At 70.6% G+C, this 40,689-nt stretch carries 41 protein-coding genes and 2 pseudogenes; 22 read left to right on the forward strand and 21 right to left on the reverse strand.

Annotation, left to right across the window (positions count from 1 at the left end; translation table 11 throughout):
• The 9 genes from ACLEQD_RS03515 to ACLEQD_RS03555 all read left to right on the forward strand — a co-directional run.
• Positions 1–434: hypothetical protein (locus tag ACLEQD_RS03515; protein WP_410381800.1), on the forward strand; the 434-nt coding region annotated here is incomplete at its 5' end.
• On the forward strand, positions 431–1,039 hold the full coding sequence (locus ACLEQD_RS03520) for a hypothetical protein (RefSeq protein WP_410381802.1): 609 nt from the start codon (positions 431–433) through the stop codon (positions 1,037–1,039). The genes ACLEQD_RS03515 and ACLEQD_RS03520, both read left to right, overlap by 4 nt.
• Complete coding sequence (locus tag ACLEQD_RS03525) at positions 955–2,358, forward strand: hypothetical protein (protein ID WP_410381804.1); 1,404 nt, start codon at positions 955–957, stop codon at positions 2,356–2,358. The genes ACLEQD_RS03520 and ACLEQD_RS03525 overlap by 85 nt, the downstream gene beginning before the upstream one ends.
• A gap of 39 nt (positions 2,359–2,397) precedes the next feature.
• Positions 2,398–3,501, forward strand: coding sequence for a class I SAM-dependent methyltransferase (locus ACLEQD_RS03530; protein ID WP_410381806.1), 1,104 nt, complete (start codon positions 2,398–2,400; stop codon positions 3,499–3,501).
• Positions 3,502–3,569: 68 nt separating this feature from the next.
• Positions 3,570–4,781: a proprotein convertase P-domain-containing protein gene (locus ACLEQD_RS03535; protein WP_410381808.1), complete on the forward strand. Its 1,212-nt coding sequence runs from the start codon at positions 3,570–3,572 to the stop codon at positions 4,779–4,781.
• A gap of 55 nt (positions 4,782–4,836) precedes the next feature.
• Positions 4,837–6,531: a phospholipase D-like domain-containing protein gene (locus ACLEQD_RS03540; RefSeq protein WP_410381810.1), complete on the forward strand. Its 1,695-nt coding sequence runs from the start codon at positions 4,837–4,839 to the stop codon at positions 6,529–6,531.
• A 36-nt stretch (positions 6,532–6,567) separates the two neighbouring features.
• Complete coding sequence (locus tag ACLEQD_RS03545) at positions 6,568–7,143, forward strand: hypothetical protein (protein WP_410381812.1); 576 nt, start codon at positions 6,568–6,570, stop codon at positions 7,141–7,143.
• A gap of 99 nt (positions 7,144–7,242) precedes the next feature.
• Positions 7,243–7,869, forward strand: coding sequence for an SRPBCC family protein (locus ACLEQD_RS03550; protein ID WP_410381814.1), 627 nt, complete (start codon positions 7,243–7,245; stop codon positions 7,867–7,869).
• The gene (locus tag ACLEQD_RS03555) at positions 7,869–8,198 is read left to right on the forward strand and encodes an ArsR/SmtB family transcription factor (protein ID WP_410381816.1); all 330 of its coding nucleotides are present in this window, start codon (positions 7,869–7,871) and stop codon (positions 8,196–8,198) included. Before ACLEQD_RS03550 ends, ACLEQD_RS03555 begins: the two co-directional genes overlap by 1 nt.
• A gap of 31 nt (positions 8,199–8,229) precedes the next feature.
• On the opposite strand, the gene ACLEQD_RS03560 is transcribed toward ACLEQD_RS03555, so the two are convergent.
• Positions 8,230–9,084 (reverse strand): WD40/YVTN/BNR-like repeat-containing protein, encoded by an 855-nt coding sequence (locus ACLEQD_RS03560; protein WP_410381817.1) that lies wholly within the window; start codon positions 9,082–9,084, stop codon positions 8,230–8,232.
• A gap of 519 nt (positions 9,085–9,603) precedes the next feature.
• On the opposite strand from ACLEQD_RS03560, the gene ACLEQD_RS03565 reads away from it, so the two are divergent.
• The gene (locus ACLEQD_RS03565; RefSeq protein WP_410381819.1) at positions 9,604–10,119 is read left to right on the forward strand and encodes an OmpA family protein; all 516 of its coding nucleotides are present in this window, start codon (positions 9,604–9,606) and stop codon (positions 10,117–10,119) included.
• Positions 10,120–10,204: 85 nt separating this feature from the next.
• Here the strand turns inward: ACLEQD_RS03565 and ACLEQD_RS03570 are convergent, their stop codons facing one another.
• Complete coding sequence (locus tag ACLEQD_RS03570; protein WP_410381821.1) at positions 10,205–11,839, reverse strand: DUF4114 domain-containing protein; 1,635 nt, start codon at positions 11,837–11,839, stop codon at positions 10,205–10,207.
• 487 nt (positions 11,840–12,326) lie between these two features.
• On the opposite strand from ACLEQD_RS03570, the gene ACLEQD_RS03575 reads away from it, so the two are divergent.
• A complete protein-coding gene (locus ACLEQD_RS03575; RefSeq protein ID WP_410381823.1) occupies positions 12,327–13,343 on the forward strand; it encodes a peptidoglycan-binding domain-containing protein in 1,017 nt (338 codons plus the stop codon).
• 64 nt (positions 13,344–13,407) lie between these two features.
• On the opposite strand, the gene ACLEQD_RS03580 is transcribed toward ACLEQD_RS03575, so the two are convergent.
• Together ACLEQD_RS03580 and ACLEQD_RS03585 are read right to left on the reverse strand one after the other, a co-directional pair.
• Positions 13,408–14,745 (reverse strand): peptidoglycan-binding protein, encoded by a 1,338-nt coding sequence (locus ACLEQD_RS03580; RefSeq protein ID WP_410381825.1) that lies wholly within the window; start codon positions 14,743–14,745, stop codon positions 13,408–13,410.
• A 102-nt stretch (positions 14,746–14,847) separates the two neighbouring features.
• Positions 14,848–15,873 carry a methyltransferase gene (locus tag ACLEQD_RS03585; RefSeq protein WP_410381827.1) on the reverse strand — a complete coding sequence of 342 codons (1,026 nt, stop codon included), beginning with the start codon at positions 15,871–15,873 and terminating at the stop codon, positions 14,848–14,850.
• 100 nt (positions 15,874–15,973) lie between these two features.
• On the opposite strand from ACLEQD_RS03585, the gene ACLEQD_RS03590 reads away from it, so the two are divergent.
• Positions 15,974–17,302, forward strand: coding sequence for an ankyrin repeat domain-containing protein (locus tag ACLEQD_RS03590; RefSeq protein ID WP_410381829.1), 1,329 nt, complete (start codon positions 15,974–15,976; stop codon positions 17,300–17,302).
• Between the two features lie 324 nt (positions 17,303–17,626).
• Positions 17,627–17,788: a hypothetical protein gene (locus ACLEQD_RS03595; RefSeq protein WP_410381831.1), complete on the forward strand. Its 162-nt coding sequence runs from the start codon at positions 17,627–17,629 to the stop codon at positions 17,786–17,788.
• 4 nt (positions 17,789–17,792) lie between these two features.
• Here the strand turns inward: ACLEQD_RS03595 and ACLEQD_RS03600 are convergent, their stop codons facing one another.
• Positions 17,793–18,620, reverse strand: coding sequence for a crotonase/enoyl-CoA hydratase family protein (locus tag ACLEQD_RS03600; protein ID WP_410381833.1), 828 nt, complete (start codon positions 18,618–18,620; stop codon positions 17,793–17,795).
• 125 nt (positions 18,621–18,745) lie between these two features.
• Between ACLEQD_RS03600 and ACLEQD_RS03605 the strand changes: the two genes are divergently transcribed.
• Positions 18,746–19,318, forward strand: a complete 573-nt coding sequence (locus ACLEQD_RS03605) for a hypothetical protein (protein ID WP_410381835.1) — start codon at positions 18,746–18,748, stop codon at positions 19,316–19,318.
• A 71-nt stretch (positions 19,319–19,389) separates the two neighbouring features.
• Here the strand turns inward: ACLEQD_RS03605 and ACLEQD_RS03610 are convergent, their stop codons facing one another.
• The 3 genes from ACLEQD_RS03610 to ACLEQD_RS03620 form a co-directional block, all read right to left on the reverse strand.
• Positions 19,390–20,085 carry a DUF72 domain-containing protein gene (locus ACLEQD_RS03610; protein ID WP_410381837.1) on the reverse strand — a complete coding sequence of 232 codons (696 nt, stop codon included), beginning with the start codon at positions 20,083–20,085 and terminating at the stop codon, positions 19,390–19,392.
• A gap of 227 nt (positions 20,086–20,312) precedes the next feature.
• The gene (locus tag ACLEQD_RS03615) at positions 20,313–20,711 is read right to left on the reverse strand and encodes a hypothetical protein (RefSeq protein ID WP_410381839.1); all 399 of its coding nucleotides are present in this window, start codon (positions 20,709–20,711) and stop codon (positions 20,313–20,315) included.
• 1 nt (position 20,712) lies between these two features.
• The gene (locus ACLEQD_RS03620; protein ID WP_410381841.1) at positions 20,713–21,600 is read right to left on the reverse strand and encodes a hypothetical protein; all 888 of its coding nucleotides are present in this window, start codon (positions 21,598–21,600) and stop codon (positions 20,713–20,715) included.
• A gap of 416 nt (positions 21,601–22,016) precedes the next feature.
• Here ACLEQD_RS03620 and ACLEQD_RS03625 point away from each other — a divergent pair, with 416 nt between their 5' ends.
• Positions 22,017–22,781, forward strand: a complete 765-nt coding sequence (locus ACLEQD_RS03625; protein ID WP_410381843.1) for an endonuclease/exonuclease/phosphatase family protein — start codon at positions 22,017–22,019, stop codon at positions 22,779–22,781.
• A gap of 134 nt (positions 22,782–22,915) precedes the next feature.
• Positions 22,916–23,455, forward strand: coding sequence for a hypothetical protein (locus tag ACLEQD_RS03630; RefSeq protein ID WP_410381845.1), 540 nt, complete (start codon positions 22,916–22,918; stop codon positions 23,453–23,455).
• Positions 23,456–23,473: 18 nt separating this feature from the next.
• On the opposite strand, the gene ACLEQD_RS03635 is transcribed toward ACLEQD_RS03630, so the two are convergent.
• The 5 genes from ACLEQD_RS03635 to ACLEQD_RS03655 form a co-directional block, all read right to left on the reverse strand.
• On the reverse strand, positions 23,474–24,025 hold the full coding sequence (locus ACLEQD_RS03635) for a hypothetical protein (protein WP_410381847.1): 552 nt from the start codon (positions 24,023–24,025) through the stop codon (positions 23,474–23,476).
• Positions 24,026–24,054: 29 nt separating this feature from the next.
• Positions 24,055–24,396, reverse strand: a complete 342-nt coding sequence (locus ACLEQD_RS03640; protein ID WP_410381849.1) for a hypothetical protein — start codon at positions 24,394–24,396, stop codon at positions 24,055–24,057.
• A gap of 1 nt (position 24,397) precedes the next feature.
• Positions 24,398–27,145, reverse strand: coding sequence for a TonB family protein (locus ACLEQD_RS03645; protein WP_410381851.1), 2,748 nt, complete (start codon positions 27,143–27,145; stop codon positions 24,398–24,400).
• Between the two features lie 202 nt (positions 27,146–27,347).
• Entirely contained in the window at positions 27,348–27,719 is a 372-nt protein-coding gene (locus ACLEQD_RS03650; RefSeq protein ID WP_410381853.1) for a hypothetical protein, read from the reverse strand.
• Positions 27,720–27,799: 80 nt separating this feature from the next.
• A complete protein-coding gene (locus ACLEQD_RS03655; protein ID WP_410381855.1) occupies positions 27,800–28,546 on the reverse strand; it encodes a hypothetical protein in 747 nt (248 codons plus the stop codon).
• Positions 28,547–28,679: 133 nt separating this feature from the next.
• Between ACLEQD_RS03655 and ACLEQD_RS03660 the strand changes: the two genes are divergently transcribed.
• The 4 genes from ACLEQD_RS03660 to ACLEQD_RS03675 all read left to right on the forward strand — a co-directional run bounded on the left by ACLEQD_RS03660 (position 28,680) and on the right by ACLEQD_RS03675 (position 31,852).
• Positions 28,680–28,856, forward strand: a complete 177-nt coding sequence (locus ACLEQD_RS03660; protein ID WP_410381857.1) for a hypothetical protein — start codon at positions 28,680–28,682, stop codon at positions 28,854–28,856.
• Between the two features lie 130 nt (positions 28,857–28,986).
• Positions 28,987–29,862, forward strand: coding sequence for a hypothetical protein (locus tag ACLEQD_RS03665; protein ID WP_410381859.1), 876 nt, complete (start codon positions 28,987–28,989; stop codon positions 29,860–29,862).
• 41 nt (positions 29,863–29,903) lie between these two features.
• Positions 29,904–30,803 carry a hypothetical protein gene (locus tag ACLEQD_RS03670; RefSeq protein WP_410381861.1) on the forward strand — a complete coding sequence of 300 codons (900 nt, stop codon included), beginning with the start codon at positions 29,904–29,906 and terminating at the stop codon, positions 30,801–30,803.
• A gap of 128 nt (positions 30,804–30,931) precedes the next feature.
• Positions 30,932–31,852, forward strand: coding sequence for a hypothetical protein (locus tag ACLEQD_RS03675; RefSeq protein ID WP_410381863.1), 921 nt, complete (start codon positions 30,932–30,934; stop codon positions 31,850–31,852).
• A gap of 15 nt (positions 31,853–31,867) precedes the next feature.
• Here the strand turns inward: ACLEQD_RS03675 and ACLEQD_RS03680 are convergent, their stop codons facing one another.
• The 4 genes from ACLEQD_RS03680 to ACLEQD_RS03695 all read right to left on the reverse strand — a co-directional run bounded on the left by ACLEQD_RS03680 (position 31,868) and on the right by ACLEQD_RS03695 (position 36,065).
• On the reverse strand, positions 31,868–33,181 hold the full coding sequence (locus ACLEQD_RS03680; RefSeq protein WP_410381865.1) for a PQQ-dependent sugar dehydrogenase: 1,314 nt from the start codon (positions 33,179–33,181) through the stop codon (positions 31,868–31,870).
• Positions 33,182–33,241: 60 nt separating this feature from the next.
• Positions 33,242–34,384, reverse strand: coding sequence for an esterase/lipase family protein (locus ACLEQD_RS03685; RefSeq protein WP_410381867.1), 1,143 nt, complete (start codon positions 34,382–34,384; stop codon positions 33,242–33,244).
• Between the two features lie 86 nt (positions 34,385–34,470).
• Positions 34,471–34,908 carry a hypothetical protein gene (locus ACLEQD_RS03690; RefSeq protein ID WP_410381869.1) on the reverse strand — a complete coding sequence of 146 codons (438 nt, stop codon included), beginning with the start codon at positions 34,906–34,908 and terminating at the stop codon, positions 34,471–34,473.
• Positions 34,884–36,065, reverse strand: a complete 1,182-nt coding sequence (locus ACLEQD_RS03695) for a hypothetical protein (protein ID WP_410381871.1) — start codon at positions 36,063–36,065, stop codon at positions 34,884–34,886. The genes ACLEQD_RS03690 and ACLEQD_RS03695 overlap by 25 nt, the downstream gene beginning before the upstream one ends.
• 20 nt (positions 36,066–36,085) lie before the next feature.
• Here ACLEQD_RS03695 and ACLEQD_RS03700 point away from each other — a divergent pair, with 20 nt between their 5' ends.
• On the forward strand, positions 36,086–36,373 hold the full coding sequence (locus ACLEQD_RS03700) for a hypothetical protein (RefSeq protein WP_410381873.1): 288 nt from the start codon (positions 36,086–36,088) through the stop codon (positions 36,371–36,373).
• Here ACLEQD_RS03700 and ACLEQD_RS03705 read toward each other — a convergent pair.
• Positions 36,343–36,846 (reverse strand): annotated as a pseudogene (locus tag ACLEQD_RS03705) (alpha-2-macroglobulin family protein); the annotation flags it as partial. The gene ACLEQD_RS03700 and the pseudogene ACLEQD_RS03705 sit on opposite strands and share 31 nt — an antisense overlap.
• Positions 36,846–38,594: an MG2 domain-containing protein gene (locus tag ACLEQD_RS03710; RefSeq protein ID WP_410381875.1), complete on the reverse strand. Its 1,749-nt coding sequence runs from the start codon at positions 38,592–38,594 to the stop codon at positions 36,846–36,848. The pseudogene ACLEQD_RS03705 and the gene ACLEQD_RS03710, both read right to left, overlap by 1 nt.
• Positions 38,595–38,792: 198 nt before the next feature.
• Here ACLEQD_RS03710 and ACLEQD_RS03715 point away from each other — a divergent pair, with 198 nt between their 5' ends.
• Complete coding sequence (locus ACLEQD_RS03715; protein WP_410381877.1) at positions 38,793–39,176, forward strand: hypothetical protein; 384 nt, start codon at positions 38,793–38,795, stop codon at positions 39,174–39,176.
• 19 nt (positions 39,177–39,195) lie between these two features.
• On the opposite strand, the gene ACLEQD_RS03720 is transcribed toward ACLEQD_RS03715, so the two are convergent.
• Positions 39,196–40,224, reverse strand: coding sequence for a peptidylprolyl isomerase (locus tag ACLEQD_RS03720; RefSeq protein ID WP_410381879.1), 1,029 nt, complete (start codon positions 40,222–40,224; stop codon positions 39,196–39,198).
• Positions 40,225–40,406: 182 nt separating this feature from the next.
• A pseudogene (locus ACLEQD_RS03725) lies at positions 40,407–40,689 on the reverse strand (hypothetical protein); the annotation flags it as partial.

The following is a 40,689-nucleotide window of genomic DNA, read 5'->3' on the forward strand; positions in this document are numbered from 1 at the left end:
CGGGGGGCCCCGCGGAGCCGGAGGAGGCGCGGGCGGCGCTGGCCGCGCGCGTGCGGCTGGCCCTGGAGGAGGTGCTGGCGAGCGTGTCCGACGACGCCCTCTGCTACGTGCCGCTGGGCATCTCCAGCCACGTGGACCACCTGCTGGTGCGTGACGCCGTGCGGGCGCTGCGCGGCGAGCGGGGCGTCGTCTACTACGAGGACCTGCCGTACTCCGCGCACCACCCGGAGGATGAGATTGTCGACTACGCGTGGGCGCTCGGGCTGTCGCCCCGGTGCGTGGACATGACGGCGCTGTGGCCCGCGAAGCTGCGCGGGCTGTCCTTCTACGCAAGCCAGCTCGAGCCCCGGACGCTGCCCGCGGTGGAGGCGCACGCGCGCAGGCTGGGCGCGGGCCGGGGGCTGTGCGAGCGCGTCTGGACGGTGGCGCCATGAGCGCGCGGGAGCCCCGATGGCTCGGGACGCAGGAGGGGGACCTGCTGGTGCACCTCTCCTACGAAGCGACGCGCACGCTGGGCGGGATGGGCGTGGTGCTGGAGCACCTGCTGTCCTCCCCCGAGTACCGGCGGGACTTCCCGCGCACGCTGCTGGTGAGCCCCACGGTGCGGCCGTGCGGGCTGGGCAGCTACGCGCCGGAGGAGTCGCTGGCGCGCGACCTGGAGGCGCACGGCGAGGTGTTCTACAGCGGCCTGCGCCCGGACAACCCGGAGCGGTGGACGCGCGTCTTCCGGCCGGTGGAGGAGCAGCACGACGTGTCGTTCGTCTACGGGCGGCGCGACGCCCCGGGCGGCCCGGTGGAGGTGCTGCTCGTGGACCTCACCGACGTGCTCCGGGGCTACCGGGTGCGGATGGGCACGCTGCCCCGGTTCCTCGCGCGGCTGCACACGCTGCTGGGCGTGGACCTCCCGTTCGACTGCCGGGGCGCGCGTCCGGCGGCGTGGCGGGGCTGTCGCGCGTGTGGCGCCAGCGCTTCGGCACGCGGCTGGGCGCGGCGCCCTGGGTCAACCGCCTGTTCCGCGAGGCGGTGCGGCACGGCCTGATGGACGCGCCCGCGCTGGACCACGACGCGATGCTGGCCATCGTCCTCGCGGAGCCCGTCTTCGACGCGCTGGAGCGGCTGCGCCCGGCGAAGGAGGGGGCGGGGACGGTCATCCTGGCGCAGGAGCACCTGTCGCTGCCGCTCGCGTACAAGGCGCTGCTCGACGGGCGCGGCTGGTGCCGCACGGTGTACTACGCGGGCGAGGTGCGCACGCCCCGCGTGCTGGTGGAGTACGGCGAGGCAGGGCAGGGCGCGTCCGACGCGCGCTTCTACAACATCCAGCGCCTGGGGCTGGAAGCGGGGCGGACGCTGGACGAGGTCTACCCCGTGGGCACCTGGCCCAACTTCCAGATCCTGCGCAACGGCCACCTGTGCGACCGCGTGGGCGCGGTGAGCGCCTCCGTGGCGGACGAGCTGCGGTTCCTGGACGCGCGCTACGCGCTCCACCCGGTGACGGTGGTGCCGCACGGCCACCGGCCCATCGACACGGGCTGGGACGCGAAGGAGGCGGCGCGGGCGCGGGTGCTGGCCCATGCGCGCAAGCAGTGGGGAAAAGCTTTCCGCCTGCTGCTCACGCACATCGCGCGGGACGAGGTCTGCAAGGGGCTCTGGCGCGACGTGGACGTGTGCGAGCACCTGGCCACGCTGCTGCCGCCGGAGCGCAAGCCCGCGCTGCTGGTGATGGTGACGGAGTGGAACGAGGCGGAGCCGTCCGACAACCTGCGCGCCCTGAAGGCGCGGGTGGACGCGTTCAACGCGAAGGACACGGGCCTGCACATCGCGCTGGTGAACCAGCCCACGTGGCCCGCGGGCCTGGACTTCACGCGGGACGACCTGCACCGCGCCACGGACGTGTCCCTGGGGCAGTCGCTGTATGAGTCCTACGGGCTGGCGCAGCTGGAGGCCCTGGGCTGCGGCGCCATCTGCGTCATCTCCGGCGTGAGCGGCGCCAGGCGGGCCCTGCGCGAGGTGTGCCTGCGGCAGGGCCTGTCGGAGGCCGCGCACCCGAACCTCGTCGTCTCCGACGCGGCGGCGGACGCCCGGGAGGCGGGCCTGGCGCACACGGTGGAGGCCTGGAAGGCGCTGCCCGCGGGCGTGCTGCGGGAGCAGGAGCTGCGCACCGCGGAGCGCGTGGCGGAGGAGGTGGTGCGCCGCCTCCCCCGCGACGCGCACGAAGGCCGCCTGCTGCTGGCGACGGGCTGGGCGCTGTCGGAGCGGCTGGGCTGGGAGCCGCTCATCCGCGAGCAGCTGCTGCCGCTGCTCCGCTTCCCGAAGCCGGAGGCGGAGTCCGTGTCCGACTGGAGCGCGGCCCACGGCTGAAGGCCGTCACGCAATCACTTTCAAACAGGAGTGCGGCACATGGCAGAGAACAACCCGGCCCCGGCGCTCATCGTCGTGGCCCACCCGGAGGACGTCGTCCGCCTGTTCAGCACGGTGGCGCCGGGGGCGGACCTGGCGGTGGTGACGGAGGACGGAGGCGCGGGCCGGGAGCTGGAGACAGTGGGCCGGGCCCTGGGCGCGCGGAGCACGCACCTGCTGCTGTCGCCCTCGGAGGTGGGGCCGTGGTGCCGCGAGCAGCGCTCCCGGGGCGACGTCCGCGTCTTCACCCACAGCCCGCAGGAGGACGCCCCCCTGCACCGCGAGGTGGCGCTCCTCGTCAGCCGCGTCTTCGACCGCCTGTGGGTGCCCGCCACGGGCGCCAGGCCCACGGCCTGGACGGTGCTGGACGACGCGGCCTTCCAGCGCAAGCTGGGCCTGCTCAACACGCTCTACCGGGAGCGTCCGGACGGGGCCGTTTCGGGCGCCTGCACGGACCCCGTGCGTGACGGGCCCGGCATCGAGGCCTTCACGGAGGCGCGGGCCGCGGACGTGGTGCGCGCCCTGTCCCTCACGAAGCCGGAGATCTTCTCCGAGCTCGCGGACCCCTGGGGCTTCTCCCGCTCCGCCTACGAGGTGGAGCGCTTCGCCCTCACCGCGAAGGTGCTGGGGACGCTGCGCCACGCCGTCCCGCCCCGGCGCGTGGTGGACGTGGGCGCGTGCGAGGGGATGATGACCGAGCACCTGCTGGCGCTCTTCCCCGACGCGAACGTCCAGGCCGTGGAGTCCGAGCCCCGCTTCGTCACGCGCCTGCGCGAGCGGCTGGGCGGCCACGCGCGCGTGCGCATCGTGGAGGCCAGCGCGGAGGACGTGGCGCTGGAGGCGGACCTGGTGCTGCTGGCGGAGGTGCTCTACTACCTGTCCGACGACGCCAGCCGCGACCTCCTGGACCGGCTGCGCGCGTCCCACCTGCTCACGTCCTACGGCGGCGGCTTCGGTGACCAGCTGCACGCCGCGCTCGCCGGGCGAGGCTGGAAGTGCATCCAGTCCGCGACACTCCCGGGCCGCATCGAGCCCGTGGACGGCGCCGGAAGCCCGCTGCTCGTGCGCCGCGCAGGCACCGGAATCCGGCTCTGGGAGCGGTAGGCGCGCTGTATCAAGACAGGACCTGAACGGTCACCGACACGCGGCCCGTCATGGAGTACATGGAGGCCATGAACTCCAGACTCCGTCGTTTTCTGTCGTTTACCTCGGTTCCCCTCCTCCTGAGCTGCGGCGCTGCCGCGGTGTCGGACACGCCGGCCGCCGCGCTGGCCGTGCGGACGCAGGAGCTGGCCTCGGGCACGCCCGCGGGCAACGGGGTGGTGCTGTTCCTCAATGACTGGACCACCACGTTCTCCGTGCTGGACACGCAGGTGCCGCTCAACTCGCAGGCGGCGCAGAGCATCATCACCTGGCGCAACGGGCCGGACGGCCTCGCGCACACGGGGGACGACCGGCGCTTCGTCTCCATCGAGCAGGTGGATGACCTCCTGTACGTGGGGCCGGCGGCGCTGACGGCGCTGGAGACGTACGCCCGGGGCACGGGCCGGGTGGAGCTGCCGGTGGACGGCTGGGTGGGCACGTTCCACGGCGTGTCCTTCAACGTCGCGGAGGCGCGCCGGGCGCTGGCGGTGGTGAACACGCAGTCCGCGGCGGCGTTGCAGACGACGTACAACGTGCCCGCGGCGGCGGCGAACGCGATGGTGGCGGCGCGGCCGTTCTACGACATCCTGAAGCTGGGCCGGCTGCCGGGCGTGGATGCGACGGCGCTCCAGAACCTCAAGACGGCCACCCAGCAGGGCGCGGAGGGCGACCCGTGCACGGGCGCCGCGACGTGCGGGCCCGCGCTCGAGTGCGAGGGCATCCCTTACGACAACTCCAGCCCCTACGGCCGCTGTGTGACGGCGGTGAGCACCCCGGGGGACGGCGCGTCGTGCTCGCGCTTCGTGCCGTGTCAGGACGGGCTGGCGTGCCACGGCCTGGACTCGGGCGCGACGGAGGGCTGGTGCCGGCCGGCGTGGATGTCGGGCGAGTTCACGGCGTACGCGGACCTGACGCTGCAGGGGAACACGACGCCGCTGACGTCGACGCAGCCGGTGGTGGGGCTGGCGACGGTGCCGGAGGACATCACGGTGGAGCTGGACCTGGCGCACAACAACCCGTCCCGGCTGGTGCTGACGCTGGAGGATCCGGGTGGGGAGACGGCGCTCCTGTGGGACGGCCCCAACGAGGGCACGCCGCCCAAGCGCATCCCGGTGACGCGCGGCATCCCGCGGGACGGCTCCGTCAACGGCCTGTGGAAGCTGCACGTCGTCAACCCGTCGGGCGTGGGCAACGGCAAGCTGCGTGAGTGGAAGCTGAAGCTGACCAGCCGCTGGGACTGAGGGCCCACACCTGTCAGGTCGTAGGAAATCCAAGCCCCTCCTGTAGGTTCGGCCCATGAGCAAGCGGACGAGTGACCACAACGGCGCGCGGTTCCTGATGGATGGCGAGGACTTCTTCGCCGCCTTCGTCGCGTGCCTGGAGGAGGTGCGGCAGAGCGTCAGCGGCACGGACGAGCCGTCCTCGAAGCAGGAGGGCAAGTCCCCGCCGTCCGTGCCCGCGAACACCTACGTCCGGCTGGCCTACTGGGCCATGGAGCACCACCTCCCGCTGAAGCAGGACGACCAGGGCTTCACGCTGGAGGTGGCCTTGAAGGGGCTGGCGGACCTGGGCGTCCACGTGGAGATCATCCTGTGGGACCCGGACACCGTGTCGGCGAACGCGGGCGGCAACGAGAACTTCGCGAAGAAGGTCGCCCGCGGGAACGCGGCGGTGGCGGAGGCGCTGCACGGGTACAAGAACAAGATCCTCGTCTACCTGGAGAGCCACCCCGCCGTGGGGGGCGTGGGGTACGGGCTGCACCAGAAGATGTCCCTCTTCTCCATCGGCGGGCGGCTCAAGGCGCTGGTGGGCGGCTTCAACATGGAGCTGGAGTACTGGGACCGCGCCTATCACACGGGGCAGCACCCCCTCACGGGCCACGGCCACACCCTCCACGACACCGCGGTGCTGGTGGAAGGGCCGGTGACGTGTGACATCGAGCTGGAGTGGCTGCGCCGGTGGGACCGGCAGGTCTCGTTGAAGTCGTTGCAGTTCTGGTCGAAGGAGCAACCCGCGTACAAGGTCCGGGGCGCCGTCCGCGGGCTCGTCTCGGATCAACCCACGGACGGGGGGATGACGATCTCCGTGCTGACGACGGGCGTCTTCGCCACGAAGACCGAGTACAGCATCCGGGATGAAATCAAGACGCTCCTCCAGGGCGCCAATGCCTATGTCTACGCGGAGAACTACCAGTTCTTCGAGCCGGAGATCGTCACGGAGATCTGCCGGAAGCTGAAGACGCAGAAGCAGTTCCAGGTCTGCGTGGTGATTCCGGATCCCGTCTGCGACCCGACCCAGGCGAACACGCAGCTGTCACGCATCGCGTATGCGCGGATGCTGCTGTCGAGCTTCAAGGAGAAGGGCGGCGTCAAGGGCAAGCTCGACGAGGCCCTGCGCGCCGTGCGGCTCCAGGACGTCGCGGAGCCGGTGAACAACGAGCAGGGCGTGTATTACAAGGTCCTCGGCGCGAAGAAGCCCAAGGGCTGGATGGAGGGCGCGAAGCTCCAGATGCGTCCCCCGGAGGTCAAGGGCGAGAAGACCGTCAACAAGCCGGTGGAGGTGGCCCTGGAGCTGATTGACGGGGTGGAGCTGAAGGAGGACGCGAAGCCCCGCGTCCAGTTCTACTGCCCGGTGCGGTTCCCGTCCCACAGCGACGACTACGCGCAGAGCACGAAGATCTACGTGCACTCGAAGCTGATGCTCATCGACTCGCGCCACGTCATCGTGGGCAGCGCGAACTTCGGCCACCGCAGCATGCATTACGACGGCGAGCTGAGCCTGCACATCAACAGCGACGCCTTCGCCGTCGCGGTGAAGCAGCAGCTCTTTCCGCACTACAACGTGCACTCCATGAAGGAAGTGCCGGAGGCGCTGCGGGAGGATGCGCGGAGCGTGCGCGATCAGGTGCGGCTCATCCCGCGCAGCCCGGGAGAGCTCCGGGCGGAGAAGGGGAAGCTGCCGCCCTATCCGCTGGACTACAGCTGGTTCTGACGGCCCCGCCTTCCGCGTCCGTGTAGCATCGCGCCCATGCACTCCCATCCCGTGGCGGGCGTCGTCTGGTATGCCATTGGCCGCTTCTACGAAGCGCTCGACGGCACGGTGCAGGACGTGGGCTATTTCGCGCACCTGGGGGACCTGGAGGGGCCGCTCTTCAACGGTCCACCAGGAGAAGCCCACGCCTTCTTCACCTTCCGCGCGGAGCCCTTCACGCCCCAGCACCTGAGCAACGGAGACCTCACGGTGTCGTTGGATCCGGTGGGCCGCTTCACCCTGTACTTCAACCCGGAGCCGTGCGGAGACTTCAGCGCGCCGGAGAGCTTCTCGGTGGGCCAGCCCATCGCGACGCTCCAGCGCCTCTCCACGGTGGTGGGGACGGCGGTGGGCCCGCTCTCCAGCAACCTCTTCTCCGCGGTGCTGTGCTCCAGCGAGGACTTCCACTTCCGGGGCCGGACGTGGAACCTGGGGCGCGGTCTGCCCCGGGGCATCACCCAGCTGGGAACCGGCAGCACCGCCCCGCTGCAGCCGCCGCCCGCGGGCTACCGGAGCGTCACGGCCTTCGTCGGCTCGGCGATGGCGCTGGGGGGCGAGGCGCGCGCGCCATGAGCCGCCGTCCAAAGGGCCTCCAACCCGGCCCCGGGTATATAAGAATTGACTAATATGAGTGTGGCCTGTAATGACCCTGTGAACGCAGGAGGACCGCACATGCTTCACAAGCTCATTGGCGCCGAGTTCCGCGCATGCGTCGAGCGCGACCACGAAGGCAAGCCGTCCCACGTGGTCGTCGCCCAGCGCGTCTATCCCACCGACGTCGAGGACCTGTGGGACGCGGTCACCAACCCCGAGCGCATCCCACGCTGGTTCATGCCCATCGAGGGGCAGCTGCGGCAGGGCGGCCGCTATCAGCTCAAGGGGAACGCGGGAGGCACCATCACGCGGTGTGACCGGCCCACGGCGTTCGACCTCACCTGGGAGATGAACGGGGGCATGAGCTGGGTGACCGTCCGCCTGGCCCCGGAAGGGAAGGGCACGCGGCTGACGCTCGAGCACATCGTGCACGCCGCGGACGTTGAACAGTTCTGGAGCCAGTTCGGCCCGGGCGCCACGGGCGTGGGCTGGGACCTGGGCTTCCTGGGGCTGGGGCAGTACCTCGAGACGGGCGGGGACGTGGCCGCGGAGGCCGCCGCCAGCTGGGTCGCCTCCGATGAAGCGAAGGCCTTCATGCGCGCGAGCGCCCGGTCCTGGGCCGACGCCCACGTGGCGGGCGGAGAGGCCCCGGACGTGGCCCGAGGGATGGCCGAGTGCACGGCCGCGTTCTATACAGGAGGCTGATGCACGCCTTCGACGTCCTCGGTGATCCGGTACGCCGCCGCATCCTGGAGCTGCTGGCGGAGGGCGAGCACGCCTCGGGAGAGGTCGTGGCCGTGGTGCAGCGCGAGTTCGGCATCACCCAGTCGGCCGTCTCGCAGCACCTGAAGGTCCTGCGGGACAACGGCTTCGCGACGGTGCGAGTGGATGGCGCCCGGCGCCTCTACGCCGTGGACGCCGCGCCCCTGGCGGAGGTGGATGCCTGGCTGGGCCGCTTCCGGGCGTTCTGGACGCCGCGCCTGGATGCCCTGGCCACCGAGGTCGCGCGGGGCAAGAAGAAGCGGGGCGACTGAGAAGCCGGCCCCGCTCGTTTCCGTGGGGCGCTCAGGGCCCGTGGAGAAGGGTGCCTCCGGCTCCGACGATCCAGACGTCGTCCGGTCCCGTGCCCGAAACACCGAACAGCTCCTGGGTCGTCGGCGAGGCCACCTGCGTCCAGCCGTCGCCGTCCCAGTGCATGATCACCCCGCCCGAACCCACGGCCCAGACGTCGCTCGGGCTGCTCCCCCAGACGCCGTGGAGGAAGGGGAAGGGCGCCCGCTGCTCCATGACCCGGCCGGACGTGGACGTCCACCGCATGAGCACGCCCGAGGAGCCCACGGCGAAGACGTCGTTGGCGGAAGAAGCCCAGACCCCCTGGAGGCTCGTCGTCGTGGGAGTCGTCAGCTGCTCCCAGTCGGTGTCCTTCCACCGCATGATCATGCTGTCCTGGGCGGCGAAGGCCGTGCCGTCCGCGAGCATGAAGACATCCGACACCGTGGTGTACGGATGGGGAGCGCCCGTGGCGAACTTCGTCCACTCCGAGCCGTCCCAGACGAGCGCCTGGCGCTGCTCCCCCTCCTTGCCGACCGCCATGGCGCTCCGCGCGGACACGGCGGAGACACCCGTGAGCAGGGCCGCCGTCGGGGAGCTGCCGTACACGGACCAGGTGCCGTCCTTCAGGGACAGGAAGGTGCCGCCCGCGCCCACCGCCCAGCCTCCGCCCTCGGCGAGCGTCACCGAGTAGAGATCCTCGGACGTCGGCGAGCCGGCGGCGCTCCACTGGGTGCCATTCCACCGCAGCACGGTGCCGCGGAAGCCCACGGCGTACGCCTCCGTGGGCGACACGACGGCCACGTCCCGCAGGGTCGCCGTGGTGGTGCTCGGCACGAGCTGGAACCCGGTCGTCGGGCCCGCGTCCACGTCGGTGCCCGCGTCAGGGCCGTGCCCGCGTCCACGTCGGTGCCCGCGTCAGGGGCCATGCCCGCGTCCACGTCGTTGCCCGCGTCCGTGCCCGCGTCCGCGTCGGGTCCCTCCTGCGCGCAGGCGCCCTCCCTGCACACGTTGCCGTCGCCACACGCGACACACGCCTCGCCGAAAGAGCCACAGGCCGAATCCTGGGTGCCTCGGAGGCAGACGCCCCGCTCGTTGACGCAGCCCTCGCACCCAGTCGGCGAGTTGCATGCCGCCGCCAGGACCGCGCCCACGCTCACGCCCAGGACCAGGGCCAGAACACTTCCTCGAAATGCAGACATCCGCGACCTCGGAACACCTGCCCCCGGCCGGTCAGGTGACCTCCACCCTAACAGCTTCAGCGAGCGCTCCGTTGGTTCCGGGCCGGGGGGCCGCCAACGCCCCCTGTCTTCGCACTGGACGCGACAGTCCGCGCTCGGCAGCCTTCAGCCGGGCTCCCTTCCCCCTGGGGCCCAAGGAGTCCTACGGATGAAGCTCAAGGCGTTCTGCATCGCCGTGTCGCTGTTGGCCGTCCCCGGCGTGGCCGCCGCGCAAAGCCCCTTTGATTCCCTGAAGAAGGCCGCGGGCGACGCCAGCAAGTCCACCGTCGAGAAGCGCGTCAACACGAAGCTGACGGACGAGGGCCGCAAGAACCAGTGCAGCTTCAAGACGGGCACCGCCGAGCTGGCCCCTGGCTGCGACGCGAAGCTCAAGAAGCTCACCAACGCCCTCGTCGACGCGAAGAAGCAGCTCGTCGCCGCTGGCGTCAAGAGCTACAAGTTCGAGGTCTCCGGCCACACCGACTCGACGGGTGACGCCGCGAAGAACAAGAAGCTCAGCGAGCAGCGCGCGGAGACCATCGTCAAGGAGCTCGTCGCGCGCGGCATCCCCCGAGGGGAGATCACCGCCGTGGGCTACGGCTCCGAGCGCCCCCTGGTGAAGCCGGACAACACCGAGGCGAAGCGCGCGAAGAACCGCCGCTACGAGCTCCAGGTCCGCCTGTAATCCCTCTCACGGATGACGACGGGCGGCGTCGCTGGCGCCGCCCGCCTTGAAGCCCGAGACGCCCGGCCTGCCGGTCAGGCGGGAATCAGGGGGACACGGGGGCGAAGACGTAGCCCACGTCCACGTTGGAGATGGAGGGCAGACAGGCCGGGCTTGTCCCGGACATGTGAGCCATCCAGCAGGGCTTGCTGCCCGGCGTGCTGGAGACGTCGATGATGGCCTCCTGGGCTCCGGCGGCGAACGTCACCGGATGCCAGGTGGGAGTGACGTTGATGCTGCAATAGCCCAGGGTGCACACGTGGCAGTCCGTGGCCACCGCATAGGAGATGGCGGCGCTGGAGTCGCAACCGGCGCCCAGCACGTCGTCCTTGCGGAAGCGCATATGGCTGATGGCGCACGCCGGGTCGGGGGAGATGGGGGAGGGGAACAGCACGCGCGACCTCACCTCGCTGCTCGCTTCGCCCCGGAACTGGAAGACGGCGTCGTTGAAGTCCCGGTCACCGCCGCCGGTGAGCTCCTCGAAGGCCAGGAGCCAGGTCTGCGGCGTGGTGCTCGGAGCTCCCAGGCTGACGTGCGGCATGTTGCCGTTGCCCGAGACAGCCACCGTGGAGGCTTCCATGGGGAGCGAGGTGTTTCCATAGGGCGCCGTGCCGAGGCGGGCCAGGGCCTCCCCCTCCAGCCATCCGCACAGGTCCTGTCCCGTGGAGGCGACCGCGCAAGCCCCGTCGAGCGGGTGGGGGGCCCAGGGGTCGCAGTACTCGGAGGCCGCGCACCCGATGTTGCGGGTCGCGACAGGCATCTGGCCCACGGGGTCCTGGTCCAGGTTCCACTTCGACTTGGAGAAGAACACGGAGGTGGAGGTCTTCAGGTGCAGGGTGCACTGGCCGTTGGCCGCCTTGCGCAGGCACGGATACACCCGGCTCTCGTAGGGGAGGTGGATGGAATCGTTCGCGACGATCAGGAAGAAGACCAGCTCCCGTCCACCCTGGAGGGTTCCCAGGTCCACCGTCTGGTCTTCCTGGGCCAGGAAGAAGACCGGATGGCCCAGGCCCCGGTGGTTGTTGGCGGCGTGGGCGGGCTCCAACAGGTTGGGGATGCGCGCGAAGAGCCCGTTGTCCGAGTAGCCGGTGCGAGGGAGCGCGGGCGTGTTGCTCCCCACCACGTCGATTCTCACGTTGGGGTGGCTGCCAGGGCGGGCATCCTGCAGGAGCACGCCTGACGTGAAGGCGCTGGTGCAGGACTCGTTGAGCGCCAGCTCGGGCTGGCTGTACGTGAAGCCTCCCGAGGTGAAGGTGCGGCTACAGCGCCGGGTCGTCCCCACGTAGGGACGCGCCTGGGAGCCCGTGGGCGGGGCCAGGTTGTAGAGATCCTCGTGCAGGTCCGTGATGCCATTGCCGTTGAGATCCAGCAGGTTGCCATTCACGTCGAGGTAGCCCCGTGCCTTGAGATCATCCACGTAGAGGTACCCCAGCGAGGGGCTCGTGCCAGAGGCGTCATGCACGTACGTGGCGGTCACCCGCTGGGACACGGGAAGCACGATGTATTCCGCGGACGTGAGCGCCAGGGGTGGGGTGGCGCTCAGCGTCTGCTGTGGCGTGAGCGCCATCTGTTCGAGGAACTGGAAGGACTCGGCCGAGAAGGGTGGCTCGTAGTCGGCTTCCAGGTCGGTGTCGTAACAGCTGAGCGGCAGAGCGGCGCTGGCTGGACCTGGCAAGGCCATGGAGAGCAGGACGCTCCCAGCCACAAGGTACGGGATGTGAAGAAAATACGGACGCATGGATGGAAGCCTCGGCAGACGGTGGCTGCCTGGAAAGGTCGTGTGAGCTGTCAGCGCAAGACAATCAGCTTGGTGTGAAGGTCGCGGACTGGGATGTCCTGCCAGTCCGCTCGGAGTACCTCGAAGGTCATGCCTACTTCAAAGCGCTCGGCTCCGTGAAGGGACAGGCCGTCCTGGAACTGTCGGACGTGGCCGGCATGGCCCCGCTGGGTGTCTTTGATTGCGTGACGACCGTCTATCTCATGCATTGCGCACACTCGCCCGAACACGTGCTGCGCATGGGCCGGAACATCCATGCCCAGCCTGGAACCTCGTGGGACTGGCCCGCCAGCGCCCCGGACGCGAGATTTGACGCGGCGCGACAGGCCCGGCCGCACCGATACAAATCGAAGCAACTTTTTTCTCTCAGCGGGCGAGAATCGAGGAAATCATGCGAACCCATCCCTCCCACCGCCCCCCTCTCCACGTCGGCTCCACCGGCAACCGCGTTCAGAAGCTCGAGGAGCGCCTGAAGTCGCAGGGTTACCTCAAGGGTGCCGCTGACGACCGCTTCGACGCTGGCACCGCCAAGGCGGTGGTTGCCTACAAGCTCGACCACGGTTGGGAGGGGAAGCCGAAGGGGGTTGCCGGTGAGCGGATGGCTCAATCGCTGAAGGGCACCGGCACGACCGCCGAGACCCGCCAGCCTGGCGGCAGCGGCGATAAGGGCAAGACCCCGTCGAAGCTCAAGGGCGCGACCTACAACGTCGAGCGCGACCGCGACCCCAAGGACGTGCAGAAGTTCCTGGGCAAGTTCGCCAAGAACAACGACCTCGACTTCGTCCAGCTCCAGGAGATCAACGGCTACCACAAGGCCCTGGAGAAGATCCCCGGCTACCACCTGGTGACCTTCCCCGGAGCCAAGGACCATGGCGAGACGGGCATCCTCGTCAAGGACAGCCTGCTCCAGAAGCAAGCCATGTCCATCCAGGGCGAGGGCGGCGGCTGGACCACCGTGCGCGGCGGCCACGCCCCTCCGCGAGCGGCCACCGCGGTCAAGCTCGCGGGCTGGCTGCAGGTGGTCTCGGCCCACCAGCCGCCCTCGGTCGACTGGAAGGACGGGCACCCCGTCGGGCCGAAGAACCGGGTGAGCACCTACAAGTCGCTCTCCGAGAAGCTGCTCGGCTTCGCGAAGCGGAAGATTGAAAACAACCCCGACCAGGGCGTGCTCATCGGCGGCGACTGGAACGAGCCTGCGTCCACCAAGGGGAAGTGGTCGCCCGGCTGGATCGCCCGGCAGGCCGGCATGACCACCCATGGCGGCGTGGAGAGCCACGGCCACGGCAAGATCGACTATGCGATGTCCTACGGGTGCCGGGTCTCGAACGTCAAAGCAGGCCCGACCGGCGGCTCGGATCACAACATCGTCACCTTCACCGTGAGCCGCCCGAAGGGCCAGAAGGGCTGAAGCGCCGCCTGGACTGATGCCGAGCCGGGGACTCGGTGCGGATGAGCCCCGGTCCGTCATTCCCTCACGACACGGGCACGGGCTTGGGGCTCACCTCCACCATGCCGAGGTTGCCGTCCACGTACTCGGCCATCTGCTCCGGCGTCACCTCGATGGGGCCCTTGGGGCAGAGCGGATCATTGACGAGGTAGTTGCCGGACTCCGTCTTGCCCGTCACCGTCACCCAGTGCCCCCCGAAGTTGTGGTCCATCAGGTAGTTGTCCGCGGCGCTCGCCGTGGGCCCCCAGGCCTGGTGCTCGGGGTCGTAGCCAAAGGGGTTGCCTCCGAGGATGACGGGGTGCCCGCGCGAGAGCGCGTCGTCCACGGCCGCCACGTCGACCTTGTTCTGGCGCACGAGCGTGGCCACGGCGCCCGCCTCCGTCACGCCCTCGGCGACCTGGTCCACGGTCATCGTGACGGACGTGTTGGAGTCGTAGTCGAGGATGTTGTCCCGCACGCCGTCGATGGCCTCTCCCGCTCCAGCCGCGTCCGGATGCTCCATCGCGCCCACGGCCGCCGCCGCGATGACCACCGAGGTCGGCCCGCAGTCGTTGCCGCCGTAGTACTCGCTGGCGTCGTTGAAGTCCTTGTAGCCGGTCTCGCCCCACTGGGCGACGTGGAGGGCCTTCGCCTCCTCCAGCGTCGAGACGGTGCTCGGGGGCGTGGGCGGCACCAGGTTCTTGCCGGACAGGTCCTGCACCCGCACCTCGCCGCCCGGCATGCGGGTGAGGGTGCCGCGCTCGAACCGCTGCACCATGGCGCCATCCTTGCCCGGCTCCAGCGGGCTCATGGGCCGCCCGAGCTGCGGCGCGTAGGCGTCCGCCAGGACGCCCATCGTGGAGTCCGTCGCCGGGTGCTGCGGGCGCTGCATGGCGGCCACCGTGGCCGGGCTCAGCTTGCCGTCCGCGGGGGTGATGCCCTCCGCGGTCTGGAAGTCCCTGACGGCCGCCTGGGACCTGGGCCCGAAGGTGCCGTAGGCGGCGTTGCCCATGTCCAGGTAGCCCGCGCCCTCGAGGAACTTCTGCAGGCGCGTGACGGGCCCCTCCTGGCCCTTGTCGGACTGGTTGGAGACGATGTCGCCCACGCCCGTGGCGTCGGTCAGTGACGGCGGGCCACCCGTCGGCTGGGGCGTGGGGCTCGGGCCCGGCGAGGCCACGGTCACCGGCTTCGCCAGCCCCTGCAGCCGCCGCATCGCCTCGCCGTTCACCGCGCTCTCGAAGGCGTCGCGAACGACGTTGCGCGGGGGCTCGGGCTGCGGCCCCACCTGCGCCCCCGGCGGGCACTGCGGCGCCGTGCTCCGCGTGGCTCCCGTGGCGGACGGCGGCGTGAAGAACGAAAACGGATGGCTCTGGATGCGCGACATGGACTTCCCCCTCTGGGCCCCCTCGGCCCTGATGAAGCCAGTATCGAGCCCGGCCGCGTTCCGGATGAGTTAAGCCGAGTTAAATCGCCGCCAGGCGGGCGTTCACGCCTTCACTGCCTCGATGATGCTGACCCCGCTCCGGGTGGGGGTGATGCGCTCCACCTTCCAGGAGGTCGCGGCGAGCAGCGCGCGGAACTCATCCGTGGTGCGCTCGCGCCCGTCGGCGACCACCAGCATGTTCAGGTCGATGAGGTGGGTCGGGTCCGGTGTCCGGTTGTCTGGAATCACCAGCTCCAGCACGAAGAGCCGGGCTCCGGAGGGGGCCGCTTCGTGGAGCCGGCGCAGGAGGGTGAGGGAGGCGTCGTCCTCCCAGTCATGGAGGATGTGTTTGAGCAGGTAGGCTTCGGCGGGGGGAAGGCCGGGCTCGAAGAAGCTCCCGGCCACCACGTCCACCCGGTGGGCGAGGCCTCGGGACTCCAGCGCCGTCTTCGCGCCCTCGGCGACCTGGGGCAGGTCGAAGAGGATGCCCCGGCAGGAGGGCTGGGCGGCCAGCACGTGCGCGAGCAGATCGCCGTGGCTCCCTCCGATGTCCGCCACGCGGGCGAAGGGGGCGAAGTCGATGTGGTGCGTCACCTCGCTGGCCACCAGGGCGGACAGGTTGCCCATGGCCTGGGCGAAGTACCCCGCCTCCTCGGGGTTCCGGGCGAAGTGCCCCCAGACGTCCGTGCCGAGCGCCGCCTGCACCGGGGACTTGCCGGTGCGGACCGCCTCGGGAAGCAGCCCCCAGGGCAACCAGTGCGCCGGAGCGCTCTGGGTGATGGCCATCTCCCTCAGCGAGCCAGGGACGTTCGAGCGCAGCCCTTCGCCCATCGGCGTCAGCGCGAAGGTCCGCTCGGAGACGGACTCGAGGATGCCGACGGTGAGGCCGCCTCGCATCAGCCGGAACAGGGCGCCCGGGTGGACGCCCAGCTCGGCCGCCAGCGAATCACTGTCGCGAGGGCCTGCCGCGAGCAGGTCCGCGATGCCCAGCCGGGCCACGGTGCCAATGACCTGGGTGCGCCAGTAACTGGTGATGGCCGCATGGAGCTGCAGCGTGGGAGAGGGATTCGCGTCGGGCGTGTTGTTCATGGCAAGAGTCTAATCCCGTTCAATGGGGTTCCAGACCGCCCCTGCGGCCCGAGGGGTTGCGTCATGACGGCCGAACGGGCCTTGTCCTAGATTCGGTCCCATGCGCCAACCCTGGTCATTCGTCCTCGCCTTTACCCTGGCCCTGGTGACCTGGCCCGGCGTGGCCATGGCCGGGTCGTATGTTCCCGAGCGCGATGTCTCCCGCGAGCTCCCCGCCAACCGGGAGGACTGGGGTGGCCGGCATTGCGGGCGAATCATGGAGCGGGTGTGGCGACACGCGAAGGTTGCCCGAACGAACCAGCGGACCGTGTACCCGGCAGAAGCCATTCGTCCCACGGCGCTCGCGGACTGCGAGCTGTACGTGGTCCGGGTGACGCAGGTGCATGATCAGGGGGCGACCTTCACGCAGCCACCGCGCGTGGCCCTGACCGTGGAGCAGGTCATCCTCGGCGAGCCGCAGTCCCAGCCCCTCCCGGCGGTCTTCAGCGAATCGCTCAGCGACCACTTCTGCGGCAATGGCGCCATGGAGGAAGCCATGCACCGGGCCCAGGAGCCGGTCCACGGCCCCGCGCTCGGGGCACGGTTCATCGTCGCGGGGGGATGGAGCGGGGACCGCACCTGGTTCGAGGTGGCCTCCAGGAATCGCTGGCCCGTCACCGACACGATGCTGGCGGACCTCACGACGGCATTGAAGGCGGCGCGCAGGGAGGACCGCGCCTTCGACACGCGCATCAAGACGCGGCGGAAGGAAGACCTCGCCGCGCAGACCGACCCTTCCCTCGTGCAGGCGGTGGGGCAGGGCGACAGGGCGCGCGTCCAGGCGATGCTCGAAGGAGGCGCGCGAGCGAACGCGCGCGAAAACAAGACGGGGCTCTCCGCCCTGTACCGGGCCGTGGAGCGCAAGGACGCGCCCATGGTTTCGCTCCTCATGCGCTACATGCCCAAGGACACCCAGGATCCCCAGGCGCTGAGGCTGGCGCTGACGGACCTCGGGCTCGTCCGCACGCTGCTGGAGGGCGGCCTCTCCTGGAAGGGACGGCAGAACTCAAATGGTCCGCTGAACGCCGCGGCCTCCCAGGGCGCCTGCGAGGCGCTGGCGCTCATGCTCAAGGCGGGCGCCGCCCCCAATACGCTGGGCCAGGACCAGCAGACGTTGCTCCATACCGCGACCCGGTCCAGTGAGGGCTTGCGGTGCGTCCCGCTCCTGCTGGAGGCGGGAGGCCGCGCGGAGGTTTCCAGTGGAGGTTGGACGCCGTTGAGCTACGCCGCCCAACAAAAGTACTCCCCTGACGCGGAGCGCGCCATCCGGGCCCTGGTGGCGCACGGTGCGCGGGTCAATCGCATGACGCCTGACAAGAAGACCCTGCTCCAGGCCGCGCAGCGAAGCCCGGAGATGGTGGAGCTGCTGCGGAGCCTCGGGGCCCGGTGACCCGGCACGCATGAGTGGCTGGGCTGACGTCTGGATTTGACCGGGAGTACGACCGGCGGATGACCCACCGGCGCGCTCACGCAGACGGTGCGGACGGGGACGAACGCCTTCGAGCGCATCCTCGGCAAGCCCTTCTTCGACCACCTCGCGAGCAACGCGGCGGCGGGCGCCACCTTCCACCGGGGCATTGGACGAGGCGCGCATCGCCCAGGCGGGGCTCTCCGAGCGCTGCGAGCTGGTGGAGGGGGACTTCTTCCAGACGCTGCCTTCGGGCGCGGACACGTATGTCCTCAAGCGCATCCTCCACGACTGGAGCGACGCGGTGTGCGTGGGCAAGGTGCTGGACGTGATGATGCTGGCCTCGCTGCCCGGCCGGCGCGCACCGAGGAGGACTTCCGCAAGCTCTCCGCGCAGGCGGGCCTGCGGCTCTCACGCGTCATCCCCACGCCGGCCGCGTTCAGCATCACCGAGGCCGTGGCCGCGTAGGGCGTCAGCGCCCCTCGAAGCGGGGGGGACGGCGCTCGGCGAAGGCGGAGAAGGCCTCCGTCAGGTCATGCGACTGGAGGAAGGCCGAGTTCCACACCGCCACGTAGCGCAGGCCGTCCGCGATGGACTTGTCCGCGCAGTACTCCATCACCTGCTTGGCGCCCTGGATGACGAGCGGCGGGTTGTCCGCGATGCGCCGCGCCGTCGCCCGCGCCTCCGTGAGCAGGGCCTCGGGGGAGGGGAAGACCTCGTTGACCAGGCCCATGCGCAGCGCTCGCGCCGCGTCCACGTCGCCGCCGGTGTAGGCCAGCTCGCGCGTGTTCCCCTCGCCGATGATGCGCGGCAGCCGCTGGAGCGCGCCCAGGTCCGCGACGATGCCGACCTTCACCTCGCGCAGGGAGAACTTCGCGTCCTGCGAGCAGTAGCGGAAGTCACACGCGGCGATGAGGTCCATGCCCCCGCCGATGCACCAGCCGTGCACCGCGGCGATGACGGGCTTCCTGCACCGGGCCACCCCTTCGGTGGCCTGCTGCATCTCACCAATCAGCTTGAGCAGCTGGCTGCGCTCCCGCGCCAGGTTGCTCTCCGCGGTGAGCAGCGGCCCCAGCGACTCCATCATCCCCATCAGGTCCAGGCCGTAGGTGAAGTGGCTGCCCTCGCCGCGCACCAGCACGACGCGCACGGCGTCGTCGGCGTCCAGCGCGCGGAGCGCCTCGGGCATCTCCCGCCAGAAGTCGGGGCCCATGGCGTTGCCCTTGCCCGGGCCGGTGAGCACCACCTCGGCGATGCCTTCGGCCTTCTCGATGCGCAGCGACTTGTACGTGCCGTCCATCCGTTCCCTCCCGGGGAAGTGAGCTGGCCGCACTTGAGCAGATGCCGCGCGGCGGCTCCACTGCGTCTGGCGCCCGGACCGGCGTGCGGATAGAGAGCGAAGGCACAACGCCCCATGGAGGACCGATGTCGCCGCGCCATCTCGTGCCGTGGTTGTTGCTGGTGGGCCTCGTTACCGCCTGCGCTGCGTCCTCGCCGGAGGAGCGCCCCGGGCGTCAGCCGCCCCCGAGGATCCTCTTCCAGTCGCCGCTCGCGCTGCTGCTCGAGCACCATGAAGAGCTGGCGCTCACCACCGACCAGCTGATCCAGGTGGGCCAGCGGGAGGAGGCCCTCGAGGTGACCAACCGGCCCTTGCGCGAGCAGCTCCGGCAGGTCTGGCACCCCGAACCGGCCCCAGGGGAGGGGCGTCCGCGCGGGCCTGGGATGGGGAACCGGAACGCCCCCGTGGGCCTGGGAGGCCGGCCCCAGTACAGGCCTTCCGCCCGGCCTCTCGAACCCCTGAGCGAAGAGGGCCTGAAGCGGCAGCAGGCCCTGCTCCAGGCGATGGAGGAGAACGACGCGGCGGCCTACCGCGACGTCGAAGCGCTCCTGGACGAGACACAGAAGGGGAAGGCGCGAGCGCTGGTCGCGAAGCAGCGCGAGGAGCGGCAGCGCGCGCGGGAGTCCCTACAGGGCCCCGAGACCCGGCCGGCGCCGTAGTCCCGGGGCGCCCTCTGGCGCAGCGGTCGCGCGGAACGCCTTCCCCCAGGTGCCGCTGACGTAGACGCTGCTCACGTCGTAGCCGGGGCCCGCGCCGAACTGTCGAGTCGCAGCAAGGACAGCGCGTTCGGGAGGGCGGCTCCCTCCGCCGTGTTGTCGAAGATGCACCACACGCGCCGGCTGGCCTGCTCGTGGCCGGAGAGCTCCTTGGCCAGCGCCTCCAGGAACGCCTGGGAGTACGCGGAGGAATACATCTTCGGCGAGCCGTGCAGCCGGTAGTAGACGACCTCCGCGTCCGGTGGCTCGGTTGCGCTCACCGCGAGCGGATCCGCTTTCACGTAGCGGATGCGGGCGTCCTCCAGCACGCGCCGGGCCTCGTCCGTGAACCAGGTCCGGTGCCTGGGCTCGCAGACGACGTCGGCCGCGGTCCGCTCCCGCAGGGCCTGGAAGAAGGCGCGGGCCGTCCCGGGCTCGTGCTGGAGGCTGGGCGGCAGCTGCACCAGCAGGCACCCCAGCTTCGCCTCCAGGTGGCCCGCCTCGCCCAGGAAGCGCTCCAGTGGCTCGCGCACGTCGCGCAAGCGCAGCTCATGGGTGATGACCTTGGGGACCTTCACCGCGAAGCGGAACGTCTCCGGGACGCTGTCCCTCCAGCGCGCGTAGGTGGCGGGCCGGTGCGGCCGGTAGAAGGAGGAGTTGATCTCCACCGCGGGCAGGACGCGCGCATAGCGCTCCAGGTGGGTGCCCGCCGTGGGGAAGTGCTCGCCCACCGCGCTCGACAGGCTCCAGCCGGCGCAGCCGACCCGGCATTGCCCCCGGGCAGGAATGGAAGGTCCCTGGCGCAACCCAGGAACCTAGGCACGGGCAGGCGCGGCGTCAGGGGGCCCCTGCCCGCGGGGCGCTGCTCGAGAAGCGCAAGCCGCGCGCGTGACAGGGCCGGACAACCCTCCTCCACCTCATGAACGGATGGAGGAGGAAGCCCCGGGCGCGGTGCGCGTCAGGCCTGGGGCTGGTTGCTGGTGCCGTTGCGCAGCTCCTTGCGCACCGCCTCGGTGACGCGCTCACGGACGACGTCCGACATCCGCTCGCGGATCTCCTCGCCCACGCGCTCGCGGATGGCGTCCACGATGCCCTCGGTGTCGATCTGCCCGGGGCCCTGCGTCTGGAAGCCGCCCATCCGCTGCTCTCCGGCCCCGCCCGTCATGTGGCCCACCGGCCCCATGGCGCCCAGCGACTCGCGGACGGCGTCACCCAGCCGATCACGCAGCGCCTCCTGCAGGTGCTCGCGGAGGTTGTTGGACAGCCGCTCGTGGAGGGCGTCGACGAGGCGCCCGCGGAGCGCCTCGGCGATGCGCTCGGGGTCCACCTGCGCGGAGCCCTGCTGCTGGAAGCCCATGTCAGCCCCCTGGTGGCGCTCGCTCAGCCGGGCGCGCAGCTGGTCGCCAGTCGCTCGCGCAGGGCGTCGCGCACGCGCTCACGCAGGCCGCTCTGGATGCGCTCGCGCAGGTGTCCGCGAGGCGCTCGCGCAGGGTGTCCGCGAGGCGGTCCGGATCAATCTGCCCCATGCCCTGCGTCCGGCGCTCGCTCAGCGCGGAGCGCAGCATGTCCGGCAGGCGCTCCTTCAGCGCCTCGCGGATGCGCTCGCGCACGACGGTGTGGATCCGCTCGGACACGCTGTCGGCGATCCGGGCGCGGAGGGCGTCGGCGATGCGCTCGGGGTCCACCTGCGCGAAGCCCTCCATGCCCATCCTCCGCTCCATCATCGCGGAGCGCAGCGCCGCGGCCAGCCGCTCGCGCAGCGCGTCGCGGACGCGCTCGCGCACGACGGAGCTCAGCCTGTCGCGCAGGGCGTCCTCGAGCTTGATGCGCACGCGCTCGGCGAGGCGCTGGGGATCGAACTGCCCGTGCCCCTGCTGCATGCTCATCCAGTGCTCGGAGAGCCCGGCGCGCAGCGCCTCACCGAGCCGCTCCCGGAGCACGTCGCGGGCGCGCTCGTGCACGCCGCTCAGCACGCGCTCGTGGATGGCGTCGGCGACGCGGTGGTGGACGGCCTCGGCGATCCGCTCCGTGTCGAACGGCTGACCGCCCCCCTCGCCCTGCTGCATGTTCATCATGCGCTCGCTCATCGCACCGCGGACCGCGTCGCCGACGCGCTCACGGATTTCCGAGCCGATTCGCTCCTCCAGCCCGGACACGACGCGCTCGCGCACGGCGTCGACGATGCGAGCCTTGAGGGCTTCGCCATACATCTGCTGGCCCTGCATGGAGTAAGGATCCTGGTTCATTCAGATGCCTCTTGGGTGCTGCGGGTAGAACGGCAGGCGCGGAAGGTTCCGGCCCCCCGCGCGACTGAATGGATAAGGCTCCGGGCCCCACGCGAATACAGGGCCCGGGTCTCGCGCGGTGGTTGGCGCAAGCACTTCCGGTCGTGCTCGCGGGAGGGCAGGCGCGAACCTCCGTCCAGGATGAACGGTGCGGGGGGCCAGGCAGACAGCCGTTGCCTTCACCCGCTCCGGCCTGGCCGCGACGGTGGAATCTTTGGCATCCCGTACCGTTCATGTCCGGGATGAGTCAGTCCTTGCCGTGCAACACCGTACGCCGGGTCGCCCAGCGGAGCAGGGCGTTCCATCCGAAGAAGGGATCGCCCGCCGTACCGCTGTTCGCGCTCCTGCTGCTCGGGCTCCTGAGCGGATGCGCCCCCATGAAGAGCTACCCCGACGCGGCCGGGCCCCGGTACAGCGGCGACCATCGGCCTGCCGCCCCCGTCGCGGTGGAGGCTCCCTCCTCGGTCACCGTCGTGACGTTCAACCTCGCCTTCGCCGAGCACGTCACCGAGGCGATCACGGCCCTGACGCGCCCCCCGCTCGCGCAGGCGGACGTCATCACGATGCAGGAGATGGACGCGCCCTCCGTGGACAGGATCGCGAGGGAGCTGGGGCTGGCCTACGTCTACTATCCGGCCTCCGTGGCGAAGGACGGCGACGACTTCGGGAACGCGGTGTTGAGCCGGTGGCCCATCACCGCGGACGCGAAGATCAACCTTCCCCACGACGACCCGTATCACCAGCAACACCGCATCGCCGTCGCCGCGACGCTGGACATCCAGGGGACGCCCCTCCAGGTGGTCTCCGTGCACGGCGCGACCCCCATCGTCGGGCTCGGCGCCCGGCTGGAGCAGGCGGAGACCGTCCTCCACGCGGTCGCGGGCGCGGCGCCCTTGCAGGTCATCGCCGGTGACTTCAACACCTCCGACCCGGGAAGCCTCTCGCAGACCGTGAAGCTGTTCTCGGACTCGGGCTTCCAGTGGGCCACCGAAGGCGTGGGGGACACCGTGGACTCCATCATCGGCGGCCTGCCGCTCGACTCCGTCTTCGTCCGGGGGCTCTCGCCGGTGGAGCGCGGCGTGGACCCGCTCCCCGCCGGGAGCGACCACCAGCCGGTCTGGGTGCGCTTCGCATGGCCGTGATGACGCCACGGCATCGCCCGCGGCCCCTGTGGATGGGGGCGCTCCTCCTCCTCCTCGCTCCTGGCTGTCTGAGCGGCGCGCGGAACCTGGGCGCGGCGACGACCCCCGTGGGGACGACCGAGGTCGGCGTCTCCGTGAACACGCTGGCCTTCGAGCGCGGCCGGGAGCGGGCCTATCTGCCCAACCCCGAGCTCACCTTCCGCAAGGGGGCTGGCGAGAACTGGGATTGGGGCGGCCGCCTCACCTTGCTGGGCCTCGAGCTCGGGACCCGGCATCGGCTGGTCGACCGTTCACCCTGGACCCTGTCGGTCGCCCCGAGCGCGGGCGTCTGGTACGTCCCCGTCACCAACAACGCCACGGAGCCCGTCAACCTGCGGCTCGGCGCGCAGACGCTGGTCGACTATCGGCTCAACCGGACGTGGACCCTGACCGGGGGCGCCTCGCTGATGGGAGGCTTCGCGGGCCCGCTCACCGTGTTCCAGGGCCGGTTCAATGGCTCGCACCTGCTGCTCTCACCGGGCGGCTCGCTGGGCGTCGCGTACCGGCTGAATCCGTCCCTGGAGCTTCGCGCGGAGGCCGGCCTCGAGTTTCCGCTCGACCTCGAGGACGGCCGCCGTCAGCCGACCGGCAACCTCGGGCTGACGCTCCGGTGGGGACGCGCCGCCCGGCGATGACGCACTGATGCGAAGGGCTCAGGGGCTCCAGCGCGCGCGGCGCACCAGCCAGGAGCTGCCGCCGCGCCCGTCCCGCACCACGGCCCAGAACGTCACCTCCTGGGCCCCCGCGCCGTCGGCCGGCTCCCACTCCACGCGGTGCCGTCCCTCCTGGCCGCCGAAGTCCGCGCCGCCCGTCTCCGACAGGCTGAACTCGCCCAGCGTGCTGTACCAGGCGATCTCCCAGGCCTCCTTGAGGTTGACGGCCTGCAGCCGCAGCCCCGGCACCACGTAGTGCTCCTCCAGGCCTGACACGTCGTCCGCCGTCACCACGAAGGGGCCGGGGCCGCTCAGCTCCAGCGGCTCGCCCTCCGGCCAGGGCACGTCGTCCACGCGCAGGCCCGGGAGCACCGGCTGCACGTTGGCCGTCATGCCCTCCACCACCGGGCACCAGAAGACCATCAGCTTCTGCGCGTACACCTCCTCGTCGCCCGCCACCACCCGGAGGACCAGCGGCATGCGGATGCCGCCCAGCCCCTGGTAGGCGTCCTCCTCCAGCACGCGCTCCAGGAGGAGCCGGTCCTCCGCCACCCGGGCCGCGCCGGGGCGGATGGCGAGCGTCAGCTCACCCGCGGTCGTGGTGCCCTCCGCGAGCAGCGCGCGGTCCGCTTCCTTCGCGCACGTGCGGTCCGCCGGATCCGCGCAGGCCCACAGCGTGTACTGGATGGGGCGCCCTCGCCGGCGGGGTCCACCAGCAGCGCGCGGTACGTCACCTCCGCCGCGAGCTCGTCAAAGGCCTCCGGCGTCTGTTCGCAGGTGGAGGCGATCAGCTCGGGCTTCTCCGTGGAGACGCCGAGCACCCGCAGGTCGTGCACGTTGGAGGGCTTGTCCTCCGGTTCGACGCAGGCGAAGGAAGCCAGCGCCAGGAGCAGCAGGCCTCCGGTGTGGAGCAGGGCTTTCATGTCAGAAGCTTCCTTTCACGCCCACCACGGGAAGGATGGGGATGCCGGGCACCTCGTACTCGCGGCGCTGCCGGTAGTCATTGAAGGTGAACTCGACGTTCTCCGCGTTGTAGAGGTTCTGCACGTCCAGGTAGACCCCCAGGGTCCAGCTCTGGAACTGCCAGCTCTTGTCCAACCGCATGTCCAGCTGGTGGAAGCCGGACGTGCGCGACGAGGCATAGGGGCCGTACGTGCCGTTGAAGCGGTTGCGGTCCACCTGGTACAGGTCGAACGTGTGGTTGATGGGCGTCGTCGGACGGCCGGTGGTGTAGCGGAAGCGCCCGCCCAGCTCCCAGCCGTTGCCCAGCACGTAGTTGCTCACCAGCGTGAGGATGTGCGTCTGGTCGAAGGGGCTGAGGCCGTACGTGTCGTCGCCGTTGCCGCCAAAGCCTCCGCCGAAGTCGCTCCCATTCTGCTCGGGGGCGGGGCCCGCGCGTCCGTCCAGGGACTGGCTGAAGGTGTAGGACAGCCAGCCGGACCACCGGTCCGACGCGGACGCGCGCTGCTTCTTCACCATCACCTCCAGGCCCAGGGCGCGGCCGATGCCCTGGTTGGAGTACGGCACCTGGATGACGCCTCCCCCCGGCAGCGAGCGGAGCTGCCCGGGCGCCGCGATGTTGTCGTAGCGGCGGTTGAAGAAGCCCGTCACGTCCACGTTGAGCACGTCCGTCAGCCGGTGCTCCACGCCGAGGCTGCTCTGGAACGCACGCTGGTAGGCGAGCTCCGGGTTGCCGTACGGCAGGGTGATGAAGCGGAACGTCTCCGCCGGCTGGCTGTAGAGGCCGAGCGAGCCCTTGAGCTGGGTGCGCTCGGTGGCCTCGAAGCGCACCCACAGCCGGGGATCCAGCGCCACGTTCCGGGCGTCACCCGCGCGCTGGAAGTTGCCGCGCACGCCGGGCGTGAAGGTGAACCTCCCCACCTTCAGGTCCGCCTCCACGAAGAGCGCGCCGTCGAAGGAGCCCAGGCCGATCTTCTCCACCAGCAGCTCGCCCACGGACTCGGCGCCGGGGAAGGCCACGTACTCGAAGTTCTCCGGGGCGGGGAACTCCACGTCGAAGGCCTGGTGCTCGTACACGAGGTCCAGGCCGGTGCGGACGGTGAGCGCGGAGGACAGCTCCAGGCCCAGCACCTCGCGCGCGCCCACCGTGTAGCCCACGCCGTCCTGCTTCGCGGCGCCGAACCTGAAGCTGGTGCCGTCGTAGCCCACGTACGGCGTGAAGACGGACGTGAGCGCGCCCTTGCGGTACGTCCAGTCGCCCTTGAGGCGGTGGAAGAGGGTGTGCGTGTCCACCGACAGGTCGCGCTCCGTCTCCGGGCCGGAGGACACCAGGCGCAGCTGGTCGTCACTGCCGAAGGCCATGACGTAGCCGGTGCTGCGGGCGCCGCCCGCCTGGGCCTGTCCTTCCGCCTCCGAGCGGGCATCCCGCTTCGCGCCGAAGTCCACGCGCACCTGGTAGTCCCAGTAGCGCGGCACCACGGACAGCGTGCTGCCCTCGTCCTTGGGGAGGACCAGCGGCAGGAGCGTGTCGATGTACGAGCGCCGCGCGGCGGCGGCCACGCTGATGCCGTCCGTCACGGGCGCCTCCAGGAAGAAGCCCGCGTCCAGCAGGTCCACCTTCACCGAGCCGTGGAACGTGTCCGCGGCCCCCTTGCGCGTGCCGACCTCCACGATGCCGCCCACCGCGCGGCCGTACTGGCTGCCGTAGCCGCCCGGGAAGAAGTCGAGCTGGTCGATGAACTCGGCGTTCACCACCGAGGGGCCGCCGAGGAGGTGGAAGAGGAGGGGGATGCTGACCCCGTCCATCAGCGTCGCCGTCTGGCCGGGGTTGGAGCCGCGCACCAGCAGCTGGCCGGAGATGAAGGGCGCGCGCGCCACGCCCGGCAGGGTCTGGATGACGCGGATGGGGTCGCCGAAGGTGCCCGGCGTCTTCTGCGCCTCCTGGCGCGTGATGGTCCGGCGCACGACCTCCTTCTTCGGCCGCTCGGAGCGCACCACGGTCTCCAGCGCGCCCGCGGTGGGGGCGAGGAAGAAGTTCACCTCCGTCGTCTCGTTCGCCTGGAGCTGCTCCTTCGTCTGGTAGAGCTGGAAGCCGGACGCCACCACGCGCACCGCGCACTCGCCGGGCGGGACCTCGAGCGTGAAGCGGCCGTCCGCGTCGGAGAGGGCCTCGGGGGCCTCCGGGTCGTCACCGCAGCGCACGGTGGCGCCGGCCACCCGGGAGCGGCTGCCGCGAGAGATGAGCTGGCCGGTGAGCGTGGCCTTCGGCGCCGCCTGGACCTGCTCCGGTCCGGGGGCCTCCTCCGGCGGAGCGGCGAGGGTGAAGTGGTAGACGTACTCCACCTGCACGGGCGCGGGCACGCCGTCCACCTCCGCGGGGGAGAAGCGGAACTGGCGCACCGCCGCGATGGCCGCCTCGTCGAAGCCGTGGCCCACCGGCTCCGTGGGCAGCACGTCCGCCACGGTGCCGTCCGCGGCGATGGTGATGATGAGGCGCACGGAAGCGGTGAGCCCCTGCGCGAGCGCTTCGGGCGGGTAGGGGGCCTCCACCTGCTGCAGCAGCGCCGGAGGCTTCGTCATCACGGGCTGCGCCTGCGCGGCCGCCTCCGCGGTCGGCGCGTCAGCGGCTTGCGGTGCCTGTGCGAGCGCCGGAGAAGCCAGCAGGAGCGAGGCCGCGGCGAGCGCGCTTCGGGCTTTCAGGTTCGGGGACATGGGGCGGCGGAGCATACGGGATGCGGCGTCGGGTTCAATCCGCCGGATTCCGCCCGGCCAATGCCTCGCATCGCAAGCACCCGGCGTCCGCTCCCCCTTGGTGGACGAGTCCCATGACAGTGGACTGGCGGCGCTCGCGAGCCGCCAGTCCACCGCGCGCTTTCAGCCGAGGTGAGGCCTTGTCCGCCTCATGCGCGGCCGTTCACAGCGTGCAGATGACGGTGTTGTTGCCGGTCAGGTACGGAATGATCTTGCTGCAGTTGTAGGAGCCGTACGTGCTGGTGACCCGGTACGGCGACGGGCAGGTCGTGCCGCACGAGGTGAACGACGAGCCCGTGTTGTTGTCGCACTGGACCGCGTTGTTGGTGTTGGTGCAGAAGCTGCCGCACGAACTGCTGCACAGGTAGGCCGTCGGGTGCTGGCCGCTGGGGCAGTTCAGCCCACAGTACTGCGTCAGTTCCTGCTGCGCCGACGCCATGCCGGGCTCGGCGCCGTCCTCTGCCTGCCCGGGGCCTCCGCACGCGGTCAGACCCAGGGCCAGCGCACCGGCCAGAAGAATTCCCAATCGAGACATGTGTTCACCTCTGTTGTTGTGTTGTGATGACTGCTATTCATTTCCCTGTCAGGCTTTTGAATTCATGGACAGGGAAGGAGCTACCAGATGCAGGAGAGCCCGCCGGAGACGTTGAACAGCGGCACGGGGGCCAGCGCACCATCCGGAACGGCACTGTGCGCGGGGCTGGCCGTGACGGACTTGCTCATGGAGGTGTAGCTGCTGTTGACGTAGCCCAGGTTGTACACGGTGCCGCTCGAACGCTCCCGGAGGTTCGCGCCGCACCACGGCTCGTACGTGGTGCTGGCCAGCGTCCCCAGTGGAATCACCTTCACACTGGACAGCCCCCCGAAATAGTCGAGGTCCGCCGAGGTGGTGACGGGGTACTTGGCGCCAGCGACCCAGAGGTAGATCTGGCTCGTCGAGCGCTCCTGGACCAGGACATTGTAGGAGTAGTTGACGAAGGGCGCCCGCCAGTCGCTGTTCGGGATGTCATTGACCATCCGCCAGTCATCCCAGTAGTCCAGCTCCGTGGGCGACGGGATCCACCAGTACCTCTGACCCACCACGACGTAGATCTCCGCGGTGCCCTTCTGGCGGATCAGCGTGCCCTCCTGGGGGATCTGCGTGTAGGAGTCGATGGTGGCCTGGGGCAGCGCCACGGTGGTGGCGCCGGAGTACAGGGAGTGCTGCGCGGGCGGGATGTAGAACCTGGCGCCCCCCGCCACCAGGTAGCGGTTCGAGGTTTCGATGCCGAGCAGGACGTACCCGTCCGGCACGGACGTGTATCCCGCAAGGGCCTGAGCGCCGAAGAGGCCCAGGCACACGGCGAGCCAGCGAGGGAGCATTGCAAGGAGCGAAGCAGCACGCACGGGGTCTTCTCCAATCAAGAGGGGGTGGTGGATTCACCCTGGCCTCTTCGGAGGAGTACCGGGACTGGCGGACACGGGACATCACCGTGCCGCCAGTGGCGCCAGGCCCGTGGTGAAGCGGCCCTATGCGTCCGTGAGCTGGCCGGACTGGGAGGCGCTTCGACTCTGCGCCGTGCTGGAGCACGTGCGGCGGCTGGTGGCCTTCCCGCGGACCTCCAGCGTGTTCCCCACGCCGTGGCCGGGCCCCGGGTTCCGGCAGGTCTCGAGCCCTCCGCATTTTTATTGAGAGGGGGGTGAGGGGAAATTCCTCCGGGTTTCGTTGAGGGGCCAGGGCCGGAAGAAGGCACGGCGAACGCCGCGCACCTCCGGCCGCGGCAGGCCATCCACACACCCCTGACGGGGCGGAGACTCGGACCATGCAATTCTGGAAGCAGACACAGCCGTGGCGGAGCGCGGCGCTGGCGGGGGCCCTGCTCCTGCCCGCGGCGGCGCTGGCGAACGAGACCCATGTCTACGGCATCGCCAACTTCGGAGGTGCGGGGCAGTGCGACGCCTCATCGCACTCCGTGCATACGAAGACGGCGGCGGAGTTCGCGGGCTACTTCAACTCGCTCGTGAGCTCCGGCCTCTGGTCTGACGTGCGCACCATCAACAACTCGAGCGCCCGCGCCGACCTCTGGACGGACGCCTCCAAGGGGGCGGCGACCGACGCGAAGGACACCCAGGCCAATGCCGGCGTGGACGACGCGGACGTCCTCTTCGTGCACACCCATGGCGGCCACAACGAGTCGTTCCTGCGCAGCTGGCTGGTGATGGGAACCAACGTGGACGCGTGTTCGGCCATCACGGACATCCACATGAACCTGGGCAACGGCAAGCTGAACATCGCCGTCGTGAAGGCCTGCCAGTCTGGCGACTACCAGGTCTGGAAGCAGGGCGGCTACCGCCAGGCGCTCGTGACGCCCTCCAGCGGCTTCAGCGTGTGGAATGCCTTTCACGGGGACTCGTCGTGCGGCAACTTCGTGAAGCGCTACGTGCGGCGCTACGTGTCGGGCTCGCGGAGCGATGGCGTGGGCGAGAACTGGATTGACGAGGCCTACGACTGGGACATCGGCAAGAACAACGACGACTGCCCGGTGTCCATCGTCTTCGGTGAAACCAAGGCGGCACGTGTGGCGATGTTCGAGTTTGGCGGCTGGCGGGACCGCAAGAACACCGGCAGCAAGGTCGCCTCCTCCTACTTCTACGTGGGGGGCTGCGACCCCTCCAACGGGCAGAAGCTGCCTGAGTGATCGCTGCCGCCCTCGCCTTCGACAAGAAAGAACGAACCGCCATGAAGACCCATCTGCTGATCCGATTCCTGACCGTCCTTCCGCTCGCCGTCGCGTCTGGCTGCGACAGCGGCAGCACCCTCATGGAGCCCGACGCCGCCCCCGCCACGCAGGCCTCCCGCGCGACCCTCGGCTTCATCTTCGATTCCACGGCGCTTGCCACGCCTCCCACTGGAGGAATCCCCACCACGCTGCTTCCCGGCTCGGCGTTCGATGCCGCCGTGCTGCAGCGTTCGCTGGTGGGAACGACCGAGCCCTTCTCCCAGGCGGAGGTGCCGGTGGGCACCCGCTTCGACATGGAGTCCCAGACCTGGACGATCGAGCGCGACCCGTCCGAAGGCCAGGTGCTGGTGCTGAACAAGGTGGGGAGCGGCCCGGAGACGCCGCAGGATCCCGCCCTGTTGCAGCGGGCCGCGCTGGCGCGCCTGCAGCGCTGGGGCATCCCCACGGCGGAGCTGGGGGCGGTGCGGCAGGTGAAGTCCTTCAGCCAGAGCGAGACGAACGGGGTCGCTGAAGCGCCTACGCTCCACCGCCACAAGACCTTCGTGATGCGCGCCATCAACGGCATCCGCGTGGAGGGCCACCGCGCGGTGGTGTCCCACGGCCCGGATGGCAGCTTCCAGCGCGCGCTCATCAGCTGGCCGCCCCTGGCGCGCTTTGGCCACCTGCTCCGGACGCGGCTGACGACGGCGGAGATCGAGCAGCGGGCGCGCGAGGCGCTGTGGGCCGAAGGGGAGACCACGGGGGCCGTGCACCTCTCCTGGAAGTACGTGCCCACCCAGCTGAGCACGGGTGAATGGGCGCTGACGCTCCAGGTGTCCGCCGTGATGCCCCCGGTCACCGGCACGACGAGCACCGAGGAGCCGCGCGTCATCGACGTGGACGTGAGCGCGGTGCCGTAGTCGCCGGGCCTCTACGAAGGGCGTTCACACCGGCGTTCTCTCACCCGGCAATCCGATGGGGTTGTCGGGTTTCCGAGGACGCCGGTGCGGTACGCTGCGTGCGCTTCAGCTCACTCGGGAGACGCACCATGGCGGAGACCGAACTTGTCGCGAAGCTCACCATCCGGCTGCGTGGCTTCGTATTGCCAGACACGGATGCGCAGTTCGAGGGCTACGTCGAGCCCGGCACCTACTTCGTGCTCGAGCACAGGAAGGGCTACCCGACGAAGGACACCGACTACGCGCGGCTGGAGGTTCCGACGCTGAGCGCGCTCGACACGTGGATCTGCACGCGCTGGAGGTCGCAGGCCTACGCGGCGGTCCTCCTCGCGCCGAAGCCCCCGCCGGTGCAGCGGCGGACGTACGACGACGAGCCCCTCGCCGTGTCAGAGGAGACGCTCATCAGGCTGCTGAAGGACTTCACCGCGTATCGCTACGACCTGGACCGGGCGTATTACCCGTGGCCGCTCCCCGGCATCCACGTCCCGCTGGCGCCTCCGCAGCGGAACAACTGCTGCACCTTCGTGGAGGCGCTGACCGTGAAGGCGTTCTCCGACGCGCACGGCGCGGAGTTCGCCTGGGATGCGCGCAGGCACCGGCAGATGATGGTCGCCTCCACGGAGGACTACTTCTCCCCGGTCACCGCCGCCATCGAGAGCGGCATGGCGATCCTCCCGTCCTCCGAGGACTCGCCTCCCCATCCGTGGACGCTCATCCAGGGCTGGCGCAGGCAGTGGGACTCCGGCCACACCTTCCTCGTCGTGGACCACCACGTGAAGACGGACAAGGTGCTGCTCTTGGAGTCCAACGCCTACGAAGGGCTCAACGGGGTGGGCTTCCGCAACCTCGGCAACCTGCGGGACCTGGGCGTCGACCTGCTGGGTGACAAGCCGCTCGGGGACTGGTGGACCCGGAGCGACGTGTGGACCTGGCGGCGCATCTGCTCCACCTACCTGTCCCGGAAGCAGGCGTGGCTGAAGGTGCGGGACCGCAAGCTGTCAGGGCTCTGAGTCCTCCCGCTTGGCTCACCGTCGGCCCCCCGGGGTGAGCTTCCACAGGCGGCCGTTCGAATCATCCGTGAGCAGGTAGAGCGCACCGTCGGGCCCCTGGACCACCTCGCGGATGCGCGCGTTGCGCTCCGTGAGCAGGCGCTCCTCTCCGACTACGCGGTCGTCCTTCAGGACGAGCCGCACCAGCGCCTGGCTGGACAGGCCGCCGATGAAGAAGTTCCCCTTCCACTCCGGGAAGAGCGACCCCGAGTAGATGGTGAGCCCCGAGGGCGAGATGACCGGATCCCAATAATAGACAGGCTGCTCCATGCCGGCGGCCTGCGTCGTCTTGTGGATGGGCTCGCCCGAGTATTCCTCGCCATAGCCAATCGTGGGCCAGCCGTAGTCCTTGCCGGCCTCCGGGCGGTTGAGTTCATCGCCTCCGCGCGGTCCCATCTCCACGATCCAGAGCCGCTGCCGGGCATCCAGGGCCGCGGCGAGGATGTTGCGGTGTCCGGAGGACCAGATCTCCGGCCGGGCGTCCTTCCTGCCCACGAAGGGATTGTCCTGGGGGATGGAGCCGTCCGGGAGGATGCGGACCACCTTGCCGAAGTCGCTCTTGAGGTCCTGCGCCTGGACGCGGCCCGGGAGGATGGAGCGCTCGCCGAGCGTGACGAAGAGCTTGCCGTCCGGCGTGAAGACGAGCCGTCCGCCCGCGTGCAGCGTGGACTCGAGCGTGGGCTGCATGCGGAAGATGACCTGAAGCCCCTCGATGCGCGGCTTCGGGCCGTCCACCAGCCGCGCGCGCGCCACCGCGAGCCCGTTGCCGCCCTCGCGCGGCTCGTAATAGGTCCAGTAGATGAGCCCGCTCTTCGCGTAGTCGGGCCCCACCTCCACGTCGAGCAGCCCGCCCTGGCCCCGGCCGTCGACCTTGGGGAGGCCCGCCACCGGGGGCGACTTCTTGCCCGCGGCGGTGACGATGTAGAGCGAGCCCGTGGGCTTCTCCGTGACGAGGAAGCGGCCATCCGGCAGGAAGGCGATGGCCCATGGCTTGTTGAAGCCCGAGGCGATCTCCGTCACGACGATGGGCGTGCGCGTCTTCACCGCCGGGGCGCGCGTCTGCTGCGGGAACGCGGGCTTGAACTCCGGGACGTTGGGGGGCGCGGTCTCCACGGGCGCGCCCGCGGGGATGTCGCCCTGTCGCGGCACGGACTGCTGACTGTCACCCCCGCGTCCCGGGGCGAGGTTGCCCTCCTGGCGCGTCGGCGGCCGGGGCGCCTGGGCCTCCGCTTCGGGGACGGCGCATAGCAGGAGGGAGGCGAGGAACGGGGTCACGAGTCCATGGCGCATGGGGTGACTCTCCGTCGGGACGCGCCGGACGTCACCCGCCGGCGGGCACGCGGCGCCGCCTCAGTTGCCCGGGTGAACAGTCGCGCCGCCGCCCACCGTGAAGTCGATGATTCGTTCCCACACCGCCTGGAATTGAGGCTCCTGGAAGTGGGAGCCCGACTTCAGCCAGCTGATGTACTCCGGGGGCTGGTCGAAGTGGCCCATGACGTCCATGTGGTCCGCCTTCGCGACGTGGAGGACCCGTCCCCAGACCTGGGAGCGGCTCGGGACGATGCCGTCGCTCCAGGACTCGAACTTCCCGCCGAAGACCGCCTGGAGGGCCTGGGACTGGGCCTCCGTGCGCTCGGGAACCTGGAGCTCCCGGGACAGGGGCGCGCTCTTCCCATACAGGAAGGAGAAGATGCCGTAGAGGAGCGCGTCCGGGGTGAGCAGCACGCGGAGGGCCAGCGTGGGCGGCGGCGCGCCCGTGACGACGCAGCCGTAGCGCACGCCCTCCCGGTCCGCCGTGTCCGCGTTGAACGCTCGCAGGCTGGCCGGCATGAGGTCCTGGATCAGCGCCTGGTTCTCGCCCACCTGGCTGAAGAACCGGATGAGGTCTTCGCGCTCGCTCTCGGAGAGGTCCGCCGTCAGCCGGACAATCTGATTGAAGAGGTTGGGCGGGAGCTTCGCCTGTTCGCTCCTCAGCACGAGCCAGTAGCACGCCTGGAGCGCGGCGGTCCGGAAGGGCATGGCCTTGCGGTGCAGGGTGAGGAAGGTGAAGAGCCACAGGTAGCGCAGCAGCGTCTTCCCCACGTCGCCCTGGTGGAAGAAGCTGGCCAGCGGGGTGCCGTAGTGCGGGGTGGAGAGGGTCACGACCGAGCGCACGCGCTTCACGAACGCCGGAGCCTCCCCGGCCATGCGCGGTGAGACGACGCTCCGCGCATCCAGCCCGCCCGTGGAGTGCCCGACGAGGTGCAGCTGCGCGTCGTCCTCGTTCGCGGTGAGAGCCATCTCCCGGAACACGTCGCGGGCACGCGCCTCCAGCCCGGAAGTAGGGGAGGAGGCCACGGGATGCACCCGCGCGTCGATGCCGCGCTCCTTGAACCGCTGCTCGAGCAGCCGGGGGACGTTCTGGAAGTAGGCGATGCGCTCCGTTTCCTTGTCACCCATCTGGGTAAAGCCAAAGAAGCCGGGGACCAGATAGACGCGGTGCCGGTTTGCCATGGAGCCAAGCCTAACGTGAGGACCGCCCGATGCCGGGGGGCGGTCCCCCCGTGCGGTCCACCGTCTGTCCAATCCTCCCCACGCGGCTACGGCTTCGGGGCGATGGTGACCTTCACGCCCTCGCTCCACGTCTTGTGCTCGTCCGCGTAGTACAGGTACGCGCGGCTGGACGGGCCCGTGTACGTGCCGGGCACCGCGGCCACCAGGGACAGCGGCACGTCGATGCGCTTGTGGGGCTCCATGCCGCGCCAGTACAGGACGACGTCGCGCCCGAGCACCTCGTACGCATCCACCACCTGCCGCTTCACCAGCTCCTTGAGCTGGTCGTGCCGCACCTCCAGGCCGCCCGGCACGCCGAAGATGGCCACCGCCGTGGGCAGCCGCTGGCCCGTGCGGTTGGCCACCACCACCCGCGCCTCCGTGGGCTCGCCCTCGGTGAGGGCCGTCTTCGCCAGCGCCACCTCCAGCGTCACCGCCGTGTCCTTCGAGCTGTCCGGCGTCACGCTGTTGTAGGTGACCTCCACCGAGTACGGCAGCTCCGCGCCCCCTCCATCCGCAGCTCCACGCGGCGCTCACCCGTGCCCAGCAGCGCGCTCACGTCGGGCAGCTTGAGGGCCTCCTGGGAGGAGCCATCGAAGCGCACCGGCTCGCCCACCGGGTGGCCGTCCACGTAGACGCGCACCAGGCCCGGGGTGAGCTTGGACGCGCGCGCCTTGTCGTAGGCGATGATGGCGCGCAGCGCGAGCACCGTGCTCTGCGTCGCGCCGTAGCGGCCACCGTCGCTGGACTCCGCGAGGAACTTCATCGCGCGCTCCACGTTGCCCACGTAGGCGGGTTCGCGCATCCACGCCAGCGCCGCCAGCGCGGTGGTCTCGATGTTCAGCGTCTCTCCGGAGCTGCCCACGATGGACTGCGTCGCGCCTCCCACCACGCCGTCCTTCCCCTGTGAGGAGGCGAGCCGGCCCATCAGCGTCCGGGCCTCGGCGGTGTCTCCCGCGAGCGCGAGTGTGTTGGCCGCCAGGGCCACCACGTAGCTGTTGGTGCTCTTCGCCGCGGCGGCCTTCAGCGAGGCCACCTCGCGCGACAGCGCCTTCGCCTGCGAGGCCGGCTGGCCCGCGCTCTCCAGCAGCGTCCAGAGGATGTATGCGTTCGACGTGTCCGCGTCCTCCACCCACACGTGCAGCGCGCGGCGCTTGCGATTGAAGCCGCCCTGGCCATCCCGCTGCTGGAGCAGCCACTCGCGCGTGCGCTCCAGCATCGCGGTGTCCACCTCGCGCACCTGGCGCATGTCCGTGAAGTGCAGCAGGCCGAACGCGGTCAGCGCCTCGTGGCCCGGGTTCTGCCCGAACCACTCGTAGCCCTTCTCGGACGTCTCGTAGCCCACCAGCCGCTGGTAGCCGCGCTCCAGCTTCTCGCGCGCGCTCGCCACCAGCTCCGGGTTCACGCCGGTGTGCGTCTGGAAGTACTGCTGCGCCATCGTCATGGGGTACGTCGTGGAGCTGGTCTGCTCGAAGCAGCCGGAGGGCTCCTGGATGAGGCGGGCCAGCGACTCCGTCATGTTGGCCAGCGGGCCCGGGTACACCGCGATGGACGTCCGCACGCTGCCGGGCACCAGGCTCCTGGGCAGCACCACCCGGTGCTCCGCCGCTGCCTTCGCGGACAGCAGCCCGCCGAAGGACACGCGGCCCGGGAAGCCCGGGCTTGATGGACAGCGTGCGGGTGACGACGTCCGTGTACTCGCCCGCGCTCGCGGTGAGCTTCACGTCCACCGGCCGCGCCTCCTGGCCAATCTCCAGGGAGAAGAGCTGCCGGCCCCGCGCCTGTGAGGCCAGGTCCAGCGTGGGGCCGCCGGAGACCTTCACGTCGCCCTTCAGCTCCACCTTCACCCCCGCGCCCGAAAGCCGCGCCTGCGTCCCGTTCACCAGCGCCACCGGCAGCCGCACCACGTCCCCGGACGTCACCTCGAGCGGCAGCTTGGGCTCCGCGTAGAACGGCTGCACGGACTCCAGCTCCGCCACCGCCGAGCCGAGCGCGCCGTCACCGCCCACCGCCCCCGCGACCGCCTTGAACGTCGTCACCGAGTCGCTCATCGCGAAGGACACCCGCGCCTCGCCGGTGCGGGCATCCGTGCGCACCCCGGCGTTCCAGTAGAGCGTCTCCGCGAAGTCGATCCGGTCTCCCGCCTTGCGGTTCGGCCGCGCGGTGTGCGCGAACTCGCGCAGGTAGAGCAGCTGCCCCTGGCGGACCTGCTTGTCGAAGCGCATGTCCTTCTTCGCGCGGAAGGCATTCCCCTCCATCCGCGCCTCTTCCTCCTTCGCCACCTGGAGCACGGGGGCCGGGGCCTCTGCCGCCGGGGGCATGGGGGCCGGAGCCGCCGCGGCGACAGGGGCCATGCCGGGGAGGACCGCGCCCTCAGCCTGGCCGGCGAAGGCGTCCTCATCGCGCACGGCGTCCCGGTCCATCAGGGGCTGCGCCTGCCCCAGCCCGCCATGGCGACGCCACGCCCGGCCCTGCTGACGGACGGCCGGGGCTTGCGGACGGGCTCCTGCGGCCAGCGCACCGCGAGCACGCGCATCGCCGCGTCACCATGCCGGGCGAGGAAGCCCTGCGTGTCGGTCAGCGCGAAGCGCCGCCAGCCCTGCGTCCCCAGCAGCAGGTCCACCGCCAGCTTCGACTTCGGATTCTTCGCGTCGAGGTAGAGCTGCGCGTCGGCCAGCTCCTTCACCTCGGGCTCCAGCAGCACCATGACCGGGAGCTGCGGCGCCTGGTCGCGCTTCTCCAGGAGCTCCAGCACCGCGTCATCCGTCACGGTGAGCATCACCAGCGCGGAGACCGGCTGGCCGCCGCGCGTCGTCCGGGCCGTGAGCTGGACCGGGCCACCGGGCACGTAGCGCTCGCGGTCCGCCTTCAGCTCCACCGTCAGCTCCTTCGAGGGCTGGCGGAACACCAGCCGCTCCGCGAGGGGCCGCCCGTCGTGGTCCCACACCGTGGCGACGAGCACGCCATCCGCCTCGCCCGGATCCAGCGTCACCGGCCCGCCCTTCACATCGCCAATCACCGCCGAGGCGACGCGCACCTCGCGCTGGCTCAGCGTCACCGACGCGCGGCCGACGCCGGACAGGCCCACGGCGAGCTGCACCAGCCGGCCCGCGGGCACCACGTCCTCGCGCACGCGGATGACGGCGCCCGTCGGCTTCACCTCCGGCAGCGGGAAGCGCTTCTGGATGCCCGACGGCGAGTCGATGCGCAGCGCGTACCGCACCCCCGCTTGTGGGGTCAGCTCGAAGCGGCCACGGCCCTCGTGCTCCGAACGCACGCGGGCGACCACCCGGCCGCTGTCCACCTCCACCACGCGGCCCACCAGGTCCGCCGGCTTGCGCGAGGGGGTGCGCGCCTCGAAGTAGACGCGCGAGGCGAGCCCCGCCACCAGGTCGCCGCCCTCCGGGTACAGGGCCAGGTCCAGCGTCTGGAGGAGGATGGGGATCGTCTTCGCCGCGGACTCCACCACGCCCCCGTCCTCGATGGTGAAGGCCAGCGTGCCCTCGCCGCGCTCCATCGCCGTGGGCAGCGGGAAGCGCACCGTGCAGCGCCCCTTCGCGTCCACCGTGCACGGCACCTGCGCCACGGTGGCGCCATCCACGAGCGCGTTGGCCGTCACCTTGGCGCCCTCCGGCACGCCGCCCTCCGCGCGCTTCACGTCCAGCGTGGCGGTGACGGTGTCGCCCGGCCCGTAGCCGTCGCGGAGGAATTCAATCTGGGACTTGAGCCGGGGGGCCCGGTAGGCGCGCACGTCGAACTTCCGCTCCGCGGGGGCCGCGCCGGTCCACGGGTAGGTGACGCGCAGGGTGTACTCGCCGCCGGGCTGGCCGGCGGGGATGGGCCAGGCGTAGCCCCAGACGGCGTCCGCCGTGGAGGCCGTGCTGGTGGTGACGACGTCCCCCTTGGGCCCCCGCACCTCCAGCTGTGCCTGGAGTGAGCCCGCGTAGGGCTTGCGGCTCAGGGCCTCCAGCACCAGGCCCCGCACCAGCACCTGCTCCCCGGGGCGGTAGAGCGGCTTGTCGGTGGTGACATGGGTCAGGTAGCGGTTCGCGCCGCCCAGGGAGCGTGTGGTGGCCCGGGCCGCGAGGACCCGGGGCGACAACATCACGAGGAGGGCGGTGAACCCCAAGGGCAGCAGTGCGCGCAGGGGAAGCGGGACGTGGAAGGCCATGGCGTCGTTCAACGGACGCGCACGCCAGAAGTTCTGAGCGGTGGCGCGGGGCACCGCAGCATCGACCCCGGCGTGGGACGCTCGGCCGGCAAGGATTGCAGCCGGTCACGCTACAATTCATATCCTTGTCAGCCGTAGCTGGATTCAGGGGTTGGCGCATCGCGTTCGGCAATGGCCCCCGTGCTAGAACAGCTGCCCGTGTTCCCCGACACCCCCCAGCGCAGCCCTGAGTCGCCGCCCCCGGAACCGCCCCGCGCCTGGTGGCGGCGCGTCGTGCACTACCTGGAGCTGGACACCTGGGAGGGGCGGGGTGCCTTCTGGCTCGTGCTGGCCGTGCTCGTCGTCGGCTTCGGGCCGCTGGGCGTGCTGGCGGTCGCGGACGTGAGCGGCACGGAGCGCCGGATGCTGATCGCCGCCGGGCCCGTGTCCATCTGCCTGGGGTTCGCCGTCCTCATCCTGTGGTGTGGCCACCGGTACGGCGAAGGGCTGCGGTGGTCGCGCCGCCAGACGTGGGGAATGGCGGTGATGTTCCTGGGCCTGGGCCTGCTGGGCGGCCTGGGCCTGTGGTTCAGCGAGGGCTGACGCCCGAAGCGGGGCCGGCTCAGCCCTGCTCCGCGCCCTCGAAGGTGACCTTCGCCTTGTTCATCACGTGCTCCACGGCGAGCAGGTACCAGCCCATCTCGGTCAGGCGGCGGGTCGTCTCGGGCGACTCGCGCAGGGCGGCGTGGGCGTCCTCCGCGGTCAACCCGAAGGGCTCCACGTAGTCGCGGATCAGCTGCTCCAGCTTCTCCGGCGTGAGCTGCAGCTTCTCCGCCTCCGTGACGGCCTTCAGCGCGATGCCGATGTGCAGCCGGCGCTCGGTGTCCGCGCGCGTGGTGGGGTCCGTCAGCCAGCCCTGGAGCGCTTCCTGCTGCTCGTCCACGTCGAAGTGGTAGGCGACCATGGCCTGGCCCTCGGCCTGGACCCAGCGGCGGCGCAGCTCCTCCTCCACCAGTACCCGGGGCAGCTCCACCGGCGCGCGCCGGGCCACCTCGTCCAGGACCATGTCCTGGGCCCGGGCCCACAGCTGCCCCGCGACCTCGTCCTCCAGCTCCTCGCGGATGTTGCTGAACACCTCTTCCAGCGTGCTGCCCATCCCCAGCTTCTGGAGGAACTCCGGGGAGCTGTCCGGAAGCATCGTCACCTGGTGGGCGCCGACGATGTCCACCAGGAAGCGGGCGGGCTTCCCCTGGAGGCCTTCGACCGGGTAGTCCGCCGGGAGCTCCAGGGCGATCTGCATGGACTCGCCCACCTTGCCGCCTTCGGCCAGGGCCTCGCAGAACCCGGGCAGCGCCTCGATGGGCGCCAGCTCCGTCGTCATGCCGAAGCGCGCGGAGAAGGGGATGAGCTTGCCGTCGCAATAGCCCACGATGTTGAGCTGGACGTCGTCGCCCGGCTCCAGCGCTTCGCCCTTCTGACGCTCGCGCGTGGTGGCCAGGGCGCGGCGCTTCTCGTGGAAGGCGCGCAGCAGGTCCTCTTCCGTGAGGTCGTCCGGCGTGGGGACGCGCACGGCGATGCCCTCCAGGGAGGGGGCCTGCACGCTGGGGAGCTTGAGGGCTTCAGCGGAGACGCTGCTCACCACCGGGCTCATCTTCAGCAGCCGCTCGACGCCACGGCCCGATCCTGCATTCCCTTGAGGGGGGGTCACGAATGCTCCCGGGAGATAGACGACGAGTCCGCGTCCGCGCCAATGGGGAACAAAGCGACGGCTCGGCATGGACTGAGATCTAGTCCAGCCGAGCCGCTCTGACAAACCGCGAGGTTCTTGAACGCCTACTTGAAGAAGGCGCCCACGATGCTGGAGACCGTGGAGACCGCGGCGCCCACCTGGCTGACGATGGGGATGTTGGTGGCCGCGGCGATGGAACCGACGGCGGTGATGACCGACGTCACCTTCTTGCCGACGCCCGCGTTCTTGTCCATCAGCGTCGCGCCCGCGTTGGCCACGTCCACCGCGGCGATGGCCACGTTGACGCCCGGGGCGAACCGGCCCAGCGCCTTGGCGGCGGTGCCCGCGGCGGCCTTCGCGCCCTGCTTGAGGGCGGCCTCACCGGCC

It is taken from the genome of Corallococcus sp. 4LFB (assembly GCF_046520365.1).
In the GTDB taxonomy this organism is placed as follows: domain Bacteria; phylum Myxococcota; class Myxococcia; order Myxococcales; family Myxococcaceae; genus Corallococcus; species Corallococcus caeni.

Coding starts and splice junctions, on each gene's coding strand:
- ACLEQD_RS03520 (WP_410381802.1), top strand. CDS start 431: ATGAGCGCGCGGGAGCCCCGATGGCTCGGGACGCAGGAGGGGGACCTG.
- ACLEQD_RS03530 (WP_410381806.1), top strand. CDS start 2,398: ATGGCAGAGAACAACCCGGCCCCGGCGCTCATCGTCGTGGCCCACCCG.
- ACLEQD_RS03535 (WP_410381808.1), top strand. CDS start 3,570: ATGAACTCCAGACTCCGTCGTTTTCTGTCGTTTACCTCGGTTCCCCTC.
- ACLEQD_RS03540 (WP_410381810.1), top strand. CDS start 4,837: ATGAGCAAGCGGACGAGTGACCACAACGGCGCGCGGTTCCTGATGGAT.
- ACLEQD_RS03545 (WP_410381812.1), top strand. CDS start 6,568: ATGCACTCCCATCCCGTGGCGGGCGTCGTCTGGTATGCCATTGGCCGC.
- ACLEQD_RS03550 (WP_410381814.1), top strand. CDS start 7,243: ATGCTTCACAAGCTCATTGGCGCCGAGTTCCGCGCATGCGTCGAGCGC.
- ACLEQD_RS03555 (WP_410381816.1), top strand. CDS start 7,869: ATGCACGCCTTCGACGTCCTCGGTGATCCGGTACGCCGCCGCATCCTG.
- ACLEQD_RS03565 (WP_410381819.1), top strand. CDS start 9,604: ATGAAGCTCAAGGCGTTCTGCATCGCCGTGTCGCTGTTGGCCGTCCCC.
- ACLEQD_RS03570 (WP_410381821.1), bottom strand. CDS start 11,839: ATGGCCTTGCCAGGTCCAGCCAGCGCCGCTCTGCCGCTCAGCTGTTAC.
- ACLEQD_RS03575 (WP_410381823.1), top strand. CDS start 12,327: ATGCGAACCCATCCCTCCCACCGCCCCCCTCTCCACGTCGGCTCCACC.
- ACLEQD_RS03580 (WP_410381825.1), bottom strand. CDS start 14,745: ATGTCGCGCATCCAGAGCCATCCGTTTTCGTTCTTCACGCCGCCGTCC.
- ACLEQD_RS03585 (WP_410381827.1), bottom strand. CDS start 15,873: ATGAACAACACGCCCGACGCGAATCCCTCTCCCACGCTGCAGCTCCAT.
- ACLEQD_RS03590 (WP_410381829.1), top strand. CDS start 15,974: ATGCGCCAACCCTGGTCATTCGTCCTCGCCTTTACCCTGGCCCTGGTG.
- ACLEQD_RS03600 (WP_410381833.1), bottom strand. CDS start 18,620: ATGGACGGCACGTACAAGTCGCTGCGCATCGAGAAGGCCGAAGGCATC.
- ACLEQD_RS03605 (WP_410381835.1), top strand. CDS start 18,746: ATGTCGCCGCGCCATCTCGTGCCGTGGTTGTTGCTGGTGGGCCTCGTT.
- ACLEQD_RS03615 (WP_410381839.1), bottom strand. CDS start 20,711: ATGGGCTTCCAGCAGCAGGGCTCCGCGCAGGTGGACCCCGAGCGCATC.
- ACLEQD_RS03620 (WP_410381841.1), bottom strand. CDS start 21,600: ATGAACCAGGATCCTTACTCCATGCAGGGCCAGCAGATGTATGGCGAA.
- ACLEQD_RS03625 (WP_410381843.1), top strand. CDS start 22,017: ATGAAGAGCTACCCCGACGCGGCCGGGCCCCGGTACAGCGGCGACCAT.
- ACLEQD_RS03640 (WP_410381849.1), bottom strand. CDS start 24,396: ATGAAAGCCCTGCTCCACACCGGAGGCCTGCTGCTCCTGGCGCTGGCT.
- ACLEQD_RS03645 (WP_410381851.1), bottom strand. CDS start 27,145: ATGTCCCCGAACCTGAAAGCCCGAAGCGCGCTCGCCGCGGCCTCGCTC.
- ACLEQD_RS03650 (WP_410381853.1), bottom strand. CDS start 27,719: ATGTCTCGATTGGGAATTCTTCTGGCCGGTGCGCTGGCCCTGGGTCTG.
- ACLEQD_RS03655 (WP_410381855.1), bottom strand. CDS start 28,546: ATGCTCCCTCGCTGGCTCGCCGTGTGCCTGGGCCTCTTCGGCGCTCAG.
- ACLEQD_RS03665 (WP_410381859.1), top strand. CDS start 28,987: ATGCAATTCTGGAAGCAGACACAGCCGTGGCGGAGCGCGGCGCTGGCG.
- ACLEQD_RS03670 (WP_410381861.1), top strand. CDS start 29,904: ATGAAGACCCATCTGCTGATCCGATTCCTGACCGTCCTTCCGCTCGCC.
- ACLEQD_RS03675 (WP_410381863.1), top strand. CDS start 30,932: ATGGCGGAGACCGAACTTGTCGCGAAGCTCACCATCCGGCTGCGTGGC.
- ACLEQD_RS03680 (WP_410381865.1), bottom strand. CDS start 33,181: ATGCGCCATGGACTCGTGACCCCGTTCCTCGCCTCCCTCCTGCTATGC.
- ACLEQD_RS03685 (WP_410381867.1), bottom strand. CDS start 34,384: ATGGCAAACCGGCACCGCGTCTATCTGGTCCCCGGCTTCTTTGGCTTT.
- ACLEQD_RS03710 (WP_410381875.1), bottom strand. CDS start 38,594: ATGGCCTTCCACGTCCCGCTTCCCCTGCGCGCACTGCTGCCCTTGGGG.
- ACLEQD_RS03720 (WP_410381879.1), bottom strand. CDS start 40,224: ATGAGCCCGGTGGTGAGCAGCGTCTCCGCTGAAGCCCTCAAGCTCCCC.